58 protein-coding genes and 2 pseudogenes (2 of these 60 only partly in view) are annotated in these 55,388 nt (G+C 68.6%); 22 read left to right on the top strand and 38 right to left on the bottom strand.

The window, feature by feature from the left end; translation table 11 throughout:
* Positions 1-810: the beginning of a maltose alpha-D-glucosyltransferase gene (gene treS / locus ABQE44_RS12735; RefSeq protein ID WP_448391704.1), read on the bottom strand. 993 nt of this gene lie to the left of the window's left edge; 810 of the gene's 1,803 nt are visible here — the first part of the coding sequence; the start codon lies at positions 808-810; its stop codon lies off the left edge, out of view.
* 80 nt (positions 811-890) lie between these two features.
* Here treS and ABQE44_RS12730 point away from each other — a divergent pair, with 80 nt between their 5' ends.
* Together ABQE44_RS12730 and pyrE are read left to right on the top strand one after the other, a co-directional pair.
* Positions 891-1,691 (top strand): HugZ family pyridoxamine 5'-phosphate oxidase, encoded by an 801-nt coding sequence (locus tag ABQE44_RS12730; RefSeq protein ID WP_448391703.1) that lies wholly within the window; start codon positions 891-893, stop codon positions 1,689-1,691.
* Between the two features lie 15 nt (positions 1,692-1,706).
* Positions 1,707-2,276, top strand: coding sequence for an orotate phosphoribosyltransferase (gene pyrE, locus ABQE44_RS12725; RefSeq protein WP_448430078.1), 570 nt, complete (start codon positions 1,707-1,709; stop codon positions 2,274-2,276).
* Positions 2,277-2,281: 5 nt separating this feature from the next.
* Here pyrE and ABQE44_RS12720 read toward each other — a convergent pair whose 3' ends face one another.
* Positions 2,282-2,731 (bottom strand): hypothetical protein, encoded by a 450-nt coding sequence (locus ABQE44_RS12720; RefSeq protein WP_448430076.1) that lies wholly within the window; start codon positions 2,729-2,731, stop codon positions 2,282-2,284.
* Positions 2,728-3,258, bottom strand: coding sequence for a copper chaperone PCu(A)C domain-containing protein (locus tag ABQE44_RS12715; RefSeq protein WP_448391700.1), 531 nt, complete (start codon positions 3,256-3,258; stop codon positions 2,728-2,730). Before ABQE44_RS12715 ends, ABQE44_RS12720 begins: the two co-directional genes overlap by 4 nt.
* An 80-nt stretch (positions 3,259-3,338) precedes the next feature.
* On the opposite strand from ABQE44_RS12715, the gene ABQE44_RS12710 reads away from it, so the two are divergent.
* Positions 3,339-3,836, top strand: a complete 498-nt coding sequence (locus ABQE44_RS12710; RefSeq protein ID WP_448392022.1) for a MarR family winged helix-turn-helix transcriptional regulator — start codon at positions 3,339-3,341, stop codon at positions 3,834-3,836.
* A gap of 115 nt (positions 3,837-3,951) precedes the next feature.
* Here ABQE44_RS12710 and ABQE44_RS12705 read toward each other — a convergent pair whose 3' ends face one another.
* Positions 3,952-5,076: an ABC transporter substrate-binding protein gene (locus ABQE44_RS12705; protein ID WP_448430074.1), complete on the bottom strand. Its 1,125-nt coding sequence runs from the start codon at positions 5,074-5,076 to the stop codon at positions 3,952-3,954.
* A gap of 90 nt (positions 5,077-5,166) precedes the next feature.
* Between ABQE44_RS12705 and ABQE44_RS12700 the strand changes: the two genes are divergently transcribed.
* The 3 genes from ABQE44_RS12700 to ABQE44_RS12690 all read left to right on the top strand — a co-directional run bounded on the left by ABQE44_RS12700 (position 5,167) and on the right by ABQE44_RS12690 (position 8,340).
* Positions 5,167-5,646 (top strand): hypothetical protein, encoded by a 480-nt coding sequence (locus ABQE44_RS12700; RefSeq protein WP_448391698.1) that lies wholly within the window; start codon positions 5,167-5,169, stop codon positions 5,644-5,646.
* Positions 5,647-5,660: 14 nt separating this feature from the next.
* On the top strand, positions 5,661-6,068 hold the full coding sequence (locus tag ABQE44_RS12695; protein ID WP_448391697.1) for a TIGR03668 family PPOX class F420-dependent oxidoreductase: 408 nt from the start codon (positions 5,661-5,663) through the stop codon (positions 6,066-6,068).
* A gap of 82 nt (positions 6,069-6,150) precedes the next feature.
* Entirely contained in the window at positions 6,151-8,340 is a 2,190-nt protein-coding gene (locus tag ABQE44_RS12690) for an elongation factor G-like protein EF-G2 (protein WP_448430072.1), read from the top strand.
* Positions 8,341-8,438: 98 nt separating this feature from the next.
* On the opposite strand, the gene ABQE44_RS12685 is transcribed toward ABQE44_RS12690, so the two are convergent.
* The 5 genes from ABQE44_RS12685 to ABQE44_RS12665 all read right to left on the bottom strand — a co-directional run bounded on the left by ABQE44_RS12685 (position 8,439) and on the right by ABQE44_RS12665 (position 12,767).
* Positions 8,439-9,167: a hypothetical protein gene (locus ABQE44_RS12685; protein ID WP_448391695.1), complete on the bottom strand. Its 729-nt coding sequence runs from the start codon at positions 9,165-9,167 to the stop codon at positions 8,439-8,441.
* Positions 9,164-10,345: a zinc ribbon domain-containing protein gene (locus ABQE44_RS12680; protein ID WP_448391694.1), complete on the bottom strand. Its 1,182-nt coding sequence runs from the start codon at positions 10,343-10,345 to the stop codon at positions 9,164-9,166. Before ABQE44_RS12680 ends, ABQE44_RS12685 begins: the two co-directional genes overlap by 4 nt.
* Entirely contained in the window at positions 10,342-11,904 is a 1,563-nt protein-coding gene (locus tag ABQE44_RS12675; RefSeq protein WP_448392021.1) for a S53 family peptidase, read from the bottom strand. The genes ABQE44_RS12680 and ABQE44_RS12675 overlap by 4 nt, the downstream gene beginning before the upstream one ends.
* Positions 11,905-11,962: 58 nt before the next feature.
* Positions 11,963-12,271 carry a hypothetical protein gene (locus ABQE44_RS12670; RefSeq protein ID WP_448391693.1) on the bottom strand — a complete coding sequence of 103 codons (309 nt, stop codon included), beginning with the start codon at positions 12,269-12,271 and terminating at the stop codon, positions 11,963-11,965.
* 100 nt (positions 12,272-12,371) lie between these two features.
* Positions 12,372-12,767, bottom strand: coding sequence for an STAS domain-containing protein (locus tag ABQE44_RS12665; RefSeq protein WP_448391692.1), 396 nt, complete (start codon positions 12,765-12,767; stop codon positions 12,372-12,374).
* A gap of 272 nt (positions 12,768-13,039) precedes the next feature.
* On the opposite strand from ABQE44_RS12665, the pseudogene ABQE44_RS12660 reads away from it, so the two are divergent.
* The 3 genes and pseudogenes from ABQE44_RS12660 to ABQE44_RS12650 all read left to right on the top strand — a co-directional run.
* A pseudogene (locus tag ABQE44_RS12660) lies at positions 13,040-13,342 on the top strand (ATP-binding protein); the annotation flags it as partial.
* 12 nt (positions 13,343-13,354) lie between these two features.
* Positions 13,355-15,562 carry a SpoIIE family protein phosphatase gene (locus ABQE44_RS12655; RefSeq protein WP_448430070.1) on the top strand — a complete coding sequence of 736 codons (2,208 nt, stop codon included), beginning with the start codon at positions 13,355-13,357 and terminating at the stop codon, positions 15,560-15,562.
* Positions 15,563-15,703: 141 nt separating this feature from the next.
* Positions 15,704-16,012: an STAS domain-containing protein gene (locus tag ABQE44_RS12650; protein ID WP_448391690.1), complete on the top strand. Its 309-nt coding sequence runs from the start codon at positions 15,704-15,706 to the stop codon at positions 16,010-16,012.
* A gap of 10 nt (positions 16,013-16,022) precedes the next feature.
* On the opposite strand, the gene ABQE44_RS12645 is transcribed toward ABQE44_RS12650, so the two are convergent.
* Complete coding sequence (locus tag ABQE44_RS12645; RefSeq protein WP_448391689.1) at positions 16,023-16,928, bottom strand: DMT family transporter; 906 nt, start codon at positions 16,926-16,928, stop codon at positions 16,023-16,025.
* A gap of 126 nt (positions 16,929-17,054) precedes the next feature.
* Between ABQE44_RS12645 and ABQE44_RS12640 the strand changes: the two genes are divergently transcribed.
* The gene (locus ABQE44_RS12640; protein ID WP_448391688.1) at positions 17,055-17,396 is read left to right on the top strand and encodes an aminopeptidase; all 342 of its coding nucleotides are present in this window, start codon (positions 17,055-17,057) and stop codon (positions 17,394-17,396) included.
* Here the strand turns inward: ABQE44_RS12640 and ABQE44_RS12635 are convergent.
* From ABQE44_RS12635 to ABQE44_RS12590, 10 genes are all read right to left on the bottom strand, one after another.
* Positions 17,393-17,680, bottom strand: a complete 288-nt coding sequence (locus ABQE44_RS12635) for a hypothetical protein (RefSeq protein WP_448391687.1) — start codon at positions 17,678-17,680, stop codon at positions 17,393-17,395. The genes ABQE44_RS12640 and ABQE44_RS12635 overlap by 4 nt on opposite strands.
* Complete coding sequence (locus tag ABQE44_RS12630; RefSeq protein ID WP_448430068.1) at positions 17,677-18,981, bottom strand: MFS transporter; 1,305 nt, start codon at positions 18,979-18,981, stop codon at positions 17,677-17,679. Before ABQE44_RS12630 ends, ABQE44_RS12635 begins: the two co-directional genes overlap by 4 nt.
* A 61-nt stretch (positions 18,982-19,042) precedes the next feature.
* Entirely contained in the window at positions 19,043-19,468 is a 426-nt protein-coding gene (locus ABQE44_RS12625; RefSeq protein WP_448430222.1) for a hypothetical protein, read from the bottom strand.
* Between the two features lie 56 nt (positions 19,469-19,524).
* Complete coding sequence (locus ABQE44_RS12620; protein ID WP_448430066.1) at positions 19,525-20,775, bottom strand: DUF58 domain-containing protein; 1,251 nt, start codon at positions 20,773-20,775, stop codon at positions 19,525-19,527.
* Positions 20,772-21,731, bottom strand: coding sequence for an AAA family ATPase (locus ABQE44_RS12615; RefSeq protein WP_448392019.1), 960 nt, complete (start codon positions 21,729-21,731; stop codon positions 20,772-20,774). The genes ABQE44_RS12620 and ABQE44_RS12615 overlap by 4 nt, the downstream gene beginning before the upstream one ends.
* A 2-nt stretch (positions 21,732-21,733) precedes the next feature.
* Positions 21,734-22,219 (bottom strand): hypothetical protein, encoded by a 486-nt coding sequence (locus tag ABQE44_RS12610; RefSeq protein WP_448391684.1) that lies wholly within the window; start codon positions 22,217-22,219, stop codon positions 21,734-21,736.
* Positions 22,216-23,193 (bottom strand): DUF4129 domain-containing protein, encoded by a 978-nt coding sequence (locus ABQE44_RS12605; RefSeq protein WP_448391683.1) that lies wholly within the window; start codon positions 23,191-23,193, stop codon positions 22,216-22,218. Before ABQE44_RS12605 ends, ABQE44_RS12610 begins: the two co-directional genes overlap by 4 nt.
* A 54-nt stretch (positions 23,194-23,247) precedes the next feature.
* Positions 23,248-24,012, bottom strand: coding sequence for a hypothetical protein (locus tag ABQE44_RS12600; RefSeq protein ID WP_448430064.1), 765 nt, complete (start codon positions 24,010-24,012; stop codon positions 23,248-23,250).
* A 16-nt stretch (positions 24,013-24,028) separates the two neighbouring features.
* Positions 24,029-25,189: an alpha/beta hydrolase gene (locus tag ABQE44_RS12595; RefSeq protein WP_448430062.1), complete on the bottom strand. Its 1,161-nt coding sequence runs from the start codon at positions 25,187-25,189 to the stop codon at positions 24,029-24,031.
* Between the two features lies 1 nt (position 25,190).
* Positions 25,191-26,054, bottom strand: coding sequence for a rhomboid family intramembrane serine protease (locus ABQE44_RS12590; protein WP_448391680.1), 864 nt, complete (start codon positions 26,052-26,054; stop codon positions 25,191-25,193).
* Between the two features lie 303 nt (positions 26,055-26,357).
* Between ABQE44_RS12590 and ABQE44_RS12585 the strand changes: the two genes are divergently transcribed.
* The 3 genes from ABQE44_RS12585 (at position 26,358) to lipE (ending at position 28,608) form a co-directional block, all read left to right on the top strand.
* Positions 26,358-26,759, top strand: coding sequence for a heme-binding protein (locus ABQE44_RS12585; protein WP_448391679.1), 402 nt, complete (start codon positions 26,358-26,360; stop codon positions 26,757-26,759).
* Between the two features lie 82 nt (positions 26,760-26,841).
* Positions 26,842-27,342 carry an Rv1352/Rv1906c domain-containing protein gene (locus ABQE44_RS12580; protein ID WP_448391678.1) on the top strand — a complete coding sequence of 167 codons (501 nt, stop codon included), beginning with the start codon at positions 26,842-26,844 and terminating at the stop codon, positions 27,340-27,342.
* Between the two features lie 21 nt (positions 27,343-27,363).
* Positions 27,364-28,608 (top strand): lipase LipE, encoded by a 1,245-nt coding sequence (gene lipE, locus ABQE44_RS12575; protein WP_448391677.1) that lies wholly within the window; start codon positions 27,364-27,366, stop codon positions 28,606-28,608.
* Here lipE and ABQE44_RS12570 read toward each other — a convergent pair.
* From ABQE44_RS12570 to ABQE44_RS12550, 5 genes are all read right to left on the bottom strand, one after another.
* Entirely contained in the window at positions 28,554-29,696 is a 1,143-nt protein-coding gene (locus ABQE44_RS12570) for an FAD-dependent oxidoreductase (protein WP_448391676.1), read from the bottom strand. The two genes, lipE and ABQE44_RS12570, sit on opposite strands and share 55 nt — an antisense overlap.
* Positions 29,693-30,529, bottom strand: coding sequence for a glutaminyl-peptide cyclotransferase (locus tag ABQE44_RS12565; protein ID WP_448391675.1), 837 nt, complete (start codon positions 30,527-30,529; stop codon positions 29,693-29,695). Before ABQE44_RS12565 ends, ABQE44_RS12570 begins: the two co-directional genes overlap by 4 nt.
* A gap of 46 nt (positions 30,530-30,575) precedes the next feature.
* Positions 30,576-31,373, bottom strand: a complete 798-nt coding sequence (locus ABQE44_RS12560) for a SigB/SigF/SigG family RNA polymerase sigma factor (protein WP_448391674.1) — start codon at positions 31,371-31,373, stop codon at positions 30,576-30,578.
* 144 nt (positions 31,374-31,517) lie between these two features.
* Positions 31,518-35,420, bottom strand: coding sequence for an ATP-dependent RNA helicase HrpA (hrpA, locus tag ABQE44_RS12555; RefSeq protein WP_448430060.1), 3,903 nt, complete (start codon positions 35,418-35,420; stop codon positions 31,518-31,520).
* Between the two features lie 22 nt (positions 35,421-35,442).
* Positions 35,443-36,315, bottom strand: coding sequence for a helix-turn-helix transcriptional regulator (locus tag ABQE44_RS12550; RefSeq protein WP_448430058.1), 873 nt, complete (start codon positions 36,313-36,315; stop codon positions 35,443-35,445).
* Between the two features lie 172 nt (positions 36,316-36,487).
* Here ABQE44_RS12550 and ABQE44_RS12545 point away from each other — a divergent pair, with 172 nt between their 5' ends.
* Positions 36,488-37,270 (top strand): SDR family oxidoreductase, encoded by a 783-nt coding sequence (locus ABQE44_RS12545; protein ID WP_448391671.1) that lies wholly within the window; start codon positions 36,488-36,490, stop codon positions 37,268-37,270.
* A 16-nt stretch (positions 37,271-37,286) separates the two neighbouring features.
* Here ABQE44_RS12545 and ABQE44_RS12540 read toward each other — a convergent pair whose 3' ends face one another.
* Positions 37,287-38,180: a mycobacterial-type methylenetetrahydrofolate reductase gene (locus ABQE44_RS12540; protein ID WP_448430056.1), complete on the bottom strand. Its 894-nt coding sequence runs from the start codon at positions 38,178-38,180 to the stop codon at positions 37,287-37,289.
* Positions 38,181-38,300: 120 nt separating this feature from the next.
* On the opposite strand from ABQE44_RS12540, the gene ABQE44_RS12535 reads away from it, so the two are divergent.
* From ABQE44_RS12535 to ABQE44_RS12525, 3 genes are read left to right on the top strand one after another with little or no spacing between them, the layout of a single operon-like run.
* A complete protein-coding gene (locus tag ABQE44_RS12535; protein WP_448391669.1) occupies positions 38,301-39,755 on the top strand; it encodes a protein adenylyltransferase SelO in 1,455 nt (484 codons plus the stop codon).
* Between the two features lie 22 nt (positions 39,756-39,777).
* Entirely contained in the window at positions 39,778-40,011 is a 234-nt protein-coding gene (locus tag ABQE44_RS12530; RefSeq protein WP_448391668.1) for a hypothetical protein, read from the top strand.
* A gap of 43 nt (positions 40,012-40,054) precedes the next feature.
* On the top strand, positions 40,055-41,125 hold the full coding sequence (locus tag ABQE44_RS12525; protein ID WP_448391667.1) for a M42 family metallopeptidase: 1,071 nt from the start codon (positions 40,055-40,057) through the stop codon (positions 41,123-41,125).
* Here ABQE44_RS12525 and ABQE44_RS12520 read toward each other — a convergent pair.
* The 6 genes and pseudogenes from ABQE44_RS12520 to ABQE44_RS12495 all read right to left on the bottom strand — a co-directional run bounded on the left by ABQE44_RS12520 (position 41,122) and on the right by ABQE44_RS12495 (position 47,100).
* The gene (locus ABQE44_RS12520) at positions 41,122-41,817 is read right to left on the bottom strand and encodes a DUF899 domain-containing protein (RefSeq protein ID WP_448391666.1); all 696 of its coding nucleotides are present in this window, start codon (positions 41,815-41,817) and stop codon (positions 41,122-41,124) included. The two genes, ABQE44_RS12525 and ABQE44_RS12520, sit on opposite strands and share 4 nt — an antisense overlap.
* Before the next feature lie 83 nt (positions 41,818-41,900).
* The gene (locus ABQE44_RS12515; RefSeq protein ID WP_448391665.1) at positions 41,901-42,311 is read right to left on the bottom strand and encodes a cupin domain-containing protein; all 411 of its coding nucleotides are present in this window, start codon (positions 42,309-42,311) and stop codon (positions 41,901-41,903) included.
* Positions 42,312-42,337: 26 nt separating this feature from the next.
* A complete protein-coding gene (locus ABQE44_RS12510; protein ID WP_448391664.1) occupies positions 42,338-43,054 on the bottom strand; it encodes an SDR family NAD(P)-dependent oxidoreductase in 717 nt (238 codons plus the stop codon).
* A 13-nt stretch (positions 43,055-43,067) separates the two neighbouring features.
* A complete protein-coding gene (locus ABQE44_RS12505) occupies positions 43,068-43,523 on the bottom strand; it encodes a sigma-70 family RNA polymerase sigma factor (RefSeq protein ID WP_448430220.1) in 456 nt (151 codons plus the stop codon).
* A gap of 72 nt (positions 43,524-43,595) precedes the next feature.
* Positions 43,596-44,252, bottom strand: a pseudogene (locus ABQE44_RS12500) (nitroreductase); the annotation flags it as partial.
* 64 nt (positions 44,253-44,316) lie between these two features.
* The gene (locus tag ABQE44_RS12495) at positions 44,317-47,100 is read right to left on the bottom strand and encodes a helix-turn-helix transcriptional regulator (protein WP_448430054.1); all 2,784 of its coding nucleotides are present in this window, start codon (positions 47,098-47,100) and stop codon (positions 44,317-44,319) included.
* Between the two features lie 140 nt (positions 47,101-47,240).
* Here ABQE44_RS12495 and ABQE44_RS12490 point away from each other — a divergent pair, with 140 nt between their 5' ends.
* Complete coding sequence (locus ABQE44_RS12490; protein WP_448430052.1) at positions 47,241-47,873, top strand: TetR/AcrR family transcriptional regulator; 633 nt, start codon at positions 47,241-47,243, stop codon at positions 47,871-47,873.
* Here ABQE44_RS12490 and ABQE44_RS12485 read toward each other — a convergent pair.
* A complete protein-coding gene (locus ABQE44_RS12485; RefSeq protein ID WP_448430050.1) occupies positions 47,870-48,025 on the bottom strand; it encodes a hypothetical protein in 156 nt (51 codons plus the stop codon). The two genes, ABQE44_RS12490 and ABQE44_RS12485, sit on opposite strands and share 4 nt — an antisense overlap.
* An 86-nt stretch (positions 48,026-48,111) precedes the next feature.
* Between ABQE44_RS12485 and ABQE44_RS12480 the strand changes: the two genes are divergently transcribed.
* Both ABQE44_RS12480 and ABQE44_RS12475 read left to right on the top strand, forming a co-directional pair.
* Positions 48,112-48,669, top strand: coding sequence for a nuclear transport factor 2 family protein (locus tag ABQE44_RS12480; RefSeq protein WP_448392017.1), 558 nt, complete (start codon positions 48,112-48,114; stop codon positions 48,667-48,669).
* Positions 48,670-48,672: 3 nt separating this feature from the next.
* Positions 48,673-49,455, top strand: coding sequence for an SDR family oxidoreductase (locus ABQE44_RS12475; RefSeq protein ID WP_448391660.1), 783 nt, complete (start codon positions 48,673-48,675; stop codon positions 49,453-49,455).
* On the opposite strand, the gene ABQE44_RS12470 is transcribed toward ABQE44_RS12475, so the two are convergent.
* Positions 49,452-50,831 carry a 13E12 repeat family protein gene (locus tag ABQE44_RS12470; RefSeq protein WP_448430049.1) on the bottom strand — a complete coding sequence of 460 codons (1,380 nt, stop codon included), beginning with the start codon at positions 50,829-50,831 and terminating at the stop codon, positions 49,452-49,454. The genes ABQE44_RS12475 and ABQE44_RS12470 overlap by 4 nt on opposite strands.
* Positions 50,832-50,955: 124 nt before the next feature.
* The gene (locus tag ABQE44_RS12465; RefSeq protein ID WP_448391658.1) at positions 50,956-52,137 is read right to left on the bottom strand and encodes a cytochrome P450; all 1,182 of its coding nucleotides are present in this window, start codon (positions 52,135-52,137) and stop codon (positions 50,956-50,958) included.
* Between the two features lie 43 nt (positions 52,138-52,180).
* On the opposite strand from ABQE44_RS12465, the gene ABQE44_RS12460 reads away from it, so the two are divergent.
* On the top strand, positions 52,181-53,035 hold the full coding sequence (locus tag ABQE44_RS12460) for a TIGR03619 family F420-dependent LLM class oxidoreductase (RefSeq protein WP_448391657.1): 855 nt from the start codon (positions 52,181-52,183) through the stop codon (positions 53,033-53,035).
* Positions 53,036-53,041: 6 nt separating this feature from the next.
* Here the strand turns inward: ABQE44_RS12460 and ABQE44_RS12455 are convergent, their stop codons facing one another.
* Complete coding sequence (locus tag ABQE44_RS12455) at positions 53,042-53,470, bottom strand: VOC family protein (RefSeq protein ID WP_448430047.1); 429 nt, start codon at positions 53,468-53,470, stop codon at positions 53,042-53,044.
* A 1-nt stretch (position 53,471) separates the two neighbouring features.
* Positions 53,472-54,242, bottom strand: a complete 771-nt coding sequence (locus ABQE44_RS12450; protein ID WP_448430045.1) for an SDR family NAD(P)-dependent oxidoreductase — start codon at positions 54,240-54,242, stop codon at positions 53,472-53,474.
* Positions 54,243-54,337: 95 nt separating this feature from the next.
* On the opposite strand from ABQE44_RS12450, the gene ABQE44_RS12445 reads away from it, so the two are divergent.
* Positions 54,338-55,018 carry a nitroreductase family protein gene (locus ABQE44_RS12445; protein ID WP_448392016.1) on the top strand — a complete coding sequence of 227 codons (681 nt, stop codon included), beginning with the start codon at positions 54,338-54,340 and terminating at the stop codon, positions 55,016-55,018.
* Here ABQE44_RS12445 and ABQE44_RS12440 read toward each other — a convergent pair.
* On the bottom strand, positions 55,008-55,388 hold the 3' portion of the coding sequence (locus ABQE44_RS12440; RefSeq protein ID WP_448391654.1) for an SDR family NAD(P)-dependent oxidoreductase. 477 nt of this gene lie beyond the right edge of the window; 381 of the gene's 858 nt are visible here — the last part of the coding sequence; the start codon falls outside the window, past its right edge; the stop codon is at positions 55,008-55,010. The genes ABQE44_RS12445 and ABQE44_RS12440 overlap by 11 nt on opposite strands.

Raw genomic sequence — 55,388 nt, 5'->3', positions numbered from 1 at the left:
CTTGCGGCAGTGTTTGAGGAAGGCGTGTGTCTCGGGGAGGTTCTCGCAGTTGGTGCCTTCCCGCTCGAACAGGTAGGGCACCGCGTCGAGCCGAAAGCCGTCGATGCCGAGATCGAGCCAGAACCGCAGGACGTCGATCATCGCCTCTTGCACGGCGGGGTTGTCGTAGTTGAGGTCGGGTTGATGGGAGAAGAACCGGTGCCAGTAGAACTGTCTACGCACCGGGTCGAACGTCCAGTTGGATTCCTCGGTGTCGACGAAGATGATCCGCGCGTCGCGGTAGCGGTCACTGGTGTCGCTCCACACGTAGAAGTCGCCGTACGGCCCGTCGGGGTCACGGCGCGACTCCTGGAACCACGCGTGTGAATCCGAGGTGTGGTTCATCACGAGATCGGTGATGACGCGGATTCCGCGGCGGTGCGCGGCGTCGAGCAGGTCGACGAAGTCCTCGACCGTGCCGAACTCGGGAAGCACCTTGTAGAAGTCGCGGATGTCGTAGCCGCCGTCGCGCAGCGGGGAGTCGTAGAACGGCGGCAGCCAAAGACAGTCCACGCCAAGCCATTTGATGTAGTCGAGTTGTTCGGTCAAACCGCGCAGATCACCGAAGCCGTCGCCGTTGGAGTCGTAGAAGGCCCGCACCAGCACCTCGTAGAACACGGCGCGCTTGAACCACGTCCGGTCCTCGGGCAGCACCCGGGCGTGGCCGAAGTCGTCGGCGGTGGGGTGCTCGACGGTCCGGCCGTCGGGACCCTCCTCGACATGGCTGCCGTCGGATGGGTCGTGTTCGTGTCCACCGCTGTGCTGATCCATACCGAGTTCAAACGTACCCACGTCCGCGAAAAACGAATCGGGCCGGCGGTGGACTGCCGCGACGGCGGTAGGGTACCGGCGTGGCCCTTCGTGATCATGGCGATCCGGGTGACGCTCCCTCGGTCCCGCCTCCGCTGACCAAAGTCGTGAACTCCGCGCGTCCTTCGGCGGCCGAGGAGGCGCGCACCATCGCCGCATCCACCAACGCCGGCACCCTGGCGACGCTGACCGTCGACGGCGATCCGTGGGCGTCGTTCGTGACGTACGGTCTGCTCGACGGCGCCCCGGTGCTGTGTGTCTCCAACCTCGCCGAGCACGGCCGCAACCTCGGCCACGATCCGAGGGCGAGCATCGCGATCGTCGCGCCCGACGCCGAATCCGACCCGCTGGCCAGCGGTCGCGTCACGCTGGCGGGTGTCGCCGAGGCGCCGACCGGCGAGGAACGGGCCGCGGCCCGCGAAGCGCACCTGTCTGCCGTCGCGTCGGCGAAGTACTACATCGACTACAGCGACTTCACGCTGTGGGTGCTGCGGGTCAGCCGGGTCCGCTGGGTCGGCGGCTACGGGCGGATGGACTCGGCGACCGGTGCGGCCTACGCCGCGGCCGAACCTGATCCCGTCGCGCCGCACGCGGCCGGCGCCGTCGCCCACCTCAACGCCGACCACGCCGACACGCTGGTCGCGATGGCTCAGGCGTTGGGCGGCTACCCGGACACCACGGCTGCGACCTGCACGGGCGCCGACCGCTACGGCCTCGACTTGCGGCTCACCACCGAACGCGGGATGGCCTACACCCGCATCGGCTACGCCGCCCCGATCGATTCGGTAGGCGAATTGCGTGCGGCCGCCGTGGAGTTGACGCGTCGGGCCCGGCAGCCCTGAAATACCATCACCGGTATGTCCTGGCGTCCCGACACCTGGCAAGCGGCGTTCGACCTCATCAAGACCCGCGGCTACGAGCACCGCGCCGAGCCGTTCAGGCTGGCCAGCGGTCAGCTCAGCCACGACTACATCGACGGTAAGTACGCGATCGACACCGGCGAGCGGTTGACGATCGTCAGCCGCGCGGTCGCCGATCTGGCCGCCGGGCACGGTATCGAGTTCGACGCGGTGGGCGGGCTCACGATGGGTGCCGACCCGTTGGCGCACGGGGTCGCGATGGTGACCGGCAAGGCGTGGTTCTCGGTACGCAAGGAGCAGAAGCAGCGGGGCCGCGAGCAGTGGATCGAAGGCACCCGGCTGCAGCCGGGCACCCGCGTGCTGCTCGTCGACGATGTGATCAGCACCGGCGGATCCACCGAGATCGCGTTTGACCGGGTGACCGCCGCGGGCGCCGTCGTCGCCGGGGTCATCCCGATGGTGGACCGCGGCGACGTCGCGGCCGGCCGCTTCGCCAAGCGCGGTGTCCCGTTCGTCGCGCTGGTCAGCTACCGGGATCTGGGCATCGAACCGGTCCAGGACGTCTAGCTAGCTCAGCGCACCAACGCGGTGATCACCGACCAGTACCGCTGCCGCTCGGCCTGCGGCATATGCGGTGGGAACGAAACTGCCACCGGCCCAACGTGTTTGAGACCACGCGTCACCGCGTGACGCATCGCCTGCCCTGCGGTCGCGAACGATTTGACCCGCACCGTGTCGGTGACGACGGACTGTTCGCACTGCGCGACGCCGCACTCCTGGGCGGTGGTGTCCAACGGGTGCGGTGCGGTCAACCCCGCGCGGGTGAGCGCGCGGATCACGTCGTCGGCGGTCAGTGACGGTGCGGCGCCGCTGCGTTCGGTCGCGGCGCCCAGCGGTTGACTGTCCGCCGAGCTGGTCACCGGCGCCGTGCCGGTGGGCGCCGCCGGTTCGGCGCATCCGCCGAGCGCCAGCGTCAGGACGGCTGCGGCCGCCGTGATCATCGTGGTGGTTGACCGGGTCATGCCTCGGACCGGCACGGCTGAATCGGCACCCGGACGTCGACGTCACCGAGCCGCTCGAACCCGAACGTCACGTCGACCGACGTGCCGGGCCGCGCGTCGGCGTTCAACCCCTGCAGTTCGATCGCGGGGATCGCGAACCGATTGGCGCCCACGGGTTGCACCTGACGCTGCCCGAACGCCACCGAGGCGCCGGGCCCGATCTCGACGGGCTCCTCCGAGGAGTACTGCACGGTGTCGGCGGCGGCGGTGGAGATGTCGAGCAGCCGCTCGATTCCGCTCGGCCGGTTGTTGGTGACGGTGAACCGCAGGTCGGCCTGTCCGCCCACCGATATCGAACACCTGCCGGGGATGAACTGCGGGACGATGTAGGCGTGCTCCACAGCGGTGGCCTGACCGGGTGAACCGGCGGGTGACCCCTCGGGTGAACCCGACGCTGGACCCGAGGGGCCATGCGTGCAGCCGGTGACCGTGATCAGCACCATCGCACCCACCGCGCACAGCGCGCGTGACGTCGCCTGGCTGCGCACGGCGGTCCTACCATGACCTGGAAGTCGTGGCTGCCGTTCCCGGTTGCGGCGGCGCAACCCTTGTCGGCAGGATTCTCGGTATGACTTCAGTGCACAGCGGCGAGGATGCGTCGACCAGCCAGGTCGACGAGGTGTTGCGGGCCTCCCGCGCGATCGTCGGCATCGTCGCGACGTCGCTGGCCGGAATCGAGGAAGTCGTCACCGTGCCGCAACTGCGCGTGCTGGTGATGGTGCACACACGCGGGCCGCTGAACCTCGGGGCGGTCGCTGCCGGGCTCGGGGTCAACCCGTCGAACGCCAGCCGCACCTGTGATCGGCTCATCCACGCCGGCCTGCTCGACCGGCGCGAATCCACCGTCGACCGGCGCAACATCACGTTGACCCTGACCCCGGCCGGGCGTCGACTGGTCGACAAGGTGACCAGACGGCGGCGCAAAGAGATCGAGCGGGTGCTGTCGACGATGACGCCCGGTGAGCGCACCGCGGTCGGCGCGGCGATGGCCGCGTTCGCCACGGCAGCCGGCGAACCCGAGGACGATGCCAGGACTTTGGCCCTGATGTGGCCCCCGGCGCCCTGAGTCATACCTCTGTGATACCCACAGCGGTTGCGCGCGCGCAAGCATTCGCCGCTGATGACGGGCTAATTGTGATCCGCCGGCCACCGCAAGTACACCGGACAGTCGACGCCGACGGTCAGCCGATCGCGGCGGCCCAATGCGCGGACAGGTACGCCGTGGCCTGCTCGGTCTGATCGGGGCTCGGCACCGTGACCGGGCCGTCGATGACCGGCAGGCTGGCGGCCGCGGCCTCGTCGAGGGTGCCGTCGGTCATCATGTTGTCGGCGCGCACCGGCCGGACACCGCCTGCGGCGAACAGGTTCTGGCCCTCGTCGCTGTAGAGGAACTCCTGCCAGAGCCGGGCCGCGGCCGGATGCGGCGCGTCCTTGTTGATGGCCTGGTAGTAGAAGCCGGCCACCGCGTACTCGGGTGGCACGAACACCCGCCACGACGGCAGCTTCTGGGTCTGCGTGGCGTTCAGATAGTTCCAGTCGATCGCCACCGGCGTCTCACCGGATTCGATGGTCGCCGGCGTCGGGTTGACCGGCAGGAAATTGCCCGCCTCGCTGAGCTTTCGGAAAAACTCGACGCCCGGCGCGATGTCGTCGACCGAACCGCCCTGCGACAGGGCGACCATCAGCACCCCGGAGTAGGCCGCGCCGGCCTGGGTGGGGTCACCGTTGAGCGCGACCGCGCCGCGGAACTCCGGTTTGAGCAGGTCGTCGACGCTGGTGACCTCGGGCACCTTGGCGGAGTCGTAGCCGATCGACATGTAGCCGCCGTAGTCGTTGACCCACCTGCCCTCGCGGTCCTTGAAGGCCGCCGGGATGTCGTCGAACGTGGCGACCCGGTACGGCGCGAACATGTCGGTGTTGGCCAGCGCGACCGACTGGCCGAGGTCGAAGACGTCGGGCGCGGTGTTTGTGCCCTTCTGCTGGGCGGCGGCGTCGATTTCCTCCTGGCTGGAGGCGTGCGGCTGCGCCGAGTTCACCCTGATGCCGTACTTGTCGGAGAACGTCTCGATGATGGTGCCGTAGTTGGCCCAATCCGGCGGCAGCGCAATGACATTCAGCTCGCCTTCGGCTTTGGCGGCTGCGATGAGCCCGTCCATGCCGCCGAAGTCCGCCGCGGAGGTGGCCTCACCGGCGTTGACGCCGGGCTGGGTTTCCTGTCCTGCGCTCTCTTCCTCCGGTGCGGCGCAGGCGACCGCGCCTGCGAGCAGGACCGCGGCGGCGGCCAGGGCCGCCAGGTGGAACTTCATATCGTGGCCAACCTTCCGGTGGTCGGGAAGCGCGATGGCACCCTATCGCGGCCAACGTCGGCGCTGGTACGCCGGCGTTAGCATCGGGGGATGGCTGAGCGCGAAGGAGCGGGGGCGTTCGACGCATTCGATCCGGACACCTGGCGCTTCGAACCCGCACCCGCGCCGTGGTATCGGCGCAGGCTGACACTGACCGCGGGGATCGCTGTCGCTGCCGCGTCGGCGGCCATCGTCGTCTCGGGGGTGCTGCTGGTGTTCGACGGGTCCGGCACCGACACCGAAGAACCCACCGCGACTCCCGCTCCCAGCGCACCGCGCACCGCCGCATCCACGCCCGCGGCGACCAGCGTCGAAACGTCGGCGCCCGCGCCGCCACCGCCCGCGCCGGCCGAAGCGCCACCGCCGCCGGCCGAACCGCCCGCCGAGATCACCGCGGAACCCATCGTCACCGCACCCGCGCAGACGGCCGAGGAGCCACCGTCGACGCGGGCCACCAAGGAACCCGAGTTCGGGGTGACCCGCACCAAGGAGACCCGCCGGCCGATCAGCGTCGCGCCGAATCGGCCGTGAATAAGCTGGACCCCATGGCCGACTCGGAGGCCGTGGCCAGGTTCGCTCAAGCGTCAGTGGCGACCCTGGGCACCGTCGGGGCGGACGGTGCCCCGCACCTGGTGCCCGTGGTCTTCGGTGTGCACAACGGCGTCGTCTACACCGCCGTCGACGCCAAACGAAAATCCACCCAACGGCTGCGGCGGCTAGCCAACATCGAGGCCAACCCGCGGGTGAGCCTGATCGTCGATCACTACGACGACGACTGGACGCAGCTGTGGTGGGTGCGCGCCGACGGGCTGGCCGAGGTGCATCACAGCGGTGCGGCCCGCGCCGTCGGCTATGCCTTGCTGCGCAGCAAATACGTTCAGTACGAGCGGATTGCGTTGGACGGGCCGGTGGTGACCGTCGCCGTCGACCGATGGGTGTGCTGGCACGCGTGACTTGGTCAAACCTCGCCGAATCCCTTGTGCTCGGTGTCGGTTCGGGGAATGGTGGGAGGCACCACCGTCAGGAGGCGACGCCATGGCTGACAAAACGACAACTTCTGGTGGTGCCGGAGCCGCCCCCACCGCGGACAGTCCGGCCGCCATCCGAAACGTGGTGCTGGTGGGACCATCGGGTGGCGGCAAGACCACACTCGTCGAATCTCTTCTGGTCGCCTCCGGGGTGATCAACCGACCCGGTTCAGTGGTCGACGGCACCACGGTGTGCGACTTCGACGAGGCCGAGATCTCCCAGCAGCGTTCGGTCGGGCTCGCGCTGGCGTCACTGCAACACGACGGGGTCAAGGTCAACCTCATCGACACTCCCGGCTACGCCGACTTCGTCGGGGAACTGCGGGCGGGACTGCGCGCCGCCGACTGCGCGCTGTTCGTGATCGCAGCCAACGAGCAGGTCGACGAGCCGACGAAATCGCTGTGGCAAGAGTGCAGCCAGGTCGGCATGCCGCGCGCGGTGGTGATCACCAAACTCGACCACGCCCGCGCCGACTACGACGCCGCGCTGGACGCCACCCAGCAGGCGTTCGGGGACAAGGTGCTGCCGCTGTACCTGCCTGCCGACTCCGGTTCAATTGCCGGCACCGCCGGCGGACCATGCACCGGGTTGATCGGGTTGCTGTCGCAGACGCACTACGAGTACGGCGACGGCAAGCGCACCGCCACCCATGCGCCCGACGCCTCCTACGCCGAGGCGATCGAGGAGATGCGCGGCACGCTGATCGAGGGGATCATCGAGGAGTCCGAGGACGAAACGCTCATGGAGCGCTACCTCGGCGGCGAACAGATCGACCAGTCGGTGTTGATCGACGATCTCGAAAAGGCCGTCGCGCGCGGGTCGTTCTTTCCGGTGATACCGGCCTGCAGCGGCACCGGCGTCGGCACCCTGGAACTGTTGGAGATCATCACCAGCGCCTTCCCGTCACCACCCGAACATCGGCTGCCCGAGGTGTTCACGCCGCAGGGCAAGGCGCGGGACGGTCTGGCGTGTGACCCTCAGGGTCCGTTGCTGGCCGAGGTCGTCAAGACCACCTCGGACCCGTACGTCGGCCGGGTCAGCCTGGTGCGGGTGTTCTCGGGCACCATCAATCCGGATGCGACGGTGCATGTTTCGGGTCACTTCACGTCGTTCTTCGGCGCGCCGGCCCACAACGGATCCAACGTCCACGAGGATCACGACGAGGACGAGCGCATCGGCACGCTGTCGTTTCCGCTGGGCAAGCAACAGCGTCCCGCGCCGTCCGTGGTGGCGGGCGACATCTGCGCGATCGGCCGGTTGAGTCGCGCCGAGACCGGAGATACGTTGTCGGACAAGGCCGATCCGCTGGTGCTCAAGCCGTGGACCATGCCAGAACCGCTGTTGCCGGTCGCGGTGGAGCCGCGCGCCAAGACCGACGAAGACAAGCTGTCGGTCGGATTGCAGCGGTTGGCGGCAGAGGATCCGACGCTGCGCATCGAGCAGAACCGCGAAACCCATCAGATCGTGTTGTGGACCATGGGTGAAGCCCATTCCGGGGTGGTGCTCGACGGGTTGCAGCGCCGCTACGGGGTGGCGGTCGACACCGTCGAGTTACGGGTGCCGTTGCGGGAAACGTTCGGCGGCAAGGCCAAAGGCCATGGCCGACACGTCAAGCAGTCCGGCGGGCACGGGCAGTACGCGGTGTGTGACATCGAGGTGCAACCGCTGCCGGAGGGGTCGGGCTTCGAGTTCGTCGACAAGGTGGTCGGCGGCGCCGTGCCGCGCCAGTTCATCCCCAGCGTCGAGAAAGGGGTCCGGGCGCAGATGGAAAAGGGAGTGGGCGCCGGCTATCCCGTCGTCGACATCCGGGTCACGCTGTTCGACGGCAAGGCGCACAGCGTGGACTCTTCCGACTTCGCGTTTCAGATGGCCGGCGCGCTGGCGTTGCGGGAAGCCGCCGCGGCCACCAAGGTGAACCTGCTGGAACCGGTCGACGAGGTGTCGGTGCTGGTGCCCGACGACCTGGTGGGCACCGTGATGGGCGATCTGGCGGGTCGACGCGGGCGGGTGCTGGGCACCGAGAAGGTCGGCGAGGACCGGACGCTGGTCAAGGCGGAGATCCCCGAGGTGGAGCTCACCCGGTACGCGATCGACCTGCGCTCGATGGCCCACGGCGCCGGGACGTTCACCAGGGCCTTCGCCCGCTACGAGCCGATGCCCGAGCAGGCCGCCGCCAAGGTGATGGCCCCGGCCTGAGACAGCGGATCAACACCGAAGCCCGCCGAAACCGACGTTTTGGTCGGTTCCGGTCGGGCGAATCCACCAAATCGTACCTTTCGGCGCCCCAACACCGCCTACCGCGAGGGGTCCCCTCGCCAACTGAAGCTGTTGACGTATTTGCCCATATCCAAAGCGATTTGGAGGTTGGCGCCCGACGGCTTGCCGAACCCGAAGTCAGGGCCGAACTCGTGGTAGGGGCCCACCGCCGCGGCCACCAGCGCGAGATCGTTCTTCACCGCGACCATCACCATCACCCGCATCCTCGAGTAGCTGGTGTTGGCGCCCTGCGGCCAGCAGTCGGCCACCTCGCCGTAGCCCGATTGGTAACCGACCATCGCGTTCGGAATCTCATACACGGTGCGGGTATCGGGGAAGGCCTTCTGCACCACCGCCTTGGCGATGTCTTCGGCCGAACGGTCGCCCGCAGGCTGACCGAACAACCGCATGGTGCCGCCGTCGCCTGCCAGAAACTGCGCAGTCACCCCGTTGGGTTGGGTGGTGATGCGATACGCCGAACTCGGCGTCGGGTGGCTCACCGAAAACGCCCCGTCGGCCGCGGTGAAACGTGGGTTGACCTCGACGGGCGTACCGGTGGGCGGGCGTCCACAGTCGGGCGGACAGGCGTAGCGCGCCGGGGGTTTGCTGATGGTCGCCGACCACGCCACCAGGGCGGCGGCCACCACGACGATCGCCAGCAGCCAGGTCACCACTAGCCGTCGCCGCGACGTCCGCCGCGGCGCGGGCGCCGCGTAAGTGCCGACCGGAACCGCGTATCCCGGAAAGAAATCCGTCGGCGCGCTCATGGCTCACGCACCGGCCGCATCGTCCGTCGGGATCTGCGCGACGACCGCGACGACGCCCTGGTCGCCACCCCGCACGCCGGACAGAACGCCATATCGGGCACCACATGGCCGCAGTGCGGGCACAGCAGCGGTTCGTCGGCCTGGATTTCGTCGTGCGCTTCGTGCAGCAACGCCAGATGCAGACCGACGCGCAACAGGAACAACGCGACACCCGCCAACAGCAGATGCATCGCCAACAAGAGCAACTGGGCCGGCGCGGCCGCATCGACCACCCCGAGCGCCAGACACACCGTCAGCACCGCGACCGCGAACCCGACGAGCACACCGCGCACCAGCATCGGGCGCTGCTGCTGCTTGCTCGGCGGACGCCGAAACCACAGCGCCGCACCGATCAACCCGCCCGCAGCCGCCGCCGTCACGGGTTCGGCCACGCCCCTGATGCCGGCTTCCACCAGCAGGCTCTGCATCGGCTGCCTGCTCACCACGCCCGTCCCGAACTGCGGCGCCAGGTGCGCCAATGTCGACGCAGCGGTGAACGACAGCGCCCCGAGCGCGCCAACGACAAAGCCGTCCAACGCTTCTCGCGTCGGTGGCCGCAGCATCCGCACGATCACCGCGGGCGCCAGCATGAGCAGCACACCGCCGAGCGGTATCGCGATCCCGTCACGCAGCATCCGGTCCCAGTCGACACCCTCGGTGAGCCCCGACTCGTACGAGCGGGTGATCGTCGCCTCGGTCAGCAGCACCCAACCCAAGCCCAGTCCCACACCCAGCACCGCCGTCAGCGCCAACGTGCGAACACCGAAGTCGCGGAACGCATCTGACTCCCACAAATAGATGACGAACAGCACCGGAAGTCCCAGTGCGGCCACGGTGACCAGCGCGGCGGGCAGGCGCAGCAGCGTGAAAGCGGCCAGCGTCACCAGCAGGACCGCCAGGCCCCACCGAAACGCGGTGCGGGAGCGCTGCGGCAGATGCGGAAACAGCGAGCTGGTCGGCGACGGCGCCAGCAGGTGTTCGTCGGGCGCGGCACCGAAATCGCGCAACCGCAGCCAGTCGGGTCCCTCACCGCGGCGCGGGGTCAGATGACATCCGCACAACCCGCAGTACTGACCGGCGGGCACGTCGGTCTGACACACCCGGCACTCGGCGGTGGGCACCTGATCGTCGTCGCTCATTGGCCGGACTCCTCGAGCGCCAATAGGTTTCGCACCAGGTTGTCGACATCTGGGGTGCCGAGCCCGGTCACCAGGTCGTAACCCGCGGCGGCGTCGGCCACCGCGTTGCCGCCGAGGGTCACGTCGCGAAACGCCGGCAGTGCCGCCCCCGCGGCGATGCGATACAGCTTGGGGTTGAGCTCACCGAGCGCCTGTCCGCCGTTGGCGAGCAGGTACTGGTTCATCACCGCGGCCAACCCGGCCCAGATGGGCGCCGACTGCGACGTGCCGCCGCCGACGAGTTGGGTCTGTTTGAATACGATTCGCACCCCGGTGAACGGGTCGGCCACCGCCGCGACGTCCGGGGTCAGCCTGCGGCCGGGGTTCTGGTCGGGCAGCACGCCGCGCTGCCAATCGGGCCGCTCGAACAACGACGAGACCCCGCCGCCGGTGCCCACCGACAGCGGCACGTCGAACCAGGCCTGTTCGGCCAGCCAGCGGCCGTCGGCGTCGGTGGACAGCGTGGTGCCGCCGACGTCGGTGATCTCGGGCAGCGACGCCACGGTGTCCAGCCCGATATCGGCCTGCCCGGGCGGCGCGGACCATTCGTCGCCGCCTTTGCACTCCAACCCGGCGAGGTCGCCGCTGGCGTTGAACGCCGTCGTGCCGTCGGCCTGCGCGGCCGCCAACGCCGAGCGCACCGGCGCGAGGTCCGTGGCGGTGACCAGCTTGTCGCACCCCCAGCCGATCGACAGGCTCCACACCGCGCCGGGGAAGCGGCGGGCGGTCTCGGCGAACATCTGGCCGACCTTCTCGAAGGTGCCGTCGCCCGCGACGGTCGGTCGGGCGCTGACGACGACCTTGCGCGCATCGGGCGCCACGGCGTGGGCTACCTGAAGGTCCATGGTGGTTTCGCCGCGCGGTGCGTCGAGTTCGCCGCCGACCAATTCCGGGGTGAACCGCGGCAGCCCGAACGTGTCGGCGAAGAGGTCCAGGTCGGCCTGTTCGAAACCGTCGAACGCGAAGAAGACGATCGTGACGCCCTTGCCGGTGTAGCCGTCGGCGGTCAGCGGGTCGACGTTGTAGGCGTGGCGCAGCGCGGCCGGCGACAGCCCCTTGTCCGGCACGTCCAGCGGCACCATCGGCAGCTGCGAGGTGTGGTGCGGTATGTAGCCGAGGATCCGGCCGACCGCCGCGACATCGCCGCGCAGCGCCTCGGGGAGCTGCGGCTGTTGCGGGGATGCATAGAACACCTGCCCGCGCCGGCCGCGGTAGTCGCGCACCTCGACGTCGAAGGCGCGCGCCAGGTGCTGCGCCGTGCCCTCGACGACGGCCCAGTTGTCGCCCTGCTGCCATCGGACGGCCAGACCCGCGTGGCCGGCCCAGGCGAACACCGCGGCCGGGCGGTCACGGCGGTGCAGGGCCAGGGTCAGCTGGGCGTCGCCGTCCTGCGAGGGTCCCAGGTCGGTCGAGCTGGCCAGCAGATGGGCGTAGGGCCCGGTGATGGTGCCGTCGTGCTGGGCCGACGGGCGCAGGTCGGCGGCGAACATCAGCATGCTCGCCGCCAGCAGCGCGAGCATGCCGAGTCGCCCCGCACCCACGGACGTCAGCGTCCGTCGAGAACGATCGAATCGACGCTCAGTGATCGCCCGGGATGGCCGTCGGCGCAGGTGGTGCCTTCACCGTCGGCGAGAACGGGTTGGGTCCCGGATCGATGCGCGGCGCCTTCTCCGTCGGCGGGCCGGGGTCGCCCGGGGCGGGCGGCGGCGGGCTCTCGGGCGGTGCCGTCGTCGTGGTGGACGTGGTTGTCGTCGTGGTTGTCGTGGTGGTGTCTTCCGGCGTGGATTCCTCTTCGGCGGCGCACGACGCGGTCAACAGCACGGTCGCCGCGACCGCGGCGCCACCGGCGACCGAGGCGATACGGCACCCCAAACGGCCTGGCCTCATAGTTTGATCCCATTCTGTTGTGACCCAGCACCGAGGGCGTACCAAGATCACCGCCGGCGAAGTGCAACTTTAGTGGAATCTGCGGGTCCGCGCGCGTCGACTAGTTCTGTGAAGCAGCGCTCAGCGCGGCGATCGCCTCCGCCAGCGTCGGATACATGGCGAAGACCTGGTCCAGGCCGGTCAACTGGATTGGCCTGCTGGTTGCGGGACCGTTGGCGACGACAGCAAAGCCGGTGTTCTTGATGACGGCTTCGTTGGTGGCCACCAGCGTCTGCAGGCCCGCCGACGCGAGGAACTCGACGTCGGTCAGGTCGATCACCAACGCGGTGGGCTCGGCGCCCAACGCATCGGTGATCGCCTCCTCGAGAGTGCTGACGGTGGCCACGTCGACGTCGCCGCCGACCACTACCACGGCGATCCCATCTTGGTGGGAGACCGACGCGGTGATCGGGTCATTACCTGGCACAGCGGTCCTTCGGTTCGTGAGCGCCGCCATGGACGACGGCAGTGCGCAGAGCTTAGCGCTTGCCCCCGAATGCAGATCAACGCTTCGACGGTTCCCCGACCTAACTGCAGGCTAGTGTCGCGGTAAGACCCGTGCGTACGTAAACGCCGAGCCGGTGCCAGAGCTGGGAGGTTGGATGTCGAATCCGTCCGTCGAGCCGAACCGCGCAGGGCTGACCGGCTGATCCGAGGGTGTGCGGTTCGGACCCGGCGAGCGGGGAGTGAGAGTGGCGCTTGACGTTGTCGTCCAGACCAGCGGCTCCGACGACGGTCGCCACCGCTATCGCCGAGATCGCCTGTAACATCATGAGTTACGCGGCGAACGGGAAGATCCGTATCGGTGTGCAGTTCCGCGACGGCAGGCAGGCGCTGGTGGTGCAGGCCGAGGACGACGGGCCCGGAATCGCCGGCGTCGAACGCGCGATGGAGGATGGTTACTCCACGGCCCGCGGGTTGGGGCTGGGCCTGCCGGGAGCCAGCAGGCTGATGGACCGAGTGCAGGTCGACTGCGGGCCGGACACGGGCACGGTGATCGAGATGTGGAAGTGGGTTCCCGACGGTGCATAGGCGTGAGGGGCCATGACCGACGCCGGCGACTTCTACGCCCGCTACGCCGAGGCGCTGCAAACCTACCTGCGTACCGGTGACGAAGCTGCGTTGGCGCTCGGACACGTCCTCGGACGTCAGGCGCTGCGCGACGAGATGAGCGTGCTCGACATCGTCGAAAACCATTCACGTCTGGCCGGCACCGCCGACCGCGATACCGATTCCGGCAGAGCACTGCAGTTTCTGTTGCAGTCGCTGGCGGCGTTCGATGTCGCATCTCGCGGATTCCTCGACGGCAGAAGGCGTTACGCACAGCAGCGGGCCCGCGCCGACTACCTCGCTGGTCGCGACGAGTTTCGCACCGCGCTGGTGAACTCCCTTCAGGATGGCTTCTTCGTCGCCGACCACACCGGCACCATCATGGAGATCAACGACGCGTTCACCGACATCACCGGGTATGGCGCCAACGGCCTGCCCTACCCGATGCCCCATCCCTGGGTGGACGATCCCGACACCGCGATCGCACATCTGGCGGAGGTGGCGCGGCGCGGTGCGGGCACGGCCGAGGTCGCCATTCAGCACCGCGACGGGCGCCGCCGGTGGGTGGCGCTGAGCATGAACGTCATCACCGGGCACGCATCAGACCGCACTGCCTATGTCGGCACGCTCCGTGACATCACCGCTCCGCGGGCGGCGGCCGAACGCGACAGCGCGGTGGCAAGGCTGGCCACCGCGGTCAGCCTCGCCAAGAACGTCGACGAGCTGCTGTCGATCACATTGGCGCAGTGCGCATCCGCACTGGACGTCGCGCGGGTGACCGCGGCCATCTGGTCCCCGACCGGAACCGACCCGACGATCCACGTGGCGGGTGAGCCCGCCGTGGCGAGTTGGCAGGACCTGGACCCGGACTGGCGTCGCACCTTCGAGGACGCCCGCGACTGGCTGCCGCTGACCGTCAACCCGGTCGGCGCCGCGCCCAGCGCCGGCACCACGCGGGGCTTCGCGGCGGTGCTGTCCAGCACCCGCGACGTCGTGGTCTGCCTGGAGCACCGCAACCCCCGCGTGGTCAGCACCGAGGACCGGCGACTGGTCAGCGCGCTGGTCGGGCATCTGGGTCTGGCCATGCAGCATGTCCGCCAGTTCGAGAGCGTCCGGGAGACGTCGCTGACGCTGCAGCGCTCGATGCTCGCCTCCACCACGCTTCCGTCCGGTTTCGCCGTGCGCTACGAGCCGGCCGTTCCGCCGCTGGAGATCGGCGGCGACTTCTACGACGTGTTGCCGGTCGCCGAGCACCGGATCGGCGTGGTCGTCGGCGACTGTGTCGGCCGCGGGTTGTCGGCGGCGGCGGTGATGGGCCAGCTGCGGGCGTCCACGCGGGCGCTGCTGCTGACGGGCGCGGAGCCCGCGGCGGTGCTCGAGCACCTCGACTCGGTGGCCGATCTGATCCCGGACGCGTTCTGCACCACGGTGTTCGTGGCGGTGCTCGACACCGAAGCTCAGTCCGTGCGCTACAGCAGCGCGGGCCACGTGCCGCCGGTGCTTGCCTGCGGCGGGTCACCGCCGCAACTGTTGACCGACGGGCGTTCGGTGCCGCTGGCGGTGCTGCGCGGTGAACCACGCCCCCAGGCGGACCGCACGCTGACGCCCGGCTCGACGCTGATGCTCTACACCGACGGGCTGGTCGAGCGGCGTGCCGAAGCGATCGACCACCAGATCGCCCACCTCAGCGACGTTCTCGCTGAAACCACCGAACAACACATCGAAACCGTCGCGGACACGGTGCTGGCAAAGCTGATGCCCGACAACGGTTTCGACGACGACGTCGCGATCGTGCTCTACCGGCACGCCTACATGCCGCTGCGCATCGACATCGAAGCCGCAGCGACCCGGCTCAGCGAGGTTCGGCACCGGCTGGCCGCATGGCTGCACGGCAACGGCGTTCCTGCGCCGCTGGCCGACGACATCGTGCTGGTGGTCAACGAAGCGTGTTCGAACGCGGTCGAGCATGCCTACCGCGACCGGGATTCCGGCCGTATGCGGGTGGCAGCCGACGTCGAAGAACACGAGGTATACATCAGCGTCTCCGACCATGGTTCGTGGAAGCCGCCGCCTGCCGACCCGGGCACCAGGGGGCGGGGGTTGCTGCTGATGCGCGCGGTCAGCGATGGGGTGGATCTGGACGGCACACCCGCGGGCACGACGGTGGAGATGTCGTTTCGATTGCCGGACGACGGCAACTGAGGCTTGGGTACCACGCCGCGAGCGTCCGCGTGGTATTGGTTCAATCGGCAATCAGCGCGGGTCGATTTCAGGAGTTGCGATGCGCCAACATTGGTGCGGCACTGGTGTTTACCCCTGCGGGTCGGCTCCGCCGCGCACGCCATGACCACCTCGCAGTTCCGGTTGAGCCGCCCCGACGCCGAGCAGGCACCGGTCGTCACCGCTACCGGCGAGATCGATTTGGCCAACATCGACGAGTTCGCTGCGGTACTGGCGCGCGCCGCCGATGAGCACGCCGCAGTCACCGTCGACCTGGTTCAGGTCACCTATTGCGACAGTACCGCTCTGCGCGAACTGTTTTCGGTCGCATCCAGCAGCAAACTCACATTGGTGGTGCCGGCGAACGGGCCGATCACGACATTGCTGGAGATCTCGGGTCTGGATCAGGTCGCGACGGTACAAGTCGGCTGAGTCTGCGGGACTAGGTCGGTCGGCCGGCCACCGGGCTAGTTCGGCTGGCCTCGAGCTCTTCTTCCAGTGCCCCCTCCTCGCGGCCGAGGGCGATGGTCGACGCCGTCATCGCGACGACCGCGATCGTGATCGCCACGGCTTTGACGCCGTTCACGGTCATGTGTTCGCCGAGTACGACGGCTCCGAGCACCACAGCGATGACGGGTTCGAGCACCAGCATTGTCGGCACCGAGGTCTGCAGCGAGCCGGCGTGAAACGCCGACTGCTGCAAAAACACCGCGATGACACCCAGCGCCACGAGCAGGTAGGGGATCGGTGTGCTGATCACGGCGAGCAGCCCGGTGTGGGTGAGGATGTGCATGACGACCTTGGTGAGCACCGCGACGACACCGAACAGCACGCCGACGGCGACGGCCAGCAGCACAGCACGGCGCCAGCCCGGATTGCGCACCGCCACCACCACACATGCGGTCACGACCGCCGCGCACACCACCGCCACGATCACCATCAGCGGCGCGGATGCTTCGTAGTCGCCGGGGCGGGTCTTGGCCAGCACGACGAATACGGCCAGCGAGGCGGTCAGCGCCGACGCCCAGAGCCAGTCACTTCGGGTGACGCGGCGATCGGCGAGGCGGGCGCTCAGTGGCAGCGCGAACAGCAGCGCGGATACCAGGATGGGCTGGACCAGCATCAACGAACCGAACGCCAGCGCGAACGCCTGGAAGCAGAACCCGGTGACCGCGGCTGCGGTGCCTGCCCACCACAATGGCCTGCGCAGCAGGGTGAACAGCATCACGCTGCTGACGCCGTGCTCGGGTGCGACGTCCATGGTGGCGCGCTGGCGGACCACGATGCCGATCGCCAGGAACACCGCGGCGAGCAACGCGAGAACTACGGCCAGACCGTGGCTTAGCAAGGCGTCGAACTCCCTTCAGACCGCGGCCGGCGCACCGGACAAGCAGACCATATGGGCCGATGGGTCGCGTAGTCGGTGTGACCGCGGGCAAGTTTCGGCGTCGGCCCGAGTGGGCATTGAGCGATCATGAACATGCGACGTTTGGTGCTGTTGCTGGGCGCGATCGTGTTGGTCGTGGGAGTCATTGGTCTTCTGGTACCCGTATCGGTAGCCGGACCCGACAATCAGGACATCGGCTGCGGTAATGCCATCGCCGCGGACTACGCAGCCGCCCGCGACGTGGACAACAGCAATCCGGCCAACCTGCCCGTGCTCAACGAGCTGATCCCGCACACCGACTACGTCGCGCAGTGCGAGTCGGCGGTGTCGCAGCGGCGTACCTGGGCAATTCCGGTGGCGGTCATCGGGCTCGTGATCCTGGTCGGCGGGTTCTTCCTCGGCAGCCGCACCGGCGGCGCGCGAACCTAACTGGCTTCGCGGCCCCCGACCACGCGTAGGCGTGGCGGCGCGTGCGGCGTCGGCTGGGGGGTCGGCGCGATCTTGTCGTTGACCGACGCCACCACCGTGTCGACGCGGGTGACCGCACGGTCGCACAGCCCGCGGACCCGGTCGCTGGCCTCGTCGACGTCGTCGGCTGCGCTGCGCAGGTAAGCCCGGATCTGGACCCGGAAGCGATCGCCTGCCGAGCGCAGCCTGCGGCGAAGACGGTCGTCGATCTCGATCGAGACGAAGGGCAACACCTGAAGCTTCATGGCCCCACGATAGCGGCCATCCGCTGGTCGGTGGTCTGCGGAAGCGGGCGCGCGGCGGTCTCGCGCATGGTGAACACCACAGCCAGCGAGATGACCGCCGCTGCGATCAGATAAAAGGCGGGCGCCACGTTGTTGGCGGTTTCGGCGGTCAGCCAGGTGACCACATACGGTGTGGTGCCGCCGAACCCGGCGACGCAGATGTTGTAGCCGATGGAGAAGCCGCTGTAGCGCACGGTGGTGGCGAACAGCTCGACGCCGGCCGACACCGCCACCGCCACGTAGACCGATTCGATCGCGGCCAGGCAGCAGTGCGCGATCACCGCCGCCGTCAACGAGCCCGAGTCCAGCAGCAGAAACAGCGGATAGCCCAGCACCGCGAAACCCGCCGAGGCGCCGATGAGAAGCGGTTTGCGTCCGATGCGGTCCGACAGCGCCGCCAGCGGCAGGATGAGGATCAGCGCAACCAGGCTGGCCAACGTCATCGAGACGAACGCGCTGGTCTTGGAGAATTCCAGGGTCTGGATGAAGTAGTTGGGCAAGAACGTGAACACCACGTAGTAGCCGACGTTGAACACGATGAACAGCCCGATCACCTGAAGGATGGGCCGCCACGCGGTCGTGACGGCTTCCCGCAACGGCGACTTGACCACCTGATCGGACTTACTCAGTTCGGCGAACTGCGGGGTGTCGTCCAGGCGCAGCCGGATGTAGAGGCCGACCAGGCCCAGCGGCCCGGCGATCAGGAACGGGATGCGCCAGCCGTAGCTCTCCATCGCGGCTGCGGGCAGCAGGGCCTGCAGCAGCGTCACGGTCAACGAGCCGAGCAGGAAGCCCAGCACTCCGGACCACGCCATGAACGTGACGGTCACCCCGCGGCGCTTGTCGGAGGCGAACTCGGCCAGGTACACCGCGCCTCCGCCGTACTCACCGCCTGCTGAGAACCCCTGCAGGCAGCGCAGCACCAGAAGCAGCAGCGGTGCGGCGACGCCGATCGAGGCGTAGGTCGGCAGCAGCCCAATGGCCACCGTCGCCGCCGACATCAACAGGATGACGATCGCCAGGACCCGCTGGCGCCCGATCCGGTCGCCGAGCGGGCCGAAGACGAATCCGCCGAGCGGCCGCATGAAGAAGGCGGCCGCGAAGATCGCGAATGTGTTGAGCAGAGCGGCGGTTTCGTTGCCCTCCGGAAAGAAGTTCGCGGCGATGAACGTCGCCAGGAACCCGTAGATCGCGAAGTCGAACCATTCGACGGCGTTGCCGATCGATGCTCCGGTGATGGCCTTGCGCACGTCGGACGGCATGTACTGCTCCCTGAGATTAAGCGTTGCGCTCAATAGTGCTGGCGCCGGTGTGGTTTGGAGTTTATCGGTCGGCCCAGAACGGTCGGGTGGCAAGCACCACCAGCGCCAGCACCGCGACCGGCACCACCAGCGGCAGCCACGGCACCTCGGCGGGCAGCGAGACCGCTATCAGCCCGACGGCCGTAAACCCCACCGCACCAATCACTGTGGGCGCTGTCGCCGCAGATGTGTGGCGCAGCATCAGGTAGCCGGCCGCGGTCAGCCCACACAACGCGGCCAGCATCGGCACCGCGTCGGAGAGCACCAGCACCGCACCCGACAACAGCACGGCAAGCGTCGCGCAGGGCGCAAACGCGTTGCCCGCCAACACTGCCAGCGCCGCCGACCCGGCCACCACCAGTGCGGCGTCGCCGGCCTGCACAGCCGAGACCGCCACCATCACCAGCCCGAACGCGGTGGCCATTGCGCGGTTCACCGCGGTGGCCATTGCGCGGTTCACCGCGGTGGCCATTGCGCGGTTCACCGCGGTGGCCATTGCGCGGTTCACCGCGGCCGCCCCACGGGGCGTCGACGTTCGGGCACCAACTGCATCGCCTGATCCAGCGTGTCGACCACGCGCCACGACACCACGTCGACGCCGACGGTGCCCATGTCGCGGTACAGAAACGACCGCTGAAGCGTCCACATTCTGGCGATGAGAGGGTCGGTGTCGTCGGCGAACGGTGCGCCCTCCAGCACGTCGACCGCGACGACGGTGTGTCCGCGTTTGCGCAAATCGATGAGCGCCAAGCCGAATTCGGTGTCGAGCATCGTGGAGAACGCGACGACGATGGCGCCGGGTGGTAGCGCAGCGCGGGGCGCCAGCGTGCCCGGCGTGGTTTCGAACCCGTCGTCGACGGCGAGGATCGCGTCGAGCACCCGGTAGAACTGGCGGCGCCCGATGTCGGCGCCGAGCCAGCGCGGCCGCCGGTCCCCCAGCGCGACGACGCCTGCACGGTCACCGCTGCGTAGCGCGCTCTGCACCACCTGCACGGCGCCGCGCGCGGTGCGGTCGGTGGCCTCGGTCGCCGGCCCGGCCGGTTGCGGATAGTTGTCGACGAGCACGACGACGTCGGCGGCGCGGTCGGTCAGCCGCTGGGTGACATGCAGGCTGCCGCGCCGGGCGCTTACCGGCCAGTTGACCGTGCGCAGCTGGTCACCGGGCACGTATCGGCGCACATCGGCGTACTCGACGCCGGGCCCGACATGCCGGGTCAGGTGCGTGCCGAGCCGGTCGAGAAGTTCGGTGCGCGGTAGCGCCGTCGACTGGGGCGGAGCCTGCGGAAAGACGTAGACGTTGGCGGCGTCGACGGTCCCGCGGCCTTCGAGCAGCCCGCCGCGCGCGGTGACCCGCACGTGCGCCCGGATCGGATAGCGGCCCCACCGGTCGGCGCTCACCTCGACGGTCTTTCGCCGTGGACCGTCGCCGCCGACGACGTCCCAGCGCATCCCGTCCGGGGCCGAGACCGCGAGCGTCACCTCAGACCGGGCGTCCGCCCACACCGTGATCCGCGCGCGTTCGGACTCAAAGCACCGGTGCGTCCCGGGTTGGGCGTAGACCCGCACGGTCGGCGGGGACGGCTGCCAGCCGATCGAGCACAACACTCCGATGAGCGGCGCGGTGAACACCATCAGCTGCCAGCACCCGGCGATCACCGACACCACGAACGCGACCGTCGCACACGTCAACAGTGCCCGTGCGAGAGGTGAAGCATGCCAGGTCAATTGGGGTTCGGCGCTGCGGGTCTCGGTCACGTCTGCGCCCGCGGGACCGGCAGCCGGTGCAACAGTTCCTGGACCACGTCGCTGCCGTGTACCCGGCGCACCCACATCTCTGGCCGCAGGCTGATCCGGTGTGCGATCGCCGGTACGGCAAGGGATTTCACATCTTCGGGGATGACGTAGTCGCGGCCCAACAGCAGTGCGCGGGCGCGGGCCAGCTGGACCAGGTCGAGTTCGGCGCGCGGGCTGGCGCCGACGGCGACCTGCGGATGCTGGCGGGTTGCCCCCGCCAGCGACACCACGTAGCGCAGGACGTCGTCGTGCACGCTGACCTGCTCCACCGATTCCCGCATCGCGATCAGCTCGTCGGCGTCGACGACCTGCTGCACCACCGGTTCGGCCGAACCGCGGTCGATCCGGCGGCGCAGCATCGAAACCTCCTCGGGCTCAGCCAGATAGTTCAGCTCCAGCCGGATCGTGAACCGGTCGAGTTGCGCCTCGGGCAGCGGGTAGGTGCCCTCGTACTCGATGGGGTTGTCGGTGGCCAGCACGATGAACGGGGCGGGCAACCGGTGGGTGACGCCGTCGATGCTGACCTGACGCTCGGCCATCCCCTCCAGCAGCGCCGCCTGCGTCTTGGGTGGGGTGCGGTTGATCTCGTCGGCCAGCAGCAGGTTGGTGAAGATGGGCCCGGGCCGGAACTCGAAGCGGCCCGATTGCATGTCGTAGACCGTCGAGCCGAGCAGGTCGGCGGGCAGCAGGTCCGGGGTGAACTGCACCCGCTTGAACTGCAAGCCCAGTGCGGCGGCGAACGACCGGGCGATCAACGTCTTGCCGAGCCCCGGCAGATCCTCGATGAGCACGTGCCCGCCTGCGAGCACGGTGGTGAGGATGAGCGCGAGCGCACCGCGTTTGCCAACCACGACGCGCCCGATCTCGTCGAGCACGGTTTCACAGTTCGCGGTGGTGGTCGCCGCGGGAAGGCCCATGGTCATATCCGCTCCAGCCGTTTCAGGATCTCGTCGAGCGCGGCCCGGCCGGGCCCGGGCTCGTTGGCGTCACTGTGCGCGACGTTCTCGGGGTCCACCCATGCCCAAAGCTGCGCGCCGAACAGCATCTTGCCGGTGGCCGAGTACGCCTCACGGTTCTTGAGTCGTTTTTGGCCCGTTGCCATTTCGAACTGCCGCGCGAGCATCGGCCGCAGGTGGCGGTCCCAGTCCCTTCGGGTGGAGTCCGCCCTGCTGACCAGGGTCTCGGTCCGTGACAGCCAGCGTCGCAGCGACGCTGCCGCCTCGTCTGCGGGGATGTCACCCGCCCCGTCATCGGGGCTGCGCACCAGATGCCAACGCAGTCCCAGCAGCGCAACTGCGAGCGCCATTCCCGAGATGACGAGGGCCATGCCGCGATCGGGTGCGGTCAGCACCATCAACTCGACGCCCACGACGAGCAGAAACCCGGACGCGGCAAGCCTTTTCATGCCCGCACCTCCGGGATGCGGTCACGCAGTTCAGCCAGTACGCGGTGCAGCACCCCGACCGCGGCGGTGCGGTGGGTCTCGGTCATCACGTGCGGGGAGAACCGCGCCTCCTCGAACAGCTCGACCAGTTCGGTTGCGCTGTCGGCGCGTAACGCATGGTGGGCGACCGCGCGGGCCAGCACCTCGGTGGGGGTGTCGCAGTCCTGCGGCATGGCGCCGGGCACCCGGGTCAGCTCAGATTCCATCGCCGCATAGCACGCGATGATCGCTTCGCGTGGCTCGCGGCGCAGATCGCCGATCTCGGCCAGCCCGATCTCTGCCGCCCTGGCAAGGGAGTCCGTCGGGCGCGTCGCGGCCGAGGATGCACTGTCGTCGTCGGTGAACTCGTCGGGCGGTTCGGCGCGGCGCTGCCGCCGCGATGCGATCGCCGTGCCGAGCACCACCAGCGCCATCAGAACCAGCATCGGTGCGACGAGATATCCGAGGACGTCACCGCCGCCCTCATCAGCGTCGTCGGGCGCCCGCGTGGGCGCAGCGGGGCGCGGGTCATCGGGCGTCGCGCCGGCGCCCTCAGGTGCGGCCTCGGGTGCTGGCTGTTCGATCAGGTCCTGGCCGCCGACCCGGCTCAACACGATGATCAGCAGCAGCCAGGCGACGACGACGGCCAGCGCGATCAACGAGAAGCGCCAGCTCGGCCGCCCCACCGTCCCGGGGCTGCCCGGCAGCGGAGCCGATGACGGCGGGCGGGCTCGGCGGTCGCGCAACCGAACGATGATCGCGAACGCGATGATCGCCACCGCCGCGGTCAGCAGCGCGACGACGGCGGCCAGCGCCGCGGGATTGCTCTGCGGCGGTTCGCGCTCCACCGGCGGCTCGGGTGCGCCGGGAAGGTATCCGCGCAGCCCCCATACGGCAAGGATCAGAAGCGCGATGACCGCGATCACCCGCTGTGTCGACTTGTCGAAACCGGCCATGGCCCTGACCCCATCCTGTCAGCCCCTCAGCGGTTTCGGTGCGCGAACGAGCGCTCAGCGCGTTTTGGCGCACCGAACTCGCATCGCGGCTTCACGGCTGGCCTGTTTCCCCTTCTCGAAGGCGTCTTCTGCGGCAGCCAGCGCCGCCCCGGCCTCCTCCAGTCGTCGTTGCGCGTCAAGGTGGCGCAGTCGGGCGGTGGCCACATCAGCCTGCAGTTCAGCCAGTGCCTCGTCGGCCTCGGCTTTGACCCGTTCGGCTTCCTTCAGCGCCGCCCGCGCCTCGTCGCGCTCCGACTCGGGCTTGGTCTTTTTCGCGCTGGCCTTCTTGGCGCTTCTGGTCGGCTTGAAAACCGCTGCGCTGGCACCCAATCCGCCGAAACCCGACCACTGTTCGGCCTTGGTCAGCCGGCCGATCCTGGCCGCGACGTCCGCGTCGGCGACGGCGGCCTGCAGCGTCGCGGTGACGTCATCGCGCAGCGACGCCGCCGGGTTGCTCAGCTCGACTTCCTCAAACGCGGTGCGGGTCAGGTCGTCGACGAGCCGGCGTTGTTCGATGGACAACTCGCGGATGCGGTCACCGTCCATCTCGGCGTGGGCCTGGCGCAGCCGGGCGCCGAGGTCGGTGAGGCGCTGCCGCACGGCCTCGTCGGCGTGGGCAAGCCGGTTGACCACCCACGCCGCGGTGGTGGGTTTGCGTGCCGCCGAGATCGTCTTGGCCTGCTCGGTGTCACCGCGTTTCTTTGCGGCTCCGGCGAGCTTGGTGCGCAGCGCGGTGAACTCCTCGAGCCTGGCGGCGTAGAGCTCGTCGAGCGGGTCCATCCGAACCTCCCTGCCGTTACGGTTCCTGTCCATGGTCGCGCAGCCAGCGCGCGGTCAGCTGGCGATAGGCCTGTTGGCCGATGCTGCCGGGACGCGCGTCGAACACGTGGTCGGCGAACGGCACGGTGACCAGCTCGACGTCGACGCCAGCCGCCGCGGCCTGTTCGGCGAACCGGTAGGTGTCGTCGACCGGCACCAGGTGATCGGCCTCGGGCGCGATGATCAGCGTCGGCGGCGCGTCGGCGCTGATATGGCTGGCCGACGAAATGCGTTGGTAGCGTTCGGGAAACTGCTCGGGTGATCCGCCGGTGTAGGCCGAGACCATGTCGCGTGAGGTGTTGCCGAGCGCGGGGTCGGGGTTGCGGTACATGCCCGCCGGGTCGACGGCGGGATACATTACCGACACGGCGTGTACCGCGGGCGCTCGGCCACCGCACGACGACGGCAGCGTTCCCGCGGCCGCCAGGTAGGCGGTGTTGACGGCGAGGTTGCCGCCCGCGGAGTGACCGGAGATCGACATCCGCGTCGGGTCCCCGCCGTAGCGGTGGGCGTTCGCACCGATCCAGGTCAGCGCGCAACCGAGCTGGCCCTGGGCGACGTCGGCCAGATGACGGTCGTGCGACGACAACGAATAGCCGACGCTGATCACCAGCCAGCCGCGGTCGGCGAGCCACCGCAGATCCGTGCTGCGCGAGTGCCGGTCACCCGCGACCCAGCCGCCACCGTGGATGTAGACCAGCACCGGTGCGCGCGAGGTGTCCGTCGAGCCGGGCGGACGGTAGATGCTGAGCTGCAGCGGTTCGCCTTCGAACGTCGTGTAGGTCGCTTCGGCGTCGGGCGCCGCGGATTCGGGCAGCCCGATGCCGAATAGGTCGACGAAGTCGACGTCGGCTCCGGCGGCGTCGACGGCGGCTGTCGTCCGCGCGGTGATGAACGACGCGCCCGTCAGCGCGAGCACGGCCACCACGGTCAGCGCCGCGGCGAACCAGCCACGTCCGCGCCACCAGCGGTAGCCCGCCACCGCCGCGCCGATCGCCGCGGCCACGATCAGCCAGACGAGAAACCACGGCGCGAACGCCGTCGCCAGGCCCACGTAGGGCACGTCGTACAGCAGCGTGCCCAGCACGGCCAGCGCGGGCACCACGGTGAGCGGCACCGCCACCGCGTACGCGATCACGTCAGGCCAGCCCGAACAACTCCATCAAGTACGCGGTGCGCCACCAGATCAGCACGGCGAACAGCACCAGGATCGCGACGGTGACCCCGGCCTGTACGAGGTTGCGTGACTTCTGCGGCGCGTACGCATACGCGGCGGCGACCACCGCGCCGGTGATCAGCCCGCCGAGGTGGCCCTGCCAGCTGATGTTGACCGAGCTGATCAGCGGGATGACGAACGTGAACACCAGGTTGAGCCCGATGATCGCGGTCACCCAGCGGACATCGAGGTTGAGGCGCTTACCCACCACGAACGTCGCGCCGAACAGGCCGAAGATGGCCCCGGAGGCGCCCGCGGTCGCCGCGTTCACCGGGGACGCCAGATACACCAGCACCGATCCGCCGAGCGCGCTGAGGAAGTAGAGCGCGCCGAACCGCAGCCGGCCGAGCGCGGCCTCCAGCGCCGGGCCCACCACGTACAGCGCCCACATGTTGAACAGCAGATGGGTTATGCCGTAGTGCAGAAATGCCGACGTCACCAGCCGGTAGAGATCGCCGTTGGCGGCGACCGCGCCGGAATGCAGGACGAGTTCGCTCTGAACGTCCCGTGACATGGTCTGCAGCACGAACATCAGCACGTTGACGGCGATCAGCGTGTAGGTCACCGTCGGGGTGGCCGACGGGCGGCCGCCGAACTGGGTCCTGGGCTGGCGGACCGTGCGGGCGCCGGCGTTCACGCACTCGACGCACTGGTGACCCACCGCCGCATTGCGCATACATTCCGGGCAGATGTTGCGGTTACACCGGGAACAGCGGACATAGCTCACCCGGTCGGGGTGTCGGTAGCAGGTCTGCGTCTCCGCGGGTATGCCCTGATCGAACGTCACAGGCACCACCTTAAAGAGGCGGTTTCGGGCCGCCAGTGAACCGCGGTCGATAACGATTCGGTCACCGTCCAGATCACGATCATCTAAGAGCCGCGGGCAAATTCTGAGAATGGGCGCCAGTTCTGGTCGCTCGCTTAGCGAATTCGGCCGATACTGCGGTACAGATCACGCCCATTCGGTGTAACGCCAGCCCCTATCCAGCAAACGAAATTCTGCGCCGGTTTCACCCCTTTGACGTTCGGCTACCTTGGTTTTCAGGTACGGGGAAACCAGCGACCAATCGCATTCAGAAGGAAGAAACACATGAAATTCAGTGGTATCACTGCGCGCCGGGGTATCGCCGGTGCATGTGCGGCAGGCGTGCTTGGCGGTCTGGCCGCAGCAACCATCGCCGCACCGTCGGCGGGGGCTTCGCCCGACCAGTGCACCGCCAGCGCGGTGTCCGGCACGGTCAGTTCGGTGACGGGAGAGGCCCGCGCGTATCTCGACAGCCATCCCGGCGCCAACCAGGCGGTGACGACGGCGTTCAACCAGCCGCGTCCGGAGGCGTCGGCCACGCTGCGTGGGTACTTCACCAACAACCCGGGCGAGTACTACGCGCTGCGCGGCATCCTCGCGCCGATCGGGGATGTGCAGAGCAAGTGCAACGTTTCGGTGCTCCCGCCGGAGCTGGCGTCGGCCTACAACGAGTTCATGGCCGGCTAGCGTCGAATCAAGGACCCGCCGCCGCAGCCCCGCTGCGGCGGCGGGTTTTCTCATATCCGACAGACGCATAGACTGCCTTCCTATGAACCCGACGCGAGTTTCCGTGCTCACCGCGGCGATCCTGCTCGCCGCTGGTGGAGCGACCGCGGGGGTCGCGCATGCCCAGCCTGAGCCGTCCCCGGCACCCCACGCGCCATCGGAGGCCGAACCCGGCCCGGCGCCCGAGGAGTCCGACGACGCCGAGACCCCGGCCGTTCCCCAGTCGTTCATCGAGGCCGACGGCACCTACCAGGTGGGCGTCGACATCGTGCCCGGCACGTACTCCTCGGCCGGTCCCGTCACCGACGCCGTGTGCTACTGGAAGCGCACCAGCGACGGCAAGCTGGTCGACAACGCCATGACCAAGAAGCCGCAGGTCGTGCAGATCAAGGCCGACGACACCACGTTCACCACCAACGACTGCCAGAGCTGGCAGCTCACCAACGCCGCACCACCGCCCCAGCCCGGCCCGCAGGACCTGCTCGGCCAGCTCGGGTCGTTCATCGGCTCCGGCATCCTCAGCGGGCCGCCGCCCTCCCCGTAACCGCCGCCGTACGCTGGCCACGTGAACGCGGTGCAGGGCGGCATCGACGTGCCGACCGATCTCGACGCGGTGACGGCCGTCGGCGACGAAGACCACTCCGGGCTCGACCCTGCCGCCGTCGAGCGGATCTGGCAGGCCGCGCGGCACTGGTATGCCGCGGGCATGCATCCGGCGATCCAGCTGTGCTTGCGGCACCACGGCAAGGTCGTGCTCAACCGCGCGATCGGGCACGGCTGGGGCAACGGTCCCACTGACCCGGCCGACGCCGAAAAGGTCCCTGTCACAACGGAAACACCGTTCTGCGCGTACTCGGCTGCCAAGGCGATCACCGCCACGGTCGTGCACATGCTCGTCGAGCGCGGCGTCCTGTCGCTCGATGACCGGGTCAGCGACTACCTGCCCGGCTACACCAGCCACGGCAAGCACCGGACCACGATCCGGCACGTGATGACCCACAGCGCCGGCATTCCCATCCATACCGGGCCGCGGCCGGACCTCACCCGGATGGACGACAGCGAGTACACCGTCGCGCAACTCAGCGAGCTCAAACCGCTGTACCGGCCCGGGCTCGTGCACATCTACCACGGGCTGACGTGGGGGCCGCTGATCCGCGAGATCGTCGGTGCGGCCGCCGGCAAGAACATCCGTGACATCCTGGCGACCGAGATCCTCGACCCGCTCGGTTTCCGGTGGACGAACTACGGTGTTGCACCGCACGATGTTTCAGCGGTGGCGCCCAGCTACGCCACCGGTAAGCCACTGCCCCAGCCCGCCGCCGCCGTGTTCCGGCTGGCTGTCGGCGGATCGTTGCACAAGATCATCCCGTTCTCGAACACGCCGAGGTACCTGACCAGCGTGCTGCCGTCGTCGAACACGGTGTCTACGGCGTTCGAGCTGTCCCGATTCGCCGAACTGCTGCGCCGCGGTGGGGAACTCGACGGTGTACGGGTGGTGCGGCCCGAGACGTTGCGGGCGGCGACGGCGGAATGCCGACGGCTGCGGCCCGATGTCGCGGTCGGTTTGGCGCCGCTGCGGTGGGGCACCGGCTACATGCTGGGGTCGAAGCGGTTCGGGCCGTTCGGGCGGGATGCGCCTGCGGCGTTCGGCCACACCGGGTTGACCAACATCGCGGTGTGGGCGGACCCGCAACGCGGGCTGGCTGCCGGGGTGATCAGCAGCGGAAAACCCGGTCCGCACCGCGAGGCCAAACGCTATGGGGCGCTGCTGGATCGCATCACCGCAGAGTTCTCCCGCACACCGCGGTAGATTCCGCGGCGCACGATCCACGGTTGCAGTAGCCGGTCGATCGACCAGGCCGGAAACCGGAACGCCTGTCCTTTCGGGGTGAACACCTCGAGCCCGTCGGCCTGGACGCCGAGCACCGAACCCCATCGCCGCGCCGCAGGCCGAAAGGCGCGCGGTCTGCCGCCCGTCAGTGCGGCGCGGATGTTGTGCGCCAGCAGCCCGTCGGCGCGGTTGCGCGCCGAACTGCGCAGCGGATCGGTGGCCGCGACGTCGCCGATCGCGAACACGTCTGGGTGCCCGAGCACCGTGAGCTGCGGGGTGACCCGGACAAAGCGGTGCTCGTCGAGGATCTCGGTGGGCAGCCAGCCGGTGTTGGGCGTCACCCGGCCGATCGTCCAGAGCACCGCGTCGGCTGCGGCAGGTGGCTGGCCGGTGCTCCAGTGCACAGGACCGGTGGTGATGTCGTCGCAGCAGAAGCCGTCGGGGACGACGGCGCGGTGCCCGGGGTTCAGGTTGACGCCGGCTTCGGTCAGGCGGCGACGTATCCGTTGCCACACCCGGGGATGATGCTGGGTCAGCGCCTGTTGGCCCGGGAAGTACAGCGAGACGCGCTTATACGGCCACGTCCGCGCCACGTTGGCGGCGCTGCTGACCGCGGCCGCGCCGCCGCCGATGACGAGCACAGACTCAGCCGCGGCGAGCCGTCGGTGGCGCTGACGCAGCTCGGCGCGGATCTGCTCGGCCGACTGCAGATCGGGTCTGCGCCAGAACCCGTTGGTCACGCCTGTCGAAATGACGAGGGCGTCATAGGGTTCGGACAGTGTGGCGCCATCGGCCTGCTGCCGGAACACTTTTCGTGCGGCCAGATCAACGCCGGTCAGGGTGGCGTGGACGGTGCGCACGTGGTCGAGGCCGCGGAACCTGTCGAACGGAATCCAGTAGTCGCGCGCCCACACGTCGGGCCGGCTGAGCCGGGCGCCGAGTTCCTGACCGCTCACCAGGCCGGGTTTGGTCGAGATGCCGACGACGTCGGCGTGGCGCGCCAACCGCAGGGCGACCAGGACGCCGCTGTCGCCGAGGCCGGCGACCACCACCCGCGGTCGGCTCACCGGGGACCGTCGTGGGGCGCGGCGAGGCGCACCCGGTACATCGACGGCCATTTCTTGCCGGTCAGCAGGTACTCGTCGCCGTCGATGTGGGCGATGCCGTTGAGCACGCGGTCGCTGTCGCCGGCCTGCCCCGGCCACAGCCCCGTCGCGTTGACGACCGTGTCGACCTGGCCCGTCGACGGCTCGATCCGCACGATCATGTCGGTCTTCCAGACGTTGGCCCAGACCTGCCCGTCCACGCACTCCAACTCGTTCAGGCTGGTCTGCGGGACGCCATCGCGGGTGACGGCGACCGAACCGGTTTCGGCGAAGGTCACCGGGTCATGGAACCGCAACCGGTCGGTGCCGTCGCTGCGGACGAAGCGTTGGCCATCCGGTCGGTCATCGTGGCACAGGCCCCACCCTTCGCCGTCGACGGGCACCTCACGCACCGGCGTCAGGGTGGCTTTGTCCCATTCGATCGCGACGCCGTCGCGCCAGGTCAGCTGCCAGATCCGGTCGCCGACGACGGTGATGCCCTCGCCGTAGTAATCGTTCGGTGCGGGCGCGGCGCGCAGCACCGCGCCGGTGGCGGGGTCGAGTTCGCGCACCTGTGACGCGCCGGCGATTCCGGTGCCCTCCCACAGCGCCGGCCCGTCGAACTCCAGTCCCTGCGTCCACGCCGCGGGGTCGTGCGGTATCTGCGCCAGCACGTCGGGGGTGATCACCGGGGCTGGGCCGGTCGCAGGCTGGCTGTCGGCGTGGGGCGCCGAATCGCCGCATCCGGCCGCCACGAACAACGCGAGTGCGATCAGCCAGCTGGCAGGCCGCCGTGCGGTATCGATTACGCCCATAGGTGCTAATACCTACCGCAGCGGTCGCCACCGGCGCTAGCTATAGCTAGGCGTCCAAGCCGTCGCGCAATGTGGCCAGCGTCTTGGCGAGCAGCCGCGACACATGCATCTGGGAGATCCCGAACTGCTGCGCGATCTGCGTCTGGGTGTGGGAGCCGAAGAACCGCATGGTGAGGATTTCGCGTTCCCGCGGCGAAAGCGCGGCCACTAGCGGGTGAAGGGCCTGGCGGAACTCGACAAGATCGATGGCGGTGTCGTCGCTGCCGAGCCGGTCGGCGATCGACATGCCGTCGTCGGAGTCGCCGGGCGCCGGCGCGTCCAGCGAGCGGATCGAATAGCACTGGGCCGCGATCAGCGCCTCGACGACCTCCTCGCGGCTCATCTGCAGTTCCTCGGCCAGCTCTGTCGCGGTGGGGCCGCGTCCCATGCGCTGGCTCAACCGCGACGTCGCCGCGGCCACCGCCGCGCGCGACTCCTTCAACCGCCGCGGTACGTGCACCGCCCACCCGTTGTCGCGGAAATACCGTTTGACCTCACCCATGATCGTCGGCACGGCGAAGGACAGAAAGTCGTGACCGGACGCCGGATCGAAGCGTTCGATCGCGTTGAGCAGACCGAGCCGCGCGGTCTGCAGTAGATCGTCGCGGGGTTCACCTCTGCCGTCGTAGCGGCGAGCGATGTGCTCGGCAAGGGGAAGGCAGCGGCGCACGATCTTCTCGTGCATCCGTTGGCAAGCAACGGATTCGGGCGGCATGCCACGGACGGTCCGGATCAGCTCCGGGATGTCGTCGTAGTCGGACTTGGCGCGCGCGCTAGACGTGCGCCGTCGCGTCGCGGTCGTCATCGGCGTCCTCCTTCTTGGCCCGTCTACCCGCATCCGCGCTTCGGGTATTCCGCAAACGCCGCCGTTCAGCGCGACTGTTCGTGAAATGGACCGTTTGCGCACAGGGTGCTTCGCGATGTGGCTGCGCGACGGCGCCGTGGCGGCTCAGGGCCGAACGGCGTCGATCGCGCGGTAGATGCGCTGCTCGCTGACCGGGCGCGCGGTGCCGAGTTGCTGCGCCCACAGGCTCACGCGCAGCTCTTCGATCTGCCGCGCGATGTCGCGGACGTCGGGAGCGGCGGCGCGGGCCGGGGACAGCGCGGCGACGAGGTCACCGTAGGCGTCCTGCACGGCGTGCACGCGCGACATCCGCTCGCGGTCGGCTTCCACGGCGTGCGGCAGCCGCTCCAGGCGTCTGCCGATCGCAGTGAGGTAGCGGGTGAGATCGGCCAGGTGCGCGGCGCCGAAGCTGGTGACGAAGCGTTCGGGCAGCAGGGTGTCGAGTTGGGCGCGGATGTCGGCGATCGCCTCGGCCTGCGCGGGGGTCGGCGCAGCGGGCAGCGCGAGTTCGACGTCGTGTGCGGCGGCGAGCACCTTCTGCACGCGGGCGACGATGTCGCGGGTGGTGGGTTCGAGGTTGGTGGCGACGCGTTCCCGCAGAGCATCGAATTCAGTACGCGTCCATGCCGGTGCGGGCGCCAACACGTCGACGGCGGCGTCGGCGCAATCCTCGAGCAGTGCCTGCAGCGACCCGTCCGGGTTGGCGCCCAGCACCAGGCGGGCGCGCGGATCGAGTTGGCGTTCAACCGCTTTGACCGGCGTCGGTACCGCCAGGCGCAGCAGCCGGCGGCTTCCTGGACCCATCGCACTGTCCTGCTCGGCCTGTGTTGCGAACACGTGCACGTCGACCGTCGCGCCCGCATCCACCAGCGCCGGATAGCCGCGCACGGCGTTGCGTTCGACGGTTCGGGGCAGCGAGTCGAGGTCGTCGGGCCAGCTGCGCAACCCGGTGCGTTCGATCTCGCCGGCTACCGCATCGGCGACGGCTCGGCGCGCCGGCCCGGCCAGCTCGTGCTGCAGTGTATCCAGGTCCTTGCCGCGGGACAGCTCGGTGCCGTCGGCGGATTCGACGGCGAACGTCACCCGCAGGTGCGACGGCAGCTTGTCGAGGTCGAACGCGTCGATCGGCACCAGCACGCCGGTGCGCCGGTGCAGTTCGCGTTGCACGGCGTCCAGCAGCGGCCCGTCGTCGGGGGTGATCGCAGACAGGATGGCGCGTGCGGTGTCGGGTGCGGGAACGAAGTTGCGGCGCAGCGGTTTCGGCAGGGTGCGGATGAGCGCGGTCACCAGCTCCTCGCGAAACGCCGGTACCTGCCACGCGAATTCGTCGCCGCCGAGCCGGGCCAGCACCTCGACGGGAACGTGCACGGTGACCCCGTCGTCCTGGGCGCCCGGTTCGAAGCGGTAGGTCAGCGGCAATGCCAGATCGCCTGCGCGCCACGCGTCGGGTTGCTCGGCGGCGTCATTGGTGCGAAGCAGGTCGTCGCGGGTGAAGGTGAGCAGATCCGGGGTCTTGTGCCGTTGTTTGCGCCACCACGCGTCGAAGTGGCGCGCCGAGACCACCTCGGCGGGCACCCGGGCGTCATAGAAGGCGAAGATCTCGTCGTCGCCGGCCAGCAGGTCGCGCCGGCGCGCCTTTTCCTCGAGCTCCTCGACTTCTTCGCGTAGCCGGGCGTTGTCACGGAAGAAGTGGTGGCGGGTCCGCCAGTCGCCTTCGACCAGCGCGTGGCGGATGAACAGATCGCGCGCGACTTCCGGTTCGATCTGCGAATAGCCGACGCGGCGGCGCGCCACCAGCGTCAACCCGTACAGCGTGACCCGTTCGTAGGCCATGACCGCGCCGTGTTCGGCGTCCCAGTGCGGCTCGCTGTAGCTGCGCTGCACCAGGTCTCCGGCGACGCGTTCGACGGTCTCGGGCTGGATCCGCGCGGCGGTGCGTCCGTACAGCCTGCTGGTTTCGACCAGGTCGGCGACGACGACCCAGCGCGGCGGACGTTTGGTGAGCACCGAACCGGGAGCGAGTACGAACCGGGAGTTGCGGGCGCCCTGAAACTCCCTGGAGCCGCGGCCTTTCGAGTCGTCACGCACACCGATGTGCGACAACAGCCCGGCCAGCAGCGCAGCGTGCACCTGGGCGGGGTCGGCCGGTTCGCCGGACTCCCTGATCCCCAGGTCGCGGGCGATGGCGCGCAGCTGCCCGACCAGGTCCTGCCATTCCCGAATCCGCAGATAGTGCAGGAACTCGTCGCGGCACATCCGCCGGAACGCGTTGCCGGACAGTTCTTGTCGCTGCTCCCGCAGATACCGCCACAGGTTGAGGTAGGACACGAAATCCGAATGCTCGTCGGCGAAGCGGGCGTGCTTCTGCCGTGCCGCCTCCGCACGGTCGGCGGGCCGCTCCCGCGGATCGGGAATCGACAGCGCCGCGGCCAGCACCAGGATCTCGGCCACGCAACCCTCGGCGTCGGCCTGCAGGATCATCCGACCCAGCCGCGGATCGACCGGCAACTGCGCCAGGCGCCGGCCGACGTCGGTGATCTTGCCGTCCCGGTCGAAGGCGCCGAGTTCCTGCAGCAGCAGCACACCGTCGCGGATGCTGCGGCTCTCGGGCGGGTCGAGAAACGGAAACGTCTGGATGTCACCGAGATTCAGCGCCGCCATCTGCAGGATCACCGCGGCCAGGTTGGTGCGCAGGATCTCCGGGTCGGTGTAGCGCGGTCGCCCCGCGAAGTCCTCCTCGGAGTACAGCCGGATACACACGCCGGGTGCGGTACGACCCGACCGGCCGGCGCGCTGGGCGGCCGAGGCCTGCGAGATCGGCTCGATGGGCAGCCGCTGCACCTTGGTGCGGCGACTGTAGCGCGAGATCCGCGCGGTGCCGGGGTCGACGACGTAGCGGATGCCGGGCACGGTCAGCGACGTCTCGGCGACGTTCGTCGCGAGCACCACCCGGCGCCGGGCGCGGCTGGGCCGAAACACCCGCTGCTGTTCGGCCGTCGGCAGCCGCGCGTACAGCGGCAGCACCTCGAGATCGTCGTCGAGACCGCGCAGAGCCACCAGGGCTTCACGGGTGTCACGGATTTCGCGCTCGCCGGACAGGAACACCAGCACGTCGCCGGGCGGTTCGCTCTCCAGTTCCGCGACCGCGTCGACGATCGCCTCGATCTGGTCGCGGAGCTCGGTGCGCACGATCTCGTGGTCGGGATCATCGGGGTCATCCGAATCCTCCACCACGACAGGAACTTCCAACGGCCGGTACCGGATCTCGACCGGATAGGTGCGGCCGGACACCTCGACGATCGGGGCCGCGTTGAAGTGCGCGGCGAAACGCTGCGGTTCGATCGTCGCCGAGGTGACGATCACCTTGAGGTCCGGCCGCCGCGGCAGCAGCCCGCGCAGGTAGCCGAGCAGGAAGTCGATGTTGAGGCTGCGCTCGTGGGCCTCGTCGAGGATCAAGGTGTCGTAGCGCAGCAGCCGGCGGTCGCGCTGGATCTCGGCGAGCAGGATGCCGTCGGTCATCAGCTTCACCAGCGTGGCATCGCTGACCTGGTCGGTGAAGCGCACGGTGTAGCCGACGGTGTCGCCCAGCGGGCGGCCCAGCTCATCGGCGATGCGCTGGGCGACCGTGCGCGCGGCCAGGCGCCGGGGTTGGGTGTGCCCAATGGTGCCGCGTATCCCGCGGCCCAGTTCCAGGCAGATCTTGGGCAGCTGGGTCGTCTTGCCGGAGCCGGTCTCCCCCGCGACGATCACCACCTGGTTGTCGGTGATGGCTTTGGCGATCTCGTCGCGGCGCTCGCTGACCGGCAGGTCGGGGTAGGTGATCGCGGGCAGCGCCGCCACCCGGGCGGCCACCAGCGCTTCGGCGGCGGCGATCTGTTCGGCGAGCTTGGCGACCTTGTCCGGGCTCGCTCCGCGCAACTGCCGCAGGCGGCGCCCGAACCGGGCGGCGTCGCGAACGGTCAGCCCGCCCAGGCGCCTACGCAGCTCAGCGGCGGACGGCTCGGACACCGAACAGAGGATAGGCGGCGGGTCAGGGGGTCTGCAGCGCCGCATCCGCGGAGGGGGCGCTGGTCCAGTTGGCCAGCAGCCGCAGCGCCGTCTCCGCCGGGGACCCCGGCTCAGTGGTGTAGATGCACAGCGTCTGGTCGGGGTCGCCGGGTACGGCGACGCTTTCGTAGTTCACCGACAGGTCACCGACCAGCGGGTGGTGGTAGCGCTTGATCCCGTGGGTGCGTTCGCGGACGTTGTGGTCGGCCCACCACTGGCGGAACTCCTCGCTCTTGACGGCGAGCTCACCGACGAGTTCGGTCAGCAACGGATCGTCGGGGTGGCGCCCGGCGTCGAGCCGCAGGATCGCGACGTTGTCGCGGGCCACCTCTTCCCAGTCGGTGAAGAGCTCCCGCGCGGACTCGTCGAGAAAGGTGAACCGCAACAGGTTTCGCTCCCGCGGTGGTAACGCCTCGAAGTCGCCCATCAGCGCCCGCGCCAGCCGGTTGGCCGCCAGCATGTCCATGCGGCGGCCGAACACGAACGCCGGCGCGACGTCGTCGAGCGTCTCCAGCACGCGGCGCACACCGGGCCGGACCCGCTGCACCGGCGCGGGCCGCCGCCGGGCGCGACGCGTCTTCTTGCGCGCGATCTCGAACAGGTACGACCGCTCGACGTCGTCGAGGCGCAGCGCCCGCGCCACCGCGTCGAGCACCTCGTCGGACACGTTGAGGTGGCGGCCCTGTTCCAGGCGGGTGTAGTAGTCCACGCTCACCCCGGCCAGCTGGGCGACCTCTTCGCGACGCAGACCAGGCACCCGGCGCACCCGTCCCGACCCGCCGATCTCGACGTCCTCGACGCGCAGCCGCGCGCGACGCGTCCGAAGGAACTCCTTGAGTTCGGCGTTGTGGTCCATGCCTCCAGTGTGGGCGCAGCGGGCCCGCCGCACCGTCCCAAACGTGGGTCTGCCAAACCCAGGAACGCCGAACCGGGGCCCGACTGGGCTCGTTTTGGCCGCTCAGCGGGCTGTTCGGCGGTGTTGTCTCGGATGTGCGGCAGCACCGCCGCCACCGATGAAAGGAATCGCCATGACCAAGACAACCCCGAGCACCAGCCATCCCCTGTCCGGCCGCGTCGCCGTCATCACCGGCGCCTCGAGCGGCATCGGCGCGGCCACCGCCAAGCGGCTCGCCGCCTCGGGCGCCAGGGTGGCGCTGCTCGCCCGCCGGGCCGACCGGCTGGAGAAGCTCGCCGCGGAGATCGGTGCGGCGGGCGGCACCGCACTCGCGCTGCCGGTGGATGTCACCGACGCCGACGCGGTGCGCGCCGCCGCGCAGCGGGTGGAAGCCGAGTGGGGCCCGGCCGGCGTGCTGTTCAACAACGCCGGCGTCATGCTGCCCGCCCCGATCGACGAGCAGCGTTTCGACCAGTGGCAGCAGCAGATCGACCTGAACATCACCGGGTTGACGAACGCGATCGGCGCGTTCGTCCCGCAGCTGGTGGCCTCCGCCGCCGACAAGGGCGTCGCCGATCTGATCAACACGTCGTCCATCGCCGCACAGAACCTGTTCCCGCACTTCGCGGTGTACTCGGGCACCAAGGCGTTCGTGACGCACATGTCGCGCACGCTGCGCGCCGAACTCGGCGCCAAGAACGTGCGGGTCTCGGCCGTCGAGCCCGGCATCGTCGAGACCGAGTTGCAGGGCCATGTCACCGATGCGGGCGCGCAGGAGTGGCTGGACGGCACCCGGGATCAGATCGAGTGGCTGGATCCCGCCGACGTCGCCGAGGCGATCGGCTTCCTGGTGGCGCAGCCGGCGCGGGTGAACCTGCAACAGCTGACGATCATGCCGACTCGCCAGGCGTCGTGACGACGGGTCGGGACCCTCAGGTGGCGTCCGGCGCCCAGTACGCGAGCATCTCCGCGAACGTCTCGAACGCCGGAGCCGACACCCCGTAGGTGGCCTCGAGGTGGATGGACAGCGGAAAACCGAGGTCGGCGACGCCATCGATGACCCGCCTGTACAGGTCGACCATCAGCTTGCGCTTCTCGGTCGGATCGGTGCCGGCCAACCGCTTGACGAACTCCTGCTCCTCGGCCACCGCGGGGTTGCCCGGATCCTGGATCAGCCAATGGATCAGCCCGACCTTGCTCTCCATCTTCGGGACGAACCCGAACGACAGCAGGATCTCGGGCCGATGATCGGTCGCCGCGGCGAACTCGCGGAGGAACCCGACGATCGCATCGGAGTACAGCAGCTGCGTCATGCCGTACGTCGCGCCCCGGTCGCACTTGAACTCGAACCGGCCCTGCTCACCTTCGCGGGTCGGGATGAGAATCCCCCCGCGATTGGGCACCACCTCGTCGAACATCGCGAGCGCATCCGTCGGCGCGACGCCGGAGCCCTCGCCGTCGGCCATCGTGCGCGGCACCCCGACAAACGCGATGCCCTCGAACCCGGCACCGGACAACGAAGTCAGCCGTCGGCGCAGCGTCGGCTCGTCCATGAAGGAGGTGACCTGCGTGCACAACCCCTTGACGCCGGCCAGCTCGGGTCGGATCACCGACCAGAAGTCCAGGACGTCCATCTTCGGCTTCATCTCGACGGGCCGATCGTCGTCCTCTTCGATCATGCCGGGGATCATCACGTGCCCGATCCGGCCGGCTAGGCCGCTCTGCTCGGAGTACCGCAGCACCTTGTCGGCATCCTCCAGCGCCTGCTCACGGCCGCGGTCCACATTGGGGGCCACGAGCTCGAGCGCGATGGTGTTCAGCGTCACCGGGTTGCTCCTCGATCCGACGATTACTTCCCGCTGCGCGGCAGGTCACGACGACCACCGTCTGCGCTTGCTAGGAAGCCTCACCATACAGACCAGCGCGGTCTCCGTACCCTTGGTGTAGTGAGCGCCGCACCCTTGACCATCTCCGTCGGAGACCGCTTCGCCCGTGAATTCCCGGAGCTAACCGTCGGCTGGCGGGCCGAGGAGGCACCCGATCCGCGCCTGCTCGTACTCAACGAGGCGTTGGCCGCCGACCTCCGCCTCGATGCCGACTGGCTGCGCGGCCCCGACGGCCTGCGGTTCCTCACCGGCACCCTGGTGCCCGACGGCGCCGCGCCGGTGGCCCAGGCCTATGCGGGCCACCAGTTCGGCGGCTTCGTCCCGCGGCTCGGCGACGGGCGCGCGCTGCTGGTCGGTGAGCTCACCACCACCGAGGGTGAGCTGCGCGACCTGCATCTCAAGGGCTCGGGGGCCACCCCGTTCGCCCGCGGCGGCGACGGGCTGGCCGCCGTCGGCCCAATGCTGCGCGAATACGTGATCAGCGAGGCGATGCACGCCCTCGGAATTCCGACCACCCGGTCGCTGGCCGTCGTCGCGACCGGGCGCACGGTCACCCGCGAGACGCTGTTGCCGGGTGCCGTGCTGGCCCGGGTGGCGCGCAGCCACCTGCGGGTCGGCACTTTTCAGTATGCCGCGACGACGGGCGACGCCGAGTTGTTGCGCCGCCTCGCCGACCACGCCATTGCGCGCCACCACCCCGCCGCGGCCGACGCCGACAACCCCTACGTCGCGCTTTTCGACGCGGTGATCGGGGTGCAGGCCGCGTTGGTCGCGCAGTGGATGCTCGTCGGGTTCGTGCACGGCGTGATGAACACCGACAACACCACGATCTCCGGCGAGACCATCGACTACGGGCCCTGCGCGTTCATGGAGGCCTACGACCCCGAGACGGTGTTCAGCTCGATCGACTCGTGGGGCCGCTACGCCTACGGCAACCAGCCGACGATCGCGGGCTGGAACCTCGCCCGGTTCGCCGAAACGCTGCTGCCGCTGTTCGCCGACGACCAGGAGCAGGCGATCACCATCGCCCAGGACCGGCTCGAAGGGTTCAGCGTGCGGTTCGGCCAGGCGTTGACCAGCGGCATGCAGGCCAAGATCGGGCTCACCGGCGACCCGGCGCAGCAGGCGCCGCTGATGAACGAGTTGCTCGAACAGCTCGCGGCCAGCCACGTCGACTTCACCTCGTTCTTCCGGCAGCTGGGCCGGGCCGCGCGCGGCGACACCGAGCCCGCGCGCGGACTATTTCTCGACCTGGCGGCATTCGACGACTGGGTGAGCCGCTGGCGCGCGCTGCACCCGGACCCCGAGCTGATGGACCGGGTCAACCCGATCTACATCCCGCGCAACCACCTCGTCGAGGAAGCCCTGACCGCGGCCACCGACGGCGATCTGCACCCGTTGCAGCAGCTGTTGACCGCCGTCACCGCGCCCTACGACGAACGGCCGGACCTGGCGCGCTACGCCGAACCGGCGCCGGAGGACTTCGGCAGGTACCAAACCTTCTGCGGGACCTGACCTGCGGCATACACTGCCGAACATGGTTTCCCTGCGACGGTCGGTGTCCGCGGCGCTTTTCACGGCTGCCCTGGCGGTCACCCCCTTCATTCCGGCCGTCGCCGTGGCCCAGCCCGGCAACGTCGGCTGCGCGCCGGGTGAGACCGGCGTGATCTACGGTTGCGCGCCGTTCTGCGTGCCGGGCAAGGCGCTCGACGTCAGCACCGGCTTGTGCGTTCCGGCGCCGCCGCCGTTCCCGCATCCGCCGATCCAGTAGGGCCCGGGTTTTCCCGACGCCGTTATGCGGTTACTCATGGCCGGTGACCGATCAATATCAATTACGCCGTGACCTGCTGCAAGAACTGCTGTGGGCCTACGGGCCGTGCGGGCAGGAGCGGGCGGTGCGCGATATCTGCCGCCGCGAGCTCGAATCGTACGTCGATGAGTTGTGGGTGGATCCGGCCGGGAACCTGATCGGGCAGGTCCGCGGCGAAAGCCGCGACGACGGGCGCGCCACCCGCGTCATGGCCCATATGGACGAGCTGTCGATGCTGGTCAAACGGGTCGAGAGCGACGGCACCCTGCACCTGACGCCGTTGGGCACGATGTATCCGGGAAACTTCGGGCTCGGCCCGGTCATGCTGCTCGGTGACCGCCAGACGGTGTGCGGCGTGCTGACGTTGGGTTCGGAGCACACCACCAAGGAAAGCCAACGGATCTGGGAGACCAAACCCGACCAGGGCGACAAGTCGCTGGACTGGATGCACGTCTACGTCTTCACCGGGCATACCCCAGAGGAGTTGACCGACGCCGGGGTGCAGCCGGGAACCCGGGTGTGTATCGACCGCAGCAAGCGCACGCTGGTCGACGTCGGCGACGGCTACCTCGGCAGCTACTTCCTAGACGACCGCGCCCCGGTGACCGCGCTGCTGGAGACGGCGCGCGTGATCCACGACCGCCGCCCCGCCCACGACGTGTACCTGGTGTTCACCACCAGCGAAGAGATCGGCGGGGTGGGCGGCTCCTACGCCAGTCGGACCCTGCCCGGCGATCTCACCCTGGCGCTGGAGGTGGGGCCGACGGAAGCCGAGTACGACACCTCGGTGCGCGGCGGTCCGATCGTGGGGTACAGCGACGCGCAGTGTGTCTACGACAAGGATGTCGCCGACGCGTTGATGGGCATCGGGCTGGACCTGGGACTGTCGCCGCAGGCGGCGGTGCTCGGCGCGTTCGAATCCGACGCCTCGCATGCCAAGAGCATCGGGCTCACGCCGCGCGCCGGGCTGCTGTGTCTGCCGACGCTGAGCACCCACGGCTATGAAGTCATTGCGCGCCAGGCGATTCCGAACATGACCGAGCTGCTGGTGGAATTCCTGTCGCGCTCGTCCTAGCCGTACGCCGCGGCGATGTCGGGTGAGTCCATCCAGCCCGCATACGCCGGGCCTTGTGGCCAGCCGTCGGGTGAGTCCTGCCACTGTTCCTGACGCCCCCACGGCAGCAGGTCGATGAGCGCGAAGGTGTGGCTGAGCTGTTCGGTGCCGCGGCCGTTGGTGTGCCACGTGCGATACACCGCCTCCTCGCCCGACGGACCCGTCGCGCGTAGGAACACGTTGACCGCGAAGCCGCCGCCGGGCGGCGCGTCGACGTCGGCGCCGAACGAACTCTGCGACGACGAGTACCAGTCCATCCGATTCACCACCTTGTCGCGGTAGGCCAGCGCCTCCTCGATCGGTCCGTTGGTGACGATGACGAAACGGGCGTCGTAGTTGTCGAGGAAGCCCAACCGGGTGAACTGGGACGTGAAGCCGGTGCAACCGCCGCACTGCCACTCCGCGCCGTCGGTCCACATGTGGTGGTAGACGATCAGCTGCGACCGCCCCTCGAACACGTCGGCCAGCCGCACCGGTCCGTGTTCGCCGATCAACGTGTAGTCGGGCATTTTCACCATGGGCAGCCGCCGGCGCTGGGCGGCGATGGCGTCGAGCTCACGGGTCGCGGCCTTCTCCCGCACGCGCAGCTCGTCGAGCGCCGCCCGCCAGGTGTCGTGGTCGACGACGGGCGGCAACGCGGTCGGTTTGGTCATCGGTGCCTCTCCGGTACGTCTCATACAGGTTCTGACCGGCTCAGCGCGCCAAACTCATCGTCGGATGCTGTCGGGTCGGCCGGTCAACTCGGTCCGACGCGCAGGTGCCGGCGTGCGGCGAGGTCGTCGTCGTCGACGAGAACCAGCATCGGTTGATCCGGCTTGCAGAGCATGGTGACGACGAACCGGACCTTGATGTCGTCGCGGTTGTTGGCGTCCGAGTAGTGGATGACCTCGCCGCCGGGTTCCCAGAACGCTTCGCCGGCCTTGATCACTCGCGGCGGTGCACCTTCGAGTTCGAACAGCATCTCGCCTTCGAGCAGGTAGCCGAAGGCCGGTCCGCTCGGGTGCCGGTGCGGCGGGGCGCCCGCGCTGCCCGGCGGGTACTCGACGACGACGGTCATGGTGTGCGCATCTTGCGGGATGAACGGCGGCTCGGCTTCCTGCACCACCGTGAGCGCGGTTTCCCACGCCGCGTCGTATTTTTTGGACATCGGTTCTCGTCTCCTTCAAATCGGTTTCAAATAGCACTGCCGCCGCCGTCGGCGTGCAGCGTGGATCCGGTGATGAAGCTGGCGCGAGGCGAGGCGAGGAAAAGCACCGCGTCGGCGATCTCCTCGGGATCTGCGGTGCGGCCCAACGGAAGTGCGCGACCGAGTTCCTCGTTGGTGTCGCCCCACACCGCCGCTACACCTTCGGTTTTGGTGGGCCCGGGCGCGACGCTGTTGACGCGGATGCCATACCGGCCGAACTCGGCGGCCCAGGTGCGGGTCAGCGACTCCACCGCGGCCTTGGAGGCGCTGTAGGTGGATGCGCCGGGAACGCCCTTGGAGGCGACCATGCTGGTGACGTTGACGATGCAGCCGAACCCGCGCTCGACCATGCCCGGCACCAGACCGGCGGCCAGAAAGTAGGTGCCACGCACGTTGGTGTCAAACGTCTTCTCGAACGAGTCGACATCTTGTTCGATCGTGGCAGCGCCGGGGAAGCTGGCTGCGTTGTTGACCAGGATGTCGACGTCTCCTGCTTGGCGCACAAGTTCTTTCACCGAGTCCAGATCCGAAAGGTCGGCCTGGATGAAGCGGGCACCGATCTCGTCAGCCGCAGCCGTACCGCGCTTGCGGTCTCTGCCGGTGATGATGACCGAGGCACCTTCGCCCGCCATCAGCCGCGCGCAAGACAATCCGATGCCTGCGGTGCCGCCGGTGATCAGCGCTGTGTGATTGGTGAGTTCCATTGTGTTCCCTTTCTCAGGCGGGGGCCAACGCGGTGCGCAGCCGGTGGCGTCCCCGTGACACCCGCGACATCACGGTGCCCATCGGGACGTTCAGCAATTTGGCGGTTTCGGCGTAGGTGTAGCCCTGGATGTCGGCGTAGTAGATCGCTTCTTTGAAGCTTTGCGGCAGCGCGTCCATGGCCGTCTTGATGTCGTTGGCGGGCAACGTATCCAACACTTCGTCCTCCGCGGAGCGTTGAACGATGTCGTGTTCGGTGAACGTGGCGACCGAAACCTCGACCGGTCGGCTCTGTTTGCGACGATGAGTGCTGACCCACCGGTTGTAGAGGATCCGGAACAGCCATGCCCGAAGGTTGCTGCCCTCCTGGAAGGTGTGAAAGCCCGAATAGGCGTGCAACAGGGTGTCCTGCAGGAGATCGTCGGCGTCGGCGTGGCTGCGGGTCAGTCGGCGCGCAGCGCGGGACAGCACGTCGAGGAGCGGTTCGGTCTCCCTGGCGAACCGTGCGGCCAGGTTCTCGTCGGGTCGGCGAACGGTGGCCTTCAGGTAGGTGACGGTCTCGGCGATCGGCACCCTGGCATGGCGGACGTACTCAACGGTGGGGTCCTCGTATCCAATCGACACGCCGCAGAACAGCATCAGGTTCTCCGGTGGCGACACGATGTCCGCGACGGTTTTGTGGACTTGCGACCACGCCATCTGCGGGCAGCTGTGTAGCCCTTCCGCACGCAGCAGCAACATGACGGTCTGCAGGTACATGCCGACGTCGGCCCACTGGGGCCGGCCCAGGTCGCGGTCGATGTAGCAGAACAGGGCCACCGGTGCGCCGAAGCAGTCCCAGTTGGCGATCGCCGCGCGTTGACGCGCTTCCCAGTCCTCGCGCTCGATGCCCAGCGCGCTGTAGCGCTCCCGCCCGAACTGGGATCGCCGCTCGCGGTAAGGCGACTTCAAATCGCGCGGGTACATCTCGAATTCCCGCTCATCCCAGGCATCGCCGGCACTCACCCGTTGGGTCGCCAGCTTCTTGAGCTGACATAGCGGCGCGCCGGTGACGACGTAGATGTGCCACGGTTGAAGGTTGGACCCAGACGGCGCCCCGGCGGCCGCGGTCAGCACGCGATCCAGGAGTTCTTTCGGTACGGGACGGTCAAGGAATCCGCGCACCGCCCGCCTGGTGCGCACCGCTTCGTATACGTCCATAAGCGCAGCCTGGCGGGCACGGGCGCGACGGCGAACCCTTGAAAGTCCGTAGTCGTGTGCGGGGCTAACTCGCCCACGAGATCTTGCGCAGCTGTCGCCGCGAGGTGATTCCGAGCTTGACGAACACCTTGCGTAGGTGCCATTCGACGGTGTGCGTGCTGATGAACAGCTGCGCGCCGATCTCCTGGTTGGTCAGCCCCGCACCGGCCAGCCGCGCGATCTGGGCCTCTTGGGCGGTCAGCTGCTCACCGGAGCTACCGGTCTTCTTACGCGCTTTCTCACCGGTGGCGGCCAGTTCCCGTCGGGTGCGTTCGGCGAATGCCTCCGCACCCATCCGGGTGAACATCTCGTGGGCGGCGTTGAGCTGCGTGCGCGCGTCGACGCGCCGGTTCATGCGGCGAAGCCATTCGCCATACCGCAGGTGTGCGCGGGCGGCGAACACGGTGACGCGGGTGCGCTCCAGGTGCGCGATGGCCTTGGCGAAAAGGGCGTCGGCCCGGTCATCGTCGGACAGCAGCGCCTGTCCGCTCGCCACGCTGCCCAGACCCCAATCGGTTCCGCTGCCGCCCGCGCGCTCCTCGAGCTGCTCGAGCGCCGCCGCGGCGGCTTCTCGCTCGCCGGTGTGCACCGCGGCTTCGATGAGCTCCAAAAGACACCATCCGTAGAAGCCGAGATCATCGAACTCACACGCGCGCCGCGCATTCGCGAATGCTTCCTCGTATCGGCCCAGCCCGTTGTAGAGGACCGCGGCGAGGTACCCGGTATACCCGTGCACTCGGCCCTCTCCCCTGGCGGTGGCCTCCGCCGCGGCCGATTCCAGAACTCCCGCGGCGGTTGCGGCACCCCGCCACGCCTGCAACGACAAGGCGTGATACCTCAGCGGCGCGTAGCCGGTTGAGGCGGTGATCGATGCTGTCTCTTCAAGAAGGGTTGCTGCCGTGGTGAATTCACCGGCCAGCACGTGCACGCCCGCGCGATAGGCAAGGGCGGACGGAAGCACAGCCAGCGTCCCGGTATCGCGGGCAAGCCGCACGGCGTCGGTGGCCAGTCGGTGCCACATGTCGTCATCCCAGAGCTCGTGCACGGCCGATTCCTGTGCGACCGGAAACGCCAACCACAGCCAGTCCAACAGCTCGGGTGCGCCGCGGTTGACCTCCTCGTGCAGTAGCGTCACCGCGTTGCGCAGCGTCGCCACGCTGGCCGCGTAGCCGTCGGCCACCCTCGCCGACAGGCCATCGAGCAGCAGGTCGATCGGCCGTGGCGGCTGCGGGCCCGGCGGTGCCAGTCGTGCCGGCTGGGCCACCTCCACCGCGCCGCCGAGCGGGCAGAGCCTGCTGCCGTGCATCGCCGCGCCCATGGCTTCCAGGTATGTCTCACGGGCCAGCCCGGCGTCGAGCGTCTCGAGTCCTTTGGCCGCCATCAGCAGGCCCACCGCCGTCTCGGAGATCGACATCGATGTCTGGCCGCCGCGGCTCCTAGCGAAGTCGATCTGGGCTTGCAGCCGCGCCAGCCGAGCGCGCTGCAGCGCGTCCAGCGGCGTGTCCTGCGCGACGGCAATCAGGTGGTCGGCGCCGTCGAGGTCCGCGGCGTCGCGCCTGGCCTGTGCGGCGGCCAGCGCGCGGGCACCGCGGCGGGCCGGGTCCATGGTCAGCTCCGTCGCACGTTCGAGAAACGCTGCGGCTGCTGCGATTCCACCTCGGGCCTGGGCGCGGTCCGCGGACCGTTCGAGTTCGGCTGCTACCTCTTCGTCCGGTCCTGACGCAGCGTTGGCGAGGTGCCACGCGCGACGGTCGGGGTCGGCTGCGGGGTCGGTCGCTTCGGCCAGCGCCTGATGAACGGCCTTGCGTTGCTGTGGGTCCGCGGCGCGGTAGGAGGCGGAGCGCACCAGCGGATGCCGGAACCGCACCGAGGTGCCGATGTCGATCAGGCCGGCGGCTTGTGCGGCTACGCCCGCGTCGAGGGATACCCCGAGCCGTTGCGCGGCCCCCATCAACAGCACCGCGTCACCGACAGGTTCGGCCGCCGCGATCAGCAGCAGGCGCTGCGTCTGGGGCGGGAGGTCCTCGATACGCCGCAGGAAGGTCTGCTCGATCTTGTTGACCAAGGGCCGCGCGTCAGGACGTCCGAAGCCGCCCGCCAGTTCCGCGACCGTCAGGTCGCGCGGCAGCTCGAGCAGGGCGAGCGGGTTACCGCGCGTTTCGGCGACGATGCGGTCACGCACCCGCTCGTCCAGGCGGCCCGGGACGACCGACTCCAGCAGTACGCGGGCATCGTCAGGTCGCAGCCCGCCCACCGGCAGAGTGGGCAGGCCGTTCAACTCGTCGGCGCTGCCCTCACGCGCCGCGAAGATCAGCGCGACCGGCTCAGCCAACAACCGGCGGGCGACGAACGCCAGGGTCTGTATCGAGACCCGGTCCAACCACTGCGCGTCGTCGACCAGGCAAATCAACGGCTGATCCCGGGCGGCGGAGGCCAGCAGGCTCAACACCGCCAAGCCGACGAGGAAGCGGTCGGGCGCGGGACCCGCGCTGCGGCCGAACGCGGTGTCGACCGCCGCGTGTTGCGGGGCGGGCAGCGCATCGCTGTGGTCCGCCAGCGGGGCGCAGAGCTGTTGCAGCCCGGCGAAGGCGAGTTCCATCTCCGATTCCACGCCTGCGGTCCGCAGGACGCGGAAGCCCGCCGCGTTATCGGCGACAAAGTCCAGCAGCGCGCTCTTGCCGACGCCCGCTTCGCCGCGCAACACCAGAACCTGGCTCTGGCCGGAACGGACGGTCGATATCAGGCGGTCCAGGGCCGCGCATTCCTCACGTCGGCCGCGTAGTGGGCGTGCCGCACCGGTCTTCGCCATGTGAACCTCCGCATCCGAGGGAGGATGCGCCTGAACGATACCGGCTTGTTCGGGCCGTCAACCGTGAAAACTGACACCATACGGGCGTACAGCGCCGGTGGAGTGTCAGAATGTTTGCAGTCGATAGAACTGAGGAGACCATGGCCTCATCTGCGCGCCGCGTGGGTGCCGAGACATCGAAGACGCGGGACGCACTGCTGGATTGCGTCGAGAAGATGATGCTCGACGAGGGCTACCCCAGCGTCACGTACCGCGCCCTGGCCACCAAAGCGGGCGTCGCACCGAGCCTGGTGCAGTACTACTTTCCCACCCTCGACGACATCTTCATCGCCGCGATCCGGCGCTACTCCGCACGCAACCTCGACTTTCTCAACAAGACGTTGGAGAAGCGCGCCGATGATCCGCTGCGGGCGCTGTGGGAGTACAGCTGGGACGAGGCCACCGGTGCGCTGATGACGGAGTTCATGGCGCTGGGCAACCATCGCAAGTCGATTCGGGCCGAGATCGCCGCGGCCACCGAGAGCGTGCGTAAGGTGCAGTTGAAGGCGCTGACGGCGAAGTTCGGTAAGAACGTGCGGTTGGGCGGCGATCTGTCGTTGTCGGCGCTGCTGTTGTTGATTTCGGGACTACCGAAGTTCCTCAACCTCGAGGAGGGCGTCGGCGTCAAGACCGCACATGCGGAGGTCACCAAGGCGTTCGAACGCTTCCTGGATTCCGTGGAGCCGCCGGCGCCGTCGGCAAACCGCAAGCGCGCCAAGCCCACCCGCCGCTAGGCGGGCACTTCAGCCGCCAGGCCTTCCACGATGCCGCGCAGCATGCGCACGAGATGGGCGCCTTCGGCCGGGTGTTTGCCGACGAGCGTCTTGGTCGACACCGACAGCCCGATCGACTCGACGATGGCTGAGCGATGCAGCGTGAAGACCATGCGCCTCGAGATGTTGTACGACTGTACGGCGCAATCGGCGGTGCTGTACAGTCGTATAAGGCAAGTATCTCTCGCGGAAGGATCTCCTGACGATGTCCGATGAGCTCGAACAGTTGCGGCAGCGCCTGCAGTATGTCGAAGACCGGATGGCGATCCTGGATTGCGTGATGAACCAGGCGCGCGGGCACGACCGCCACGACGCCGAGTTGATGGGCAGCGTGTACTGGGAAGACGGCGTCGACGAGCACGGGCCGACGGTCAAGTCCGGCCCGGAGTACGGCGAGTGGGCCAACGCAGCCCATAGTGCGGTGTTCGAGGACCATTTGCACAACGTCACCACGCACACGTGTGAGATCAACGGCGACGAAGCCCACGCCGAGAGCTACGTGATGGGTGCCATGCGCTCCAAGGGCGGCAAGGTGGTATCGCTGATGGGCGGTCGTTACCTGGACCGGCTCGAGCGCCGCGACGGGACCTGGAAGATAGCGCTGCGGCGCTGCACGATCGAATGGATGATGAGCGGCGACTCCTCGATGCTCAATTCCGGTGCGGTGCAGGGCTTCATCAAGGGTAAGTGGGATAAGTCCGACGCGTCCTACATTCGGCCGTTGACGTTGGAGAGTGAACCTGTCGAACGGTGGTGACCGGTGAAGCTGACCGATCGTGTCGCGCTGATCACCGGCGGAGGATCGGGTATCGGCCGTGCGGCCGCGCAGCGGTTCGCCGCTGAGGGGATGCGGGTGTGCGTGGTCGACATCGACGGCCGCGCCGCCGACACCGTCGCATCCTCACTCGGCGGGCTAGGGCTACAGTGCGATGTCTCCGATTCTGAACAGGTCGAAACGGTTTTCGGTGCGTGCGTCGCCGAGCTTGGCAGCGTCGATCTGGCGTTCTTCAATGCGGGCATCACCATTCACTGGTCAGGTGACATCGGCGCGCTCGACCTGGACGAGTACCGCCGATCGGTCGGCGTGAACCTTGACGGCGTGGTATTCGGTGCGCGCGCGGCCGTGCGCACCATGCGTGCGCTTCCGGCCGCCGATCGCGCGATCCTGGCCACCGCCTCGCTTGCCGGGCTGGTGCCGTGGCATCCCGACGCCGTCTACGCGCTCGGCAAGCACGCCGTCGTCGGGTTCATGCGCTCGATCGCACCGAACCTGGCCACCGAAGGCATTGCGGTGCAGACCATCTGCCCCGGCATCACGGAGACCGGCGTCCTCGGCGATCGCCGCCGGCTCGTGGAACGGATCGGCGTCCCGGTCATGGAAGCCGACGCCGTCGCCGACGCCGCCCTGAGTGCCGCCACCGCCCCGCTGGACGACACCGGTACCTGCTGGGTAGTGCAACACGGAAAACCTCCCTGGCCCATGACTTTTGCCGGTGTGCCCGTTGCCGATCAGCGGCTTAACACACCGGTGCGCCCGACTTAGCCTTGATCGGGCGGATCCGGATCCCCGCGGAGCAGTTCGTCGGGATGGTGCGTATGGTTGATCTCGGGTGCGGCGGTGCCGTCGGTCCACGCCAGCCGGCCGCCTTCGGTGACCGTGGTCTGCCACCGGCCCTCGGTGACGGCCGCATGATCGGGTCCGCACGCGAAGAACAGGGTGTCGGCGTCGGTGGTGCCACCGGCTGACCAGTCCGTGGCGTGGTGGACCTCGCTGTGATAGCCGGGCGCCAGGCAATTGGGTCGGGTGCAGCCCCCGTCGCGCGAGTAGCAGATGATCCGCTGATCGGCGGTGGCGATGCGCTTCTGCCGGCCCAGGTAGATCGGGCGCTCGCTGTGGTCGTCGAACACGGCCAGGTAGTGAATCGCCCCGGCGGCCATGCGGATCAGGTCCCGCATCGGCAGCGCGGTGTTTCCGCCGGTACGCGCCGGGGCGGGCATCGACACGAACGGATCGATCACCGCGTGGGCGGCCTGGTTCAGCTCCGCCAGCGTGGTGCGCGCGATCACCGTCACCGCGTGCCCACGATGGGATCCGAACCCGCCTGAGGCGATGCCTTCCTTGAGCCCCAGCTTGATGCCGTCATGACACCGCTGCGCCGAGTTGCGGTCATCGGGCACCTCTTCGACGGCGCCGTCGGGCAGATGCCGTCCAGGGCGCACCGCGGCGCTGCATGCCTCGATGTAGCTGCGGGTCTCCGGGTCGACCCAGCCCGTCAGTCGCGACATCCCATCGCGGCCCTGCGGCCCCAGCGAGACTTCGCGGCGGCGTTTACGGTCCTCTTCGGTGTAGTGGCCGTCGGGGTTGAAGATGTCGTCGATGCGTTTGCCGGCTGCTTTGACGATATCGGCGTCGTTCTTGGTGGCCTGGCGGACCAAGCTGGCCTCTACATCGTTGCGGTCGGTGACCGAGATGCTGGAAGGTAACCGGTCCATCGCCGTGCAGATCTCCTTGAGGTGGTCCTCACCGATCGCACCCTGTTCGACGGCGGCGCCCGTCTCGGGTAGCAACGCCGGCAATGGCGGCCCGCTCAGCTGGCGGCGCGGACAGATCTTCTGCGCCATCTTGATGCGTCGTTTGATCTCGGCGGGCGGGATGCGCAGCCGCGCCCACAGCCGGTCGATCAAGCCCGGCGCCATCGCGGACTCGTCCGGAGGATTGGCGATGTCACCGAACACCCGGTACATCAACCCCCGGTTCACTCGCTCCTGGCCCTCCAAGCGCTCGGCCATCTGCACGCGGTAGCTGTTTCCGACCACATCAGAGGACAGCTCGCGCAGCTCGCCGTAGGCGGCATCGACCTGGTCCAGTAGCGCGCCGATTCGCTCGCGCGCCGCCTGTCCGGTAATGAAACCACCCATGCCGCAACGTTATCGAAAAGATCTGCGGACTCGACAGATTAACCGATCGATCTGTGGATCAATACGCCGTTGGGGATAACTGCAAGCACCCACCCAAGAATTGTCGGCGCCTCGTGGTAGGCCCTCAGCCCACAATCGTGGGCATGCTCTCCCAACCCCGCACGGTCGCGGTGGGGGCACGTACGGCGTTGTCGATGTCCACCGTCCAGTCCGGCCAGCGCTTCAGGATTTCCTCGAGCGCGACCCGACCTTCGAGCCGGGCCAGTGATGCACCCAGACAAAAGTGAGTGCCCCGGCCGAACGACAGATGGTTGGCGTTGCGGTGGATGTCGAAGACGTCCGGGTTGTCGAATTTGCGGTCGTCACGGTTGGCCGATCCAGACATGAGCAGCAGCGCGCTGCCGGCCGGAATGACCTGCCCGTGATACTCGACGTCGTTGGCGACATATCGCGCGATCGAATGCACCGGCGGTTCGTACCGCAGCACCTCTTCGACCGCGCCGCCGATCAGCGACGGGTTCTCGACCAGTTCCCGCCGCTGCGAAGGATGCTCACCGAAAAGCTTGCCCAGCCAGCCGAAAAGCCGGCCCACCGTCTCCGTCCCGGCGTTGGCGATCACACCGAGGAACACCAACAACTCCTCCTCGCGCAGTATGCGCCGCTGTCCGTCGACGTCGTCGAACTCCACGTTGAGCAACTCGGTCACCAGATCGTCGCTCGGGTTGTCCCTACGCCACGCCACGTAGTCGCGAAACATGTCGCCGTTGAAGTAGTTGTCCTTCTTGACCGGCAAGGGCTCGCCGGGTTTGTTGCGCAACCGCGCACCGGCGACCTTGCGGACGCTGCGCTGCAACGAGTCCGGGATACCGATCAGCATGCCGATCACCCGCATCGGCATCTCGGCGCCGAGGTCGGTGGTGAAGTCGAACCGGTCACCGTCGCGCAGCGGATCCAGGCAGGCCGCGCAGAACGCGCGCACCTGATCCTCGATCGCCGCCATCTTCCGCGGCGTGAACGCGCGCGACACCAGCAACCGGTGAACGGTGTGCAGCGGCGGGTCCTCGTTGATGAAGACCCCCAACGGCATCACCGGTTCGGCCTTGACCACCTCGAGGATGTCGCCCTTGGCTGAACTGAGGTTCTCGGCGTCGCGCAGCGCCGCCTCGACGTCGGCGAACCGGCTCAGCGCCCAGAAGTCGAACTTCTCGTTGTAGTACACGGGCGCCTCGTCGCGCAGCCGCTTGTACACGGGATACGGGTCCACGTCGATCGCCACGTCGTAGGGGTCGTACGAAAGCTCTGACACCTGTACGATCGTACAGCACACGCATAGTGCCGAAAGGTGATCAATGGATTTGGGCTTCGTCTCGCTCAACACCGCCCGTGATATCGCGCCGGAGACCCTCGCCGTGGAGCTGGAATCGCGCGGCTTCGAGTCGATCTGGGTGGGCGAGCACCCCCAGATCCCGGTGGCCGCCGCCGATCAGTTCCCCAGCGGTCTACTCGAGGCGCAGAAGCAGATGCGCGACCCGTTCCTGTCGCTGCTCGCCGCGGCACAAGGGACGACCACGCTGCGGCTCGGCACCGCGGTCGCGCTGCCCCTTGAACGTGAGTTGTTCACGACGGCAAAGCAAGTCGCCACCTTGGACGAGATGAGCCAGGGCCGGCTGCTGCTGGGCGTCGGAGTGGGTTTCCGTACCGAGCTTTCGGTGTCGCGGCCGCTGGCATGGTCGGATCGCTACCGCGTGCTGGCTGATATGGTCGCCGCGCTAAACACGTTGTGGACCGAGGATGAATCCGAGCACCACGGTGACTTCTTCGATTTCGAGCCGGTGTGGTCCTATCCCAAACCCTTGCAGAGTCCGCATCCGCCGCTGCTGGCGGCCGCCACCGGACCAAAGGCGATCCGCGACTGCGTCGGCTGGGCCGACGGTTGGCTGCCCGGTGACGCCGCATTCCGCGATGTGGGCGCCGCGCTGGCCGACTTCCGCCGCACCGCACAAGAGGCAGGTCGAGACCCCGCGACGCTGGACCTGACGCTCATGGCGTGGGGCGATCCCAAGCTCGAGAAGCTGGCGGCCTACCGCGAAATGGGGTTCAACCGGGTGGTGTTGGGCGGTGGGCGACGCAACGCCGATGATCCGTCGACCACGATGTCGTTCCTCGACCGGTACGCCGCGATGGTCGCCGAGCTGCGAGCCTGACTTGGCTCAGGCCTCCGGCACCGGGCGCACCCGGGAGTGCACCAGTTCGAGCAGCTGGCCGTCGGGATCCCGCACCATGCAGGCGAATCCGCCGCCGGGGTCGGCGACGACGGTTCCTCCGGCTGCCTGCACCGCGGCCTGCGCGGCGGCGATGTCGTCGACGGCGATCGACACGTGCGTCAGGCCCGCGCCCACCATGCCACGTTCGGCTTCCTCCGGCGCCGGGTAACCCGAGAACGTCAACAACTGCAGAATGACGCCGCCGTTGCGCAGGTACACGGCCGCGAAGCCGATCGGCGGCGCCAGCCCGAGCAACCCGGCGGCCATCTCGTCGGGCACCGTCAACCGCTTCACCTCGGCGAAACCGAGTGCCCTGTAAAAGGTTAACGAGTTGTCAAGGTCGCGCACACGCACACCGACATGGCTGACGTCCATATCAGACCCCCGCAGGCCCGGGGCCGCCGTGCATGTACAGCGTCTGTCCGGAGCAGTAGCTCGACGCGTCGGAGGCGAAAAAGAGCACGCCATAGCCGATCTCTTCGGGTTCGGCGATGCGCCCGGATGCGTTGGTCTGCCCGATCATGTCGATGTCGAAACCCTGCCGCTGCGCGTCGGCCTCCAGGCCCGGGGTGCGGATCGCGCCGCACGCGATGCAGTTGACCCGCACCCCTTTTCGGGTCCACGCTGCGGCCATCGATCCGGTCAGGTTGTTCAACCCGGCTTTGGCCGCCCCGTAGATCGCCGCCTGCGGCATCGCCAGCAGGCTCGCCCCTGAGGAGATGTTGACGATCGCGCCCCGGCCCTGGTCGATCATCGGCTTCACCGCGGCCCGCGACAGGTACCACGCGCTGGACAGGTTGAGGTTCAACACATCATGCCACTCGTCGTCGGTCCACTTCATCAGCGACTTGGTCTCGCCACCGCCGGCGTTGTTGAGCAACACGTCGAGCTGGCCGAACTCGGCGACCGTCGCATCGACGAGCGCGCGGCACTGCTCGGCGTCGGTGACGTCGGTCGGCGCCGCCAGCGCGCGCCTGCCCAGCGCCTCGATCTCTGCCGCAGTGGACTTCAGCGGTTCTTCGCGACGCCCGGCGAGCACGATGTCGGCGCCGTGCTCGGCGAGCACCAGCGCCGAAGCGCGCCCGATACCGGTTCCGCCGCCGGTGATGACAGCGACCCTTCCCTCCATCGAGAACCTGTCGTTCACAGCACCACTTCCTGTCCGGGTCGGTTGCAGTACGACTGTACAGCATCGCCAGGGTGCGTCTCGACAACTTCACCGGCGTCGAGTACACCAATGGGATGCCGCATCCGACCGACGACGTCTGGGAAGTGCTTTCCACCGCCCGCTCGATCCGCCGGTTCACCGACGAACCGGTGGACGACGAGACGCTCTACCGCTGCCTGGAGGCCGCGACCTGGGCGCCGAACGGGGCCAACGCCCAGCTGTGGCGCTTCATCGTGCTGGACGCACCGCCACAGCGCACTGCCGTCGCCGAAGCCGCCCGAATAGCCCTGGCGACAATCGAATCGGTGTACGGGATGAGCCGACCAGCGGATGACGACAACAGCCGTGCGGCGCGCAACAACCGCGCCACCTACGAACTACACGACCGCGCCGGCGACCACACCTCCGTGCTGTTCACCGCGTTCAAGAACGAGTTCGCCTCCGAGTACCTGCAGGGCGGCTCGATCTACCCCGCGATGCAGAACTTCTACCTCGCCGCACGGGCGCAGGGCCTGGGCGCGTGCTTCACGAGCTGGGCATCCTATGACGGCGAGAAGGTGCTGCGCGACGCCGTCGGCATCCCCGACGAGTGGTTTCTCGCCGGACACGTGGTCGTCGGGTGGCCGCGAGGCAGCCACGGTCCCGTGCGACGACGGCCGGTGGCCGACGTGATGTTCCGCGACCGGTGGGATCCCGAGCGGGCCGACATCACCTACGGGCGGGGTGCCCGGCCGCGTCGCGAAACTAACGCATGATGTGCGCTTGCTGCTGGTGCGGATGGACGTCGAAAAGTTCGCGGTACGACGGGGGTTGGCGGCCGTCTTCGTCTTTAATGCCATACTTGACCGCGAGCTCCGCACCGATCAGCGTTTGCCCGCTGAGGTTCATCCGGTCGGGGTCGTCATAAAGAGCCTTGATCACGTGGCCGGTCAGCTCGGGGGTCTCCGCGGTTTCGCGGATGCGGCCAAACTTGGCCGGGTTGCTGGCAATGATTTTCCGCACCCGGTCGGTCAGCAGCGATCCCATCCATATCGAGACCGCCGTGATACCAACGTCTTTGAAGTCCACCGCCATATCGGCGGCCATCTTGTCGGTGCCCGCCTTCGGCACACCGTACGCCGGCCC

Source organism: Mycolicibacterium sp. XJ2546, assembly GCF_053483195.1.
This window is presented reverse-complemented; position numbering and strand designations above follow the sequence as displayed.

What these genes read in the sequence shown, in the direction of transcription:
- pyrE (WP_448430078.1), top strand. Translation starts at nt 1,707, where the DNA reads ATGTCCTGGCGTCCCGACACCTGGCAAGCGGCGTTCGACCTCATCAAG.
- ABQE44_RS12720 (WP_448430076.1), bottom strand. Translation starts at nt 2,731, where the DNA reads ATGACCCGGTCAACCACCACGATGATCACGGCGGCCGCAGCCGTCCTG.
- ABQE44_RS12710 (WP_448392022.1), top strand. Translation starts at nt 3,339, where the DNA reads ATGACTTCAGTGCACAGCGGCGAGGATGCGTCGACCAGCCAGGTCGAC.
- ABQE44_RS12705 (WP_448430074.1), bottom strand. Translation starts at nt 5,076, where the DNA reads ATGAAGTTCCACCTGGCGGCCCTGGCCGCCGCCGCGGTCCTGCTCGCA.
- ABQE44_RS12700 (WP_448391698.1), top strand. Translation starts at nt 5,167, where the DNA reads ATGGCTGAGCGCGAAGGAGCGGGGGCGTTCGACGCATTCGATCCGGAC.
- ABQE44_RS12695 (WP_448391697.1), top strand. Translation starts at nt 5,661, where the DNA reads ATGGCCGACTCGGAGGCCGTGGCCAGGTTCGCTCAAGCGTCAGTGGCG.
- ABQE44_RS12690 (WP_448430072.1), top strand. Translation starts at nt 6,151, where the DNA reads ATGGCTGACAAAACGACAACTTCTGGTGGTGCCGGAGCCGCCCCCACC.
- ABQE44_RS12685 (WP_448391695.1), bottom strand. Translation starts at nt 9,167, where the DNA reads ATGAGCGCGCCGACGGATTTCTTTCCGGGATACGCGGTTCCGGTCGGC.
- ABQE44_RS12680 (WP_448391694.1), bottom strand. Translation starts at nt 10,345, where the DNA reads ATGAGCGACGACGATCAGGTGCCCACCGCCGAGTGCCGGGTGTGTCAG.
- ABQE44_RS12675 (WP_448392021.1), bottom strand. Translation starts at nt 11,904, where the DNA reads ATGCTCGCGCTGCTGGCGGCGAGCATGCTGATGTTCGCCGCCGACCTG.
- ABQE44_RS12670 (WP_448391693.1), bottom strand. Translation starts at nt 12,271, where the DNA reads ATGAGGCCAGGCCGTTTGGGGTGCCGTATCGCCTCGGTCGCCGGTGGC.
- ABQE44_RS12665 (WP_448391692.1), bottom strand. Translation starts at nt 12,767, where the DNA reads ATGGCGGCGCTCACGAACCGAAGGACCGCTGTGCCAGGTAATGACCCG.
- ABQE44_RS12655 (WP_448430070.1), top strand. Translation starts at nt 13,355, where the DNA reads ATGACCGACGCCGGCGACTTCTACGCCCGCTACGCCGAGGCGCTGCAA.
- ABQE44_RS12650 (WP_448391690.1), top strand. Translation starts at nt 15,704, where the DNA reads ATGACCACCTCGCAGTTCCGGTTGAGCCGCCCCGACGCCGAGCAGGCA.
- ABQE44_RS12640 (WP_448391688.1), top strand. Translation starts at nt 17,055, where the DNA reads ATGAACATGCGACGTTTGGTGCTGTTGCTGGGCGCGATCGTGTTGGTC.
- ABQE44_RS12635 (WP_448391687.1), bottom strand. Translation starts at nt 17,680, where the DNA reads ATGAAGCTTCAGGTGTTGCCCTTCGTCTCGATCGAGATCGACGACCGT.
- ABQE44_RS12630 (WP_448430068.1), bottom strand. Translation starts at nt 18,981, where the DNA reads ATGCCGTCCGACGTGCGCAAGGCCATCACCGGAGCATCGATCGGCAAC.
- ABQE44_RS12625 (WP_448430222.1), bottom strand. Translation starts at nt 19,468, where the DNA reads ATGGCCACCGCGGTGAACCGCGCAATGGCCACCGCGTTCGGGCTGGTG.
- ABQE44_RS12615 (WP_448392019.1), bottom strand. Translation starts at nt 21,731, where the DNA reads ATGGGCCTTCCCGCGGCGACCACCACCGCGAACTGTGAAACCGTGCTC.
- ABQE44_RS12610 (WP_448391684.1), bottom strand. Translation starts at nt 22,219, where the DNA reads ATGAAAAGGCTTGCCGCGTCCGGGTTTCTGCTCGTCGTGGGCGTCGAG.
- ABQE44_RS12605 (WP_448391683.1), bottom strand. Translation starts at nt 23,193, where the DNA reads ATGGCCGGTTTCGACAAGTCGACACAGCGGGTGATCGCGGTCATCGCG.
- ABQE44_RS12600 (WP_448430064.1), bottom strand. Translation starts at nt 24,012, where the DNA reads ATGGACCCGCTCGACGAGCTCTACGCCGCCAGGCTCGAGGAGTTCACC.
- ABQE44_RS12585 (WP_448391679.1), top strand. Translation starts at nt 26,358, where the DNA reads ATGAAATTCAGTGGTATCACTGCGCGCCGGGGTATCGCCGGTGCATGT.
- ABQE44_RS12580 (WP_448391678.1), top strand. Translation starts at nt 26,842, where the DNA reads ATGAACCCGACGCGAGTTTCCGTGCTCACCGCGGCGATCCTGCTCGCC.
- ABQE44_RS12565 (WP_448391675.1), bottom strand. Translation starts at nt 30,529, where the DNA reads ATGGGCGTAATCGATACCGCACGGCGGCCTGCCAGCTGGCTGATCGCA.
- ABQE44_RS12560 (WP_448391674.1), bottom strand. Translation starts at nt 31,373, where the DNA reads ATGACGACCGCGACGCGACGGCGCACGTCTAGCGCGCGCGCCAAGTCC.
- ABQE44_RS12550 (WP_448430058.1), bottom strand. Translation starts at nt 36,315, where the DNA reads ATGGACCACAACGCCGAACTCAAGGAGTTCCTTCGGACGCGTCGCGCG.
- ABQE44_RS12545 (WP_448391671.1), top strand. Translation starts at nt 36,488, where the DNA reads ATGACCAAGACAACCCCGAGCACCAGCCATCCCCTGTCCGGCCGCGTC.
- ABQE44_RS12530 (WP_448391668.1), top strand. Translation starts at nt 39,778, where the DNA reads ATGGTTTCCCTGCGACGGTCGGTGTCCGCGGCGCTTTTCACGGCTGCC.
- ABQE44_RS12520 (WP_448391666.1), bottom strand. Translation starts at nt 41,817, where the DNA reads ATGACCAAACCGACCGCGTTGCCGCCCGTCGTCGACCACGACACCTGG.
- ABQE44_RS12515 (WP_448391665.1), bottom strand. Translation starts at nt 42,311, where the DNA reads ATGTCCAAAAAATACGACGCGGCGTGGGAAACCGCGCTCACGGTGGTG.
- ABQE44_RS12510 (WP_448391664.1), bottom strand. Translation starts at nt 43,054, where the DNA reads ATGGAACTCACCAATCACACAGCGCTGATCACCGGCGGCACCGCAGGC.
- ABQE44_RS12495 (WP_448430054.1), bottom strand. Translation starts at nt 47,100, where the DNA reads ATGGCGAAGACCGGTGCGGCACGCCCACTACGCGGCCGACGTGAGGAA.
- ABQE44_RS12490 (WP_448430052.1), top strand. Translation starts at nt 47,241, where the DNA reads ATGGCCTCATCTGCGCGCCGCGTGGGTGCCGAGACATCGAAGACGCGG.
- ABQE44_RS12485 (WP_448430050.1), bottom strand. Translation starts at nt 48,025, where the DNA reads ATGGTCTTCACGCTGCATCGCTCAGCCATCGTCGAGTCGATCGGGCTG.
- ABQE44_RS12470 (WP_448430049.1), bottom strand. Translation starts at nt 50,831, where the DNA reads ATGGGTGGTTTCATTACCGGACAGGCGGCGCGCGAGCGAATCGGCGCG.
- ABQE44_RS12460 (WP_448391657.1), top strand. Translation starts at nt 52,181, where the DNA reads ATGGATTTGGGCTTCGTCTCGCTCAACACCGCCCGTGATATCGCGCCG.
- ABQE44_RS12455 (WP_448430047.1), bottom strand. Translation starts at nt 53,470, where the DNA reads ATGGACGTCAGCCATGTCGGTGTGCGTGTGCGCGACCTTGACAACTCG.
- ABQE44_RS12445 (WP_448392016.1), top strand. Translation starts at nt 54,338, where the DNA reads ATGCCGCATCCGACCGACGACGTCTGGGAAGTGCTTTCCACCGCCCGC.